48 protein-coding genes and 2 pseudogenes are annotated in these 46,709 nt (G+C 60.7%); 29 read left to right on the forward strand and 21 right to left on the reverse strand.

What is annotated here, in order from left to right:
* The first annotated feature begins 141 nt into the window (after positions 1–141).
* Positions 142–1,040 (forward strand): IS630 family transposase gene (locus ASE82_RS05070; protein WP_443025070.1). Its coding sequence is split into 2 segments (ribosomal slippage): positions 142–439 and positions 439–1,040, totalling 900 coding nucleotides; the frame shifts between segments, so codons are not numbered across the junction.
* Between the two features lie 98 nt (positions 1,041–1,138).
* On the opposite strand, the gene ASE82_RS18740 is transcribed toward ASE82_RS05070, so the two are convergent.
* From ASE82_RS18740 to ASE82_RS05085, 4 genes are all read right to left on the reverse strand, one after another.
* Positions 1,139–1,909 (reverse strand): glycosyltransferase family 2 protein, encoded by a 771-nt coding sequence (locus ASE82_RS18740; RefSeq protein WP_082441256.1) that lies wholly within the window; start codon positions 1,907–1,909, stop codon positions 1,139–1,141.
* Positions 1,910–2,028: 119 nt separating this feature from the next.
* Entirely contained in the window at positions 2,029–3,342 is a 1,314-nt protein-coding gene (locus ASE82_RS05075; protein ID WP_056059804.1) for a lipopolysaccharide biosynthesis protein, read from the reverse strand.
* On the reverse strand, positions 3,339–4,082 hold the full coding sequence (locus tag ASE82_RS05080) for a glycosyltransferase (protein WP_056059806.1): 744 nt from the start codon (positions 4,080–4,082) through the stop codon (positions 3,339–3,341). The genes ASE82_RS05075 and ASE82_RS05080 overlap by 4 nt, the downstream gene beginning before the upstream one ends.
* A 13-nt stretch (positions 4,083–4,095) precedes the next feature.
* Positions 4,096–5,421 carry a hypothetical protein gene (locus ASE82_RS05085; RefSeq protein WP_156348771.1) on the reverse strand — a complete coding sequence of 442 codons (1,326 nt, stop codon included), beginning with the start codon at positions 5,419–5,421 and terminating at the stop codon, positions 4,096–4,098.
* A 324-nt stretch (positions 5,422–5,745) separates the two neighbouring features.
* On the opposite strand from ASE82_RS05085, the gene ASE82_RS05090 reads away from it, so the two are divergent.
* A complete protein-coding gene (locus ASE82_RS05090) occupies positions 5,746–6,363 on the forward strand; it encodes a sugar transferase (RefSeq protein WP_056059809.1) in 618 nt (205 codons plus the stop codon).
* Here the strand turns inward: ASE82_RS05090 and ASE82_RS05095 are convergent.
* Positions 6,353–7,558 carry a glycosyl hydrolase family 28-related protein gene (locus tag ASE82_RS05095; RefSeq protein WP_056059811.1) on the reverse strand — a complete coding sequence of 402 codons (1,206 nt, stop codon included), beginning with the start codon at positions 7,556–7,558 and terminating at the stop codon, positions 6,353–6,355. The two genes, ASE82_RS05090 and ASE82_RS05095, sit on opposite strands and share 11 nt — an antisense overlap.
* A 1,312-nt stretch (positions 7,559–8,870) precedes the next feature.
* Here ASE82_RS05095 and ASE82_RS05100 point away from each other — a divergent pair.
* The 7 genes and pseudogenes from ASE82_RS05100 to ASE82_RS18750 form a co-directional block, all read left to right on the forward strand.
* Complete coding sequence (locus ASE82_RS05100) at positions 8,871–9,248, forward strand: hypothetical protein (protein ID WP_156348772.1); 378 nt, start codon at positions 8,871–8,873, stop codon at positions 9,246–9,248.
* Positions 9,249–9,261: 13 nt separating this feature from the next.
* Complete coding sequence (locus ASE82_RS05105) at positions 9,262–10,644, forward strand: O-antigen ligase family protein (protein WP_082441258.1); 1,383 nt, start codon at positions 9,262–9,264, stop codon at positions 10,642–10,644.
* Complete coding sequence (locus ASE82_RS05110) at positions 10,641–11,396, forward strand: polysaccharide biosynthesis/export family protein (protein ID WP_235524594.1); 756 nt, start codon at positions 10,641–10,643, stop codon at positions 11,394–11,396. The genes ASE82_RS05105 and ASE82_RS05110 overlap by 4 nt, the downstream gene beginning before the upstream one ends.
* 14 nt (positions 11,397–11,410) lie before the next feature.
* The gene (locus tag ASE82_RS05115) at positions 11,411–13,633 is read left to right on the forward strand and encodes a GumC family protein (protein WP_056059818.1); all 2,223 of its coding nucleotides are present in this window, start codon (positions 11,411–11,413) and stop codon (positions 13,631–13,633) included.
* 137 nt (positions 13,634–13,770) lie between these two features.
* Entirely contained in the window at positions 13,771–14,895 is a 1,125-nt protein-coding gene (locus ASE82_RS05120; RefSeq protein ID WP_156348773.1) for a hypothetical protein, read from the forward strand.
* A gap of 304 nt (positions 14,896–15,199) precedes the next feature.
* The gene (gene tnpA, locus ASE82_RS05125; RefSeq protein WP_056059822.1) at positions 15,200–15,598 is read left to right on the forward strand and encodes an IS66-like element accessory protein TnpA; all 399 of its coding nucleotides are present in this window, start codon (positions 15,200–15,202) and stop codon (positions 15,596–15,598) included.
* Positions 15,595–15,678 (forward strand): annotated as a pseudogene (locus tag ASE82_RS18750) (IS66 family insertion sequence element accessory protein TnpB); the annotation flags it as partial. The gene tnpA and the pseudogene ASE82_RS18750, both read left to right, overlap by 4 nt.
* Positions 15,679–15,799: 121 nt before the next feature.
* Here ASE82_RS18750 and istB read toward each other — a convergent pair.
* The gene (gene istB / locus ASE82_RS05135; protein WP_056059825.1) at positions 15,800–16,540 is read right to left on the reverse strand and encodes an IS21-like element helper ATPase IstB; all 741 of its coding nucleotides are present in this window, start codon (positions 16,538–16,540) and stop codon (positions 15,800–15,802) included.
* Between the two features lie 11 nt (positions 16,541–16,551).
* Positions 16,552–18,081: an IS21 family transposase gene (istA, locus tag ASE82_RS05140; protein WP_082441260.1), complete on the reverse strand. Its 1,530-nt coding sequence runs from the start codon at positions 18,079–18,081 to the stop codon at positions 16,552–16,554.
* Between the two features lie 195 nt (positions 18,082–18,276).
* On the opposite strand from istA, the pseudogene tnpB reads away from it, so the two are divergent.
* The 9 genes and pseudogenes from tnpB to ASE82_RS19260 all read left to right on the forward strand — a co-directional run.
* Positions 18,277–18,534 (forward strand): annotated as a pseudogene (gene tnpB / locus ASE82_RS05145) (IS66 family insertion sequence element accessory protein TnpB); the annotation flags it as partial.
* An 81-nt stretch (positions 18,535–18,615) separates the two neighbouring features.
* Positions 18,616–20,169, forward strand: a complete 1,554-nt coding sequence (gene tnpC, locus ASE82_RS05150) for an IS66 family transposase (protein ID WP_056059829.1) — start codon at positions 18,616–18,618, stop codon at positions 20,167–20,169.
* 300 nt (positions 20,170–20,469) lie between these two features.
* Positions 20,470–21,045, forward strand: a complete 576-nt coding sequence (gene rfbC / locus ASE82_RS05155) for a dTDP-4-dehydrorhamnose 3,5-epimerase (RefSeq protein WP_056059831.1) — start codon at positions 20,470–20,472, stop codon at positions 21,043–21,045.
* A gap of 12 nt (positions 21,046–21,057) precedes the next feature.
* The gene (rfbB, locus tag ASE82_RS05160; protein ID WP_056059833.1) at positions 21,058–22,113 is read left to right on the forward strand and encodes a dTDP-glucose 4,6-dehydratase; all 1,056 of its coding nucleotides are present in this window, start codon (positions 21,058–21,060) and stop codon (positions 22,111–22,113) included.
* A complete protein-coding gene (gene rfbD, locus ASE82_RS05165; protein ID WP_200910675.1) occupies positions 22,110–23,033 on the forward strand; it encodes a dTDP-4-dehydrorhamnose reductase in 924 nt (307 codons plus the stop codon). The genes rfbB and rfbD overlap by 4 nt, the downstream gene beginning before the upstream one ends.
* The gene (rfbA, locus tag ASE82_RS05170) at positions 23,030–23,902 is read left to right on the forward strand and encodes a glucose-1-phosphate thymidylyltransferase RfbA (RefSeq protein WP_056059836.1); all 873 of its coding nucleotides are present in this window, start codon (positions 23,030–23,032) and stop codon (positions 23,900–23,902) included. Before rfbD ends, rfbA begins: the two co-directional genes overlap by 4 nt.
* A 195-nt stretch (positions 23,903–24,097) precedes the next feature.
* Entirely contained in the window at positions 24,098–25,225 is a 1,128-nt protein-coding gene (gmd, locus tag ASE82_RS05175) for a GDP-mannose 4,6-dehydratase (RefSeq protein ID WP_056059838.1), read from the forward strand.
* Positions 25,226–25,239: 14 nt separating this feature from the next.
* Positions 25,240–26,181, forward strand: a complete 942-nt coding sequence (gene fcl / locus ASE82_RS05180) for a GDP-L-fucose synthase (protein WP_056059898.1) — start codon at positions 25,240–25,242, stop codon at positions 26,179–26,181.
* A 289-nt stretch (positions 26,182–26,470) separates the two neighbouring features.
* A complete protein-coding gene (locus tag ASE82_RS19260) occupies positions 26,471–26,947 on the forward strand; it encodes a hypothetical protein (RefSeq protein ID WP_156348774.1) in 477 nt (158 codons plus the stop codon).
* An 83-nt stretch (positions 26,948–27,030) separates the two neighbouring features.
* On the opposite strand, the gene ASE82_RS05185 is transcribed toward ASE82_RS19260, so the two are convergent.
* Positions 27,031–28,056 carry a GDP-mannose 4,6-dehydratase gene (locus tag ASE82_RS05185; protein WP_056059842.1) on the reverse strand — a complete coding sequence of 342 codons (1,026 nt, stop codon included), beginning with the start codon at positions 28,054–28,056 and terminating at the stop codon, positions 27,031–27,033.
* A gap of 296 nt (positions 28,057–28,352) precedes the next feature.
* Positions 28,353–29,336, reverse strand: a complete 984-nt coding sequence (locus ASE82_RS05190) for a DUF1176 domain-containing protein (RefSeq protein ID WP_056059844.1) — start codon at positions 29,334–29,336, stop codon at positions 28,353–28,355.
* Positions 29,337–29,562: 226 nt separating this feature from the next.
* On the opposite strand from ASE82_RS05190, the gene ASE82_RS05195 reads away from it, so the two are divergent.
* Complete coding sequence (locus ASE82_RS05195; RefSeq protein WP_056059847.1) at positions 29,563–30,432, forward strand: 3-hydroxyacyl-CoA dehydrogenase NAD-binding domain-containing protein; 870 nt, start codon at positions 29,563–29,565, stop codon at positions 30,430–30,432.
* A 1,286-nt stretch (positions 30,433–31,718) separates the two neighbouring features.
* A complete protein-coding gene (locus ASE82_RS19805; protein ID WP_056059849.1) occupies positions 31,719–32,054 on the forward strand; it encodes an ATP-binding cassette domain-containing protein in 336 nt (111 codons plus the stop codon).
* Positions 32,055–32,254: 200 nt separating this feature from the next.
* Here ASE82_RS19805 and ASE82_RS05205 read toward each other — a convergent pair whose 3' ends face one another.
* On the reverse strand, positions 32,255–32,638 hold the full coding sequence (locus ASE82_RS05205) for a transposase (RefSeq protein ID WP_156348775.1): 384 nt from the start codon (positions 32,636–32,638) through the stop codon (positions 32,255–32,257).
* 224 nt (positions 32,639–32,862) lie between these two features.
* Positions 32,863–33,405 carry a recombinase family protein gene (locus ASE82_RS05210; protein ID WP_056059854.1) on the reverse strand — a complete coding sequence of 181 codons (543 nt, stop codon included), beginning with the start codon at positions 33,403–33,405 and terminating at the stop codon, positions 32,863–32,865.
* 229 nt (positions 33,406–33,634) lie between these two features.
* Between ASE82_RS05210 and ASE82_RS05215 the strand changes: the two genes are divergently transcribed.
* Both ASE82_RS05215 and ASE82_RS05220 read left to right on the forward strand, forming a co-directional pair.
* Positions 33,635–33,928, forward strand: a complete 294-nt coding sequence (locus ASE82_RS05215; protein WP_056059857.1) for an AbrB/MazE/SpoVT family DNA-binding domain-containing protein — start codon at positions 33,635–33,637, stop codon at positions 33,926–33,928.
* Positions 33,925–34,311: a type II toxin-antitoxin system VapC family toxin gene (locus ASE82_RS05220; protein WP_056059860.1), complete on the forward strand. Its 387-nt coding sequence runs from the start codon at positions 33,925–33,927 to the stop codon at positions 34,309–34,311. The genes ASE82_RS05215 and ASE82_RS05220 overlap by 4 nt, the downstream gene beginning before the upstream one ends.
* Positions 34,312–34,494: 183 nt before the next feature.
* Here the strand turns inward: ASE82_RS05220 and ASE82_RS05225 are convergent, their stop codons facing one another.
* A complete protein-coding gene (locus tag ASE82_RS05225) occupies positions 34,495–35,751 on the reverse strand; it encodes a S41 family peptidase (RefSeq protein ID WP_162236693.1) in 1,257 nt (418 codons plus the stop codon).
* Positions 35,752–35,843: 92 nt separating this feature from the next.
* Between ASE82_RS05225 and ASE82_RS18760 the strand changes: the two genes are divergently transcribed.
* A complete protein-coding gene (locus ASE82_RS18760) occupies positions 35,844–36,440 on the forward strand; it encodes a winged helix-turn-helix domain-containing protein (RefSeq protein ID WP_082441268.1) in 597 nt (198 codons plus the stop codon).
* Between the two features lie 196 nt (positions 36,441–36,636).
* Here the strand turns inward: ASE82_RS18760 and ASE82_RS05235 are convergent, their stop codons facing one another.
* Positions 36,637–37,218 (reverse strand): TetR/AcrR family transcriptional regulator, encoded by a 582-nt coding sequence (locus ASE82_RS05235; RefSeq protein WP_056059870.1) that lies wholly within the window; start codon positions 37,216–37,218, stop codon positions 36,637–36,639.
* 117 nt (positions 37,219–37,335) lie between these two features.
* Between ASE82_RS05235 and ASE82_RS05240 the strand changes: the two genes are divergently transcribed.
* From ASE82_RS05240 to ASE82_RS20345, 4 genes are read left to right on the forward strand one after another with little or no spacing between them, the layout of a single operon-like run.
* Positions 37,336–38,550: an MFS transporter gene (locus ASE82_RS05240; protein WP_056059872.1), complete on the forward strand. Its 1,215-nt coding sequence runs from the start codon at positions 37,336–37,338 to the stop codon at positions 38,548–38,550.
* 33 nt (positions 38,551–38,583) lie between these two features.
* Complete coding sequence (locus ASE82_RS05245; protein WP_200910676.1) at positions 38,584–39,561, forward strand: alpha/beta fold hydrolase; 978 nt, start codon at positions 38,584–38,586, stop codon at positions 39,559–39,561.
* Complete coding sequence (locus ASE82_RS05250) at positions 39,558–39,755, forward strand: VOC family protein (protein WP_056059875.1); 198 nt, start codon at positions 39,558–39,560, stop codon at positions 39,753–39,755. Before ASE82_RS05245 ends, ASE82_RS05250 begins: the two co-directional genes overlap by 4 nt.
* Before the next feature lie 18 nt (positions 39,756–39,773).
* Positions 39,774–40,094, forward strand: coding sequence for a VOC family protein (locus tag ASE82_RS20345; RefSeq protein WP_443025071.1), 321 nt, complete (start codon positions 39,774–39,776; stop codon positions 40,092–40,094).
* A 160-nt stretch (positions 40,095–40,254) separates the two neighbouring features.
* On the opposite strand, the gene ASE82_RS05255 is transcribed toward ASE82_RS20345, so the two are convergent.
* From ASE82_RS05255 to ASE82_RS05290, 8 genes are all read right to left on the reverse strand, one after another.
* Entirely contained in the window at positions 40,255–40,821 is a 567-nt protein-coding gene (locus ASE82_RS05255; protein WP_056059878.1) for a recombinase family protein, read from the reverse strand.
* Positions 40,822–40,890: 69 nt separating this feature from the next.
* Positions 40,891–41,772 (reverse strand): AraC family transcriptional regulator, encoded by an 882-nt coding sequence (locus ASE82_RS05260; RefSeq protein WP_056059905.1) that lies wholly within the window; start codon positions 41,770–41,772, stop codon positions 40,891–40,893.
* Positions 41,773–42,038: 266 nt separating this feature from the next.
* A complete protein-coding gene (locus ASE82_RS05265; RefSeq protein ID WP_041394287.1) occupies positions 42,039–42,227 on the reverse strand; it encodes a hypothetical protein in 189 nt (62 codons plus the stop codon).
* A gap of 37 nt (positions 42,228–42,264) precedes the next feature.
* Positions 42,265–42,609, reverse strand: coding sequence for a hypothetical protein (locus ASE82_RS19265; RefSeq protein WP_156348776.1), 345 nt, complete (start codon positions 42,607–42,609; stop codon positions 42,265–42,267).
* Between the two features lie 69 nt (positions 42,610–42,678).
* Positions 42,679–43,437: an arsenical resistance protein ArsH gene (gene arsH / locus ASE82_RS05275; RefSeq protein ID WP_056059883.1), complete on the reverse strand. Its 759-nt coding sequence runs from the start codon at positions 43,435–43,437 to the stop codon at positions 42,679–42,681.
* Positions 43,437–44,720: an arsenic transporter gene (locus tag ASE82_RS05280; protein WP_056059886.1), complete on the reverse strand. Its 1,284-nt coding sequence runs from the start codon at positions 44,718–44,720 to the stop codon at positions 43,437–43,439. Before ASE82_RS05280 ends, arsH begins: the two co-directional genes overlap by 1 nt.
* Positions 44,720–45,148 (reverse strand): arsenate reductase (glutaredoxin), encoded by a 429-nt coding sequence (gene arsC, locus ASE82_RS05285; RefSeq protein ID WP_082441314.1) that lies wholly within the window; start codon positions 45,146–45,148, stop codon positions 44,720–44,722. The genes ASE82_RS05280 and arsC overlap by 1 nt, the downstream gene beginning before the upstream one ends.
* An 11-nt stretch (positions 45,149–45,159) precedes the next feature.
* Positions 45,160–45,492: an ArsR/SmtB family transcription factor gene (locus ASE82_RS05290; protein WP_056059889.1), complete on the reverse strand. Its 333-nt coding sequence runs from the start codon at positions 45,490–45,492 to the stop codon at positions 45,160–45,162.
* A 356-nt stretch (positions 45,493–45,848) separates the two neighbouring features.
* On the opposite strand from ASE82_RS05290, the gene ASE82_RS05295 reads away from it, so the two are divergent.
* Both ASE82_RS05295 and ASE82_RS18765 read left to right on the forward strand, forming a co-directional pair.
* Positions 45,849–46,196, forward strand: a complete 348-nt coding sequence (locus ASE82_RS05295; RefSeq protein WP_056059892.1) for a hypothetical protein — start codon at positions 45,849–45,851, stop codon at positions 46,194–46,196.
* Positions 46,197–46,324: 128 nt separating this feature from the next.
* A complete protein-coding gene (locus tag ASE82_RS18765; RefSeq protein ID WP_082441315.1) occupies positions 46,325–46,528 on the forward strand; it encodes a helix-turn-helix transcriptional regulator in 204 nt (67 codons plus the stop codon).
* The last annotated feature ends 181 nt before the right edge of the window (positions 46,529–46,709 follow it).

Raw genomic sequence — 46,709 nt, forward strand, 5'->3', positions numbered from 1 at the left:
AACCTCGCCATCGTTGTAACGCCTGGTCGTACCGTCAGTCATATGCCTCACTCTTATCTAAGAGCGGGGCCCTGTCAGGTCATTTAGGGGGCCACCTCACGAGCATTATCGGTAGATCTTCGGGATAGAGTTGTAGCGGCGATCGCTGGTGGTCTGTCGCGTCGGCAGGCTGCGGTACGGTTCGGTGTCAGCGCGGCCAGCGCCGTCCGGTGGCAGCAGCTTGCAAACCAGCACGGGACGCCGGCGCCACAGCAGCAGGGTGGCGATCGACGCTCGATGAGGATCGAGGCGCATGCCGGGTTGATCCTGGACGCTTACAAGGCGACGCCCGACATCACTCTGGCCGAGTTGCAGGCGCTCTTGGCTGATCACGGTACCGAGGTCGCACTCGGCACGATATGGCGGTTCTTCGCGCGGCGCGGGATCACGCGCAAAAAAAGACCGCGCACGCGACCGAGCAAGACCGCCCCGACATCCTGACGCGGCGCGAGGAATGGTTCGACGGTCAGCTCGATCTCGATCCCGAGCAGCTCGTCTTCATCGATGAGACCTGGGCATCGACGAACATGGCGCGTCGCTATGGCAGAGCGCCACGTGGCGAACGATTGCGGGCTGGCGTGCCGCACGGGCACTGGAAAACCAAAACCTTCGTCGCTGGCCTGAGCCGTACGGGCATGATCGCACCTTGGGTTCTCGACGGGCCGATGAACGGCGATGCCTTCACCACATACGTGACCCGCGTGCTGGTGCCCGAACTCTCACCGGGCAATGTCGTCATCATGGACAACCTATCCAGCCATAAAGTGCCAGCCGTGCGCGCGGCCATCGAAGCCGCAGGTGCCCGGCTCCTGTTCCTTCCGCCCTACAGCCCGGACTTCAACCCTATCGAAATGGCCTTCTCCAAACTGAAGGCACACCTGCGAAAGGCGGCCGAGCGGACCATCCACGGCCTCTGGGATGCCATCGGCCGTATCGTCGACCTTTACTCGCCCCAGGAATGCTCGAACTATTTCGCAGCCGCTGGTTACGATGCAGACTGATCAGAAACCGCTCTAGTCGTGACTATGGCGCAGTTGCAATCGCCTGATGCGGAACTTGTCTCATGGCGTGCTACCATGAGTTCATATCATACACCTGTTCATCGGCTAAGCAGGCCCCGGAGGCGAAACCCAAGGGTCGCACGCCATCGATCAACTGTAACAATCCAAGCGGGAAGCCCTGAGTGACGCCGCTTGGCATCCGCTGTTTCAAGAAAAACGCGGTTGGACCGCCCTGAACTAATCCCGCCCACGCCCATTTGTACCGTAATGACGTTTAAAAAGGCGGTTTTCAGAGTGTGGCCGGCACGCAAAAGCAGTTCATAGTCGCCGGTGATCATGAAACTCTCATCGTACAAGCCGACCCGATCGAACAGAGAACGCCGATGCATGGAGCCGACGTGCGCTGTCGTCATATAACGGCGGAATTGTTTCCATCGCCAAGGCAATCCTATTATTGGCGCATGCTCACCTTCACCGTAGCGCACACGCGAAGACAAGAACTCTGCCTCGGGCGACATCGCAATCTGCCGTGCGTACGCATCTAGCGCGCCAGGCAAAAGAATGTCATCTGCTCCAAGGAAGCAGATATAGCTCCCACGTGCTACACGTACACCTTTGTTCCAAGCGTGATAAATACCGTTATCGAGCTCACTTATCCAATAGTCTATCTGCGCGTCATAACGCCGTATGACATCAATTGTGCGATCGGTTGATTGGCCATCTATTACAATTAGCTCAACATCGCCCCTACCCTGGGTCAAAACGCTGATAATAGCGTCGGATAGTGTCGAAGATGCATTAAAGCATGCTATGATAAGCGATACTACTGGGGCGACCTCAGAAAATCTTCTAGAATTATTACTATTCATAGCTATTTAATAACCCATCCCCTGCAAACGCTGCACTATATCGATTTGTAATGTGGCATCAGTTATTTTGCAAAGAATACCAATCCAGGCGGTGTTGATAGCTCAAGTACTAGTTCAACTTATTCCCGCTCTGGGTCTTTTCGTAGATGCCGCACCAGATCGACGATCATCAGGCACATTAGCAGGCCGTAGGCAACGCGGCTGAGCGCTGCGCCGGTCAAGTCCAGATGCTTTATAAGGAACCACGTAGTCGCTAATGAGATCAAACCACCGGCTAAGCTGATCTGCGCAACCGATCGCGCTTTGCCCATCGCTAAAAGCACGTAATAGGCAACGCTGCTCAGGGCCATGCAGATATAGGCGATAACGGTAACGCGCAGGATTCCGGCACCGCGATCCGCGATCGCGCTACCAACCCACAGGCGAAGGATATCGTGACTGAAAATGCATAGCGGCAGGGCAATCGCTCCTGTCATAAGCGCAACGACTACGAAAGCGCGGCCGGTGATCGAGGTGATGTGACGCCGGTCATCGATGCGGCTGATGCGCGGCAGCAGGATCTGTCCCGCCGCAGCGGGAACGGCGTGAACCTGCTGGGCTAGCTGTATGCAGACGCTGTATGTGGCTAGCGCGCTCGCCCCAAGCATCCCGCCGACCAGGAAGCGGTCAACCGTGCCGAAGAGCGTTCCACCAATCATTTGCGCCCAGCTCCACAATCCGAACGAAAGCATTCCCCTGATGCGCCGAGGATCCCATGCCGGAAGCAACGGCCCGGACCCCATCAGGTACGAGACCATGGTTGCCTTGATGGTAGTACGTAAGCACGTCAGCGCCAGCGTGGCCAGTATCACCGCACTTAGCTGATGAGTTACCCAAGCCGCAGTCACCGCGGCGGTAATCGTGGCTAGCTTGCTACCAATCTCGACCCGTGCCGACCAGTCAAACCGTTCCAATCCACGCAACGCGGCGACAAAAATTCCGTCGATTTGTTCCAACGCGATCAGCCCCGCCGCGCCATAGAACAACATCCCAACCGTCGCGGACGAGCCCATCCGTTTCAATAATTCCGGTCCGTCGGTTATCCCCACGATGATGATCGCAGAGCACAGGACAGTGGTGGTAATCAGCGTCAACGCTAGCCCGTTCCGCACCGCTGCGATCGCCCCCGCGACATCACCGCGGGCGTGCTGTTCCGATACATCGCGAACTACCACCGTCCCCATGCCAAACCCGGCGACCCCGCCAAAGCCGTTGAAGGCCAAGAGCAGCAGCCACTGGCCGTATTGTTCGGACCCCAGCAGCTTGAGGTAGATCGGCGTCGCCACGAACATCATCGCCGGGTAGGCGAGATATTCCGCCATTGCCCATATGCCCTGCCGGCCCTGCCCGCCCAGGCGCCGCAGCCCAGCCAGTCGCGCGCGCACGCTAATCATTGCTGCTGCCGCACAGGACGCAGCCAATGGGTGGCAAAATAGCGCAGATAGCTTGCGGCGTGCCAGCGCAGGAATTTCATTTGACGGTGACTGTCGCGGCGTGCGTCATGAATGGCCGCAACCGCGGGACATAGCATCACCGATCGTCTCGAGCGCCACATTCGCGCACAGAGATCGATGTCCTCGCAATAGAGGAAATAACGCTGATCGAACCCACCCACCGCGCGATACGCTTCGGTGCGGGCAAGCATGAACATTCCCGCAACCCAATCGACCGGCGTCGGTGCGTCCCCGTGCGCGTAGCGGTAGCGACCGTCGTCACCGCCCGTGCGCCGGCGCAGCAATGACCAAGGCGTCGGAAAACGACGTGCACTGTCCTCAACCGCCAGCGCCGCAGACAGGATCGCTGGCGCGACCAGTCCCACTCCTGTGCGATCAGCTTCGCGCAGCAACGCAGGAAACGGGTTTTCGGTTAGACGAATGTCAGGGTTCAACACGCACACGTGCGTGCCTCGTGCCAGCGCCAACGCCTGATTATGATTATGCCCGAAACCAAGTGGGACCGGATTGTCGATGATCTGGCCCGACAGTCCTGTCGGCAACTCTGTTATGCCTCCGCTGGGTAAATTGTTGGTCAGGATGACCTCCAGCGGCGTGACTCGTGCGATCTCGACGAGATCGCCGAGCAGCGCGGCAACGAGTGGGCCTTGCCCATGACTGACGACAGAAACGCTAAGCATTGTACGAATGACCCTAGCGACCGTTGCCAGCAATCCGTTGCACCACGGACTGTGGCACATCGATCACCGAGCGCAGCGGCACGATGGAGAAGAGTAATGCCCCCACCACAAAGTGGGAGCGTGAATACGTTGGCTCTTTCAAGAGCACCCCGAACACCAGCGTAAAGGCAAAGGTGAATAGAAATACTTGGGCTTGCGATTCTTCGCATACCGGCAGCAATCCGCTGCCGGTCGCCCGCCATAGCTGCAGCAGGCGGGAACCGATGCCACACAGCACAGCGGCCGTTAATACTGGGCCCAGTTCAATAGTAATTCGAAACAGCCCTGAGAAGGCATCTTGGCGGTTGAGCTCGCTCAAGCCAAGAAAGGCTAGCTCGGCCGAATAGGGCGAGTAGAACTCGAACTGGCCCGTTCCGCCAAGGCCCGCACCAACCAGCGGATAGCGCCAAAACGAGGCGACCATCTGATCGAAGCCTTGCAGCCAAGACAGCAGCGATAGGTTCGACGAGGCGTCCTGCACGTCGATCCGGCTATGATAATGTGGATCGTAGGTGAACAGCCAATAGAGCACCCCCATTGCGATTCCGCCTAGGATCAAGGTGCGCAGGTTGATCGACCGCGACAGTAGGCCCAGCGATGTCAACGCAACCACGAACGAAAGGATATGCGTCGATTTCGTAAAGAAAGAAACGCCGAAGAACAGCACCCCCCCTAAAATCGATAGCCGCGCCCTGGTCCGGGTAGGCGCCCAGCGCGAAGAGAGTAGAAGACCTGCCGTCGTCCCCACCAATATGAGACCGGCAACGCTGGGCTCCGCCATCAATCCTGCCGGACGATCTTGCCCCTGCACCAGATAGCCGAAGAGAATGGAGCCAGCTACCAACCCGACCCCAATGAGGACGATATAAAAAGCAGGCTTTGCATTTATAGGTAGCGAATTACGCGAACCAAATACCACAAGGATAGTAGAAAGGCAGACAAACGCCGAGGCAAACCGAGGGAGCGTTGCAGGGCCCACCAAGAACATAATACATTCAAGAGTGATATAAGTAACAAAGAATAGTTTGAACGCATTACTCCATTGGATACTATTTCCGTTAAACAGGATCAGAACGGCAAACATGTAGAAGGCGATATTCGAGACATCGAATTTTGAGGTGCCAACATCCAGACCAAGCCACTGAAAGGGAAAAACCGCTAGGATCAGCAAGACCAGATAATGAAGTGCACTGCCCGGCAAGAAGGCTGGACGAAAACGGGTAAGCGCAACACGATCGGATGAAACGACAAACCGGTAAACGGTCTCAGCTCGATTAAGGACAGCCGAAGGGTATTTCATGTCGCCTGTATGCCAATATTTGTACTTTCGCCGAAGACTGGGGTATACCTGCCATCAACGATAACCCACACAATCCGCAGGCCAAAATTACTTGTTGGCAGCAGCCGTTTTATTTCGACACCGACCGATTTAACGGTAGGCTTGATTAAGGCTTTAAGCACGGCGCGCTCACTGAATTGGCTTCGGCAGACTGCTCCTGCCGTTATGAGAGGCCGTATGCCGCAATGTTCCGAAGCGCAAGCGTTCCCCGCTTTCATTGACGGCAGCGACCATGCGTGCTGAACGAAATGCTACTGACCAACTCGCCCGTATAGGAAGCAAACCGTGAAGCGAGCCTTTGACCTCATCGTGTGCCTTGCGCTACTGGTTCCAGCCGCTTTGCTGTGCCTGGCCGTGTTGCCGATTGTATATCTGGACACGCGCGCGACGCCACTGTTCGTGCAGCGCCGCGTCGGTCGTGATAAGCGACCATTCCGGCTGGTCAAACTGCGCACGATGCGTGCCGATACCTCGCACATTGCCTCGCACGAGGTCGGCGCTGCGCAGATCACCGCCAGCGGCCGCTGGCTCCGACGGTTAAAGCTAGACGAGCTGCCGCAGCTTCTGAACGTTCTCACAGGAAGCATGAGCTTGGTTGGCCCGCGTCCGTGCCTGCCGGTGCAGCATGAATTGATCGAGGAGCGTGACAAGCGCGGCGTGTTCGGGCTGCGGCCCGGCATAACCGGACCCGCACAGGTGGCCGGGGTGGACATGTCCACCCCGGCCACCCTGGCAGAACTGGACGCTACCTATTTGGCGCCGTGGTCGCTGCACCGCGATCTGGCGCTGCTGTTGGCCACCGCGACCGGCAAGGGGCGCGGTGACGCCGCAATGTCGGGTAAGCGGCCAATATCGTCGTTTGGCAGTGGTGATGAGCCCCCGCCCCCCGGCGTTACCCGCTGAGACCAAGAGCTGTCAGGCGCGCGATCAACGCTTCGATCGCCCGCCTAGCCTCCACGTCGCGAACAGTGCCGCCAACAGGCTTTGCCAGTACGTCGCCCGCACCGCCAAAATAGTCGGGATCGACCCGCCCCGTCGACAGATCGCGCATCATGAAGCGGCGAGTGTTCTTCCCCGTATCCTTGAATCGCCCGCCAGCGGCTGCATAGGATAGCGCCTCGAAGGCATTTCCATCGCCGTCATTCGACAGAGCATTAAACAAGCTACCGCGCACCCAATTGCTTGTGCCTACAAAACTTGAAGCCTTGTCGTCATAGGTGCCGATAAAGCCATTGCGCTGCCCCTCACAGCGAAGACCGTATTGCCCGTTGAACTCAAGGTCGAGTCCGATGAAAGTGTTGCCGTTCGAGGCCGCGCCAACGTGGACGCCCCCAACGCCATTTGCCTCACTGGTGCCGGACAGAAAGGTGCAGTTGCCCGCCTCAACCAAGCGAATGCCAATGTTGCTCACCTGCTCGATGATCGGCAGGTGAAAAAGGCAGTCTGACGTACCCTCTGAGTGATTGCGCGCTCCCAGAACTAAGCCGTCAACCGGGACGGGGTTGTGCCCGTTGATCCCCAGTCCGCTGGCCCGAATACGGAACTCAGTCGCGACGGCCCACCGCGTTCGCAGCACCGCAACCGCACAATCGCGTATATTTGCAGTAATCACCGAATGGTGCACCGCACGCACGTCCACGCCGATATCGGTATGCGCGTTGCCTCGTACCGTGGGCATGCCCAAGATGTAAATGCGGTACGCTCCACTATCCTGCGCGCCACCATCAAGCACGAAAGCAGGCCCTGTACCGCGATGGTGGAATGTTACACCTGGTGCGCAGTCGAGCGCTAACGCGGTGACCGCAAAGTTCGGTGACCTGTCGTAGGCATAGGTTCCAGCGGGCACATACAGTCTCGGTGCCGCGCCGCCGCTGTCGCTATGGACCTGCCCGACCCAAGCGAGTGCACGGCGCAGTGCGTCACCGTCGTCGGCCACGCCATCACCGCGTGCGCCAAAGGCGTTAACGGACACAAAAGGCATACGCGGATCGGGAGGCAGGTCGGAACCCTGCCCGATCCCGGCTTGTGCCACGCTAACCGCGCTCATCCCGATCAAACCGGACGCACCACCAATCAATCGCCGCCGCTGTTTATCCATTAACTATATCCGAGGGCATCGTTCGGCCATTTGTTGCAAGGTCCATGATTGTCATTAAAGAAAAACTCCTAACGTGCCCGGCGCAAGGCGCCTAACGCCTCGTCAGATTAATCCGGTATTAAGCCCCTCGTTACCAGAAAGTTGCTTCTGGACTACGGACGCACCATGCCTTTGCCTGTTCGGTTTATCCTTCCCCGCCGCCACGACGATGCACGCAGCTGGTTTAACCGAAACCTACAATCGCGAAGCGCTCGCTGCGCATGGCATCGACGTGACTTTCGCCCTGGACAACCACTCCCTCTTGACGGCCGCGTTTACCTGGCACGAGCTGCGTCTCCAGACGCAGCTGCGTGAGCAGGGTAAGCTAGGTGTTTAGTCCGCTGCATCCACGGAAGCGCCTCCGACGTCGCTGTGAATGTGCGGAACGGATCGCAGACCTACGGGCGGTGAGCCGGTACCAAGCTTCGCGCCGAGAATGGTGACCAGCTGTTCAACCCCGTCGGCTTTGCACATGGTTTCTGACGCTCGAGCCCGATTGCGAGGTCATGGACAAATGCACCGACCCTACGCATCGCAAGCGGATGGCGGGATCACGTAGGACAGTGCCGGGATCAACTGGCCGCTACGCGACGGGACCGCACCGGAACTCTCCGATAGGGAATGGCGCCAGTCTACTCTCGCAGGGTTAGACAGCCCCCTTCCCTTATGACGGGCGTCCGCTGCTCAGCTGTTGAAACGTCCACGCATAGATATCACGGACATTAATGGCGGGCACGACCCGTACGGCGATCAACCATTCGAAGACGTGGCGGACCGCAACGAGCCCCTGTTCGACGGTCGGGCGATGCCGCGCATCAGTTCTTCGATCCATGCAGAGATGCGAAGCGCCTGATCTGTTCAAGTGCTCAAAGTCACGACCCACGCATCGTGCAAAGTCGTACGCCACCCCCATCCTGCATATGGGAACACGGTGTATACGCGTCGCGGATGTGGATTGCGGACTGTCGCAGCAAAAAACCCAAAGAAGCGCTCAGGCGTCGGGCACGGCGCTGATCGCGAGCAGGACGGGCGTGGCGAACGGAGCTAACACGGTATGGGCAGACCGTAGCGCGATGTCAGGCAGGAACTATTCCCCGTCGAAATTACGACCTCGTAACATTTTGGCGGCATGTCGGTGGTCTACCTCGCTGACGCAGGCCGTTTAGACCGTGACGCGGCCTCCGAGGCGCGATAATGGACAAGAATGAGGCGACAGGACATATCTCGAACCGGATGGGTGCAGACCAGTCGGCGCTTTGCTGTCGTCGCAGCGTTGGCGATCACGGCCTCATCGCTCGGCACCGCAGTGGACGCGCAGACGCGCACGGCGCGCGATACCACGACCGCTTATGGCGCGAGGCTCAATGCAAAAGGCGAGCCTACGAACCTCAACCCCAAGCGCATCAACAACCGGGTCAACAGCCGTCTCGAAACACGCCTTAGCCTTCGCATTGAGCGCTACCGCACCGACAGCACCAACAATCCAGCTGCAGCGTTCGCAGTAAAGTCGACTGACAACACGCGCGTTGGCACCAAGACGACGCTTTCGCCCTTATCCACATCCGCTCTGTCGGACACGTCGCAGGCGTTTGAAGCGTCGTCGCAGACCACTGCAGGGCCGCCACGCGGCGACGCTCGCGCCGATCGATGAGCTAGGGGTACACATGGCCATTTCACGTTTACGGGGGCCCCGGTTCAGCCCCGATATCTCCTTAGTGCTGCTGGCAGCGCTGTTCCTTATCTTGTGGTTGGCGGGCGGGGCATCGCGCGAGGACGTAGTCGGCCAGATCGTCACACGCGCCGCGTCGTGGATCGCGATCCTAGCAGCAGTGCTGGTCGCGCGTGGTCCGCAGATCGCGAAAGCGAAAGGAGCGACGCTGTTCCTCTTCGCGGCAATACTGCTATGCGTGGTGCAGCTGGTACCCTTACCCCCGGGCGTATGGCGCGCGTTGCCGGGTCGCGCAGCGTTCACCAATCCCTTGATATCGCCGCCTGATTTATGGCGACCTTTATCGCTTGTGCCGGGCGCGACGGTGAACGCAATGTTCTCCCTAGTTACGCCGCTAGCGGTGCTAGTGCTTGCAACGAGCATGCGCGAAGACCAGAAACGCTTTACCCCTGTCCTAGTCCTGGCGGTGATCGGCCTTGCGTTGTTGGTCGGGCTGCTCCAGTTCACCGGCGCCCAACTGATCAACCCGCTCGTCAACGGCTCGGCTGGGGCAGTCGACGGCTTGATCGCCAACCGCAACCATTTCGCTCTTTTCCTTGCGATCGGGCTGCTGATCGCGCCGGTATGGGGAGTGGAGGCCGGTAGTGCGTCGCGAGTGCGTGCGCCAATCGCGCTGGGCCTCATCCCGCTGTTCGTCCTCACAATCTTAGCATCTGGATCGCGCGCCGGCATCGCACTTGGGGGAGTCGCGCTCTTGCTGGGGCTGACTATCGCTCGACGCGGCGTAAAGTCGGCCCTACGTCACTACCCGCGCTGGACGCTGCCCGCCATCGGCATCGGGGTCATCACACTGATTGCGATCTTCGTGCTCGCTAGCGTCGCGACGGACCGCGCGGTATCGTTGAATCGCCTCGTCGAAATGGACACAGGCGAAGACATGCGCACCCGCGGTCTTCCAATAGTGCTGGTAATCATCCGCACCTATTTCCCGTTCGGCAGCGGGTTGGGAAGCTTCGATCCTATTTTCCGCATTCACGAGCCGTTCGGGCTACTGAAACCGACCTATTTCAACCATGCTCACAACGACCTTTTGGAAATCGTCCTCACCGCCGGGTTACCCGGGCTTCTTCTGCTCGTCACCGCGATCGGCTGGTGGCTGTGGCGAAGTATCGGAGCTTGGCGCGCCGATGCGGTATTGCCCAAGCTCGGCTCGGCCACGTTGCTGCTGATCATGCTTGCGAGCATCGTTGATTATCCCGCGCGCACGCCAATCATCATGGCGATGACGACCATCGCGGCGATTTGGCTCGGAGGCGCAGAGCGTGTGAGCCACGCTATGGGAAAAGCACCTTTACCATCGACGGGCCGCGACCTATGAGCTTTTTTCCTGTTCCCGCCTCCAGAGTAACTTTTTCGCGTATGCGCAAGATCTGTCCCGCCCTCTTGGTGATCGGCGCCCTTACGGGATGTGCGCATCAGCAACCGCTAGTTTCGACCGGTCAGCTTACGGTCATTCAAGACAGCGCGGCGTTACCTCCGCCCGAGCGGCCCGACTTGACCGCGGCCGATCGCCAGTCGCTGATCGGTCCGCTAGACACGATCCAGATCGATGTATTCAATGTCCCTGACCTCAGCCGTGAAGTGCAGGTCGATGCGGGTGGGCAGGTCGCGATGCCACTGATCGGTACGATCGACGCGCGTGGACGCACCGCGCGGGAGCTCTCGCAAACGATCGAAAGTGCACTGCGCGGACGCTATGTACGTAACCCGGACGTGACGGTGAATATCAAGAGCTCGGTCAGTCAGGTTGTTACCATGGATGGGCAGGTCACCGAGCCTGGACTATACCCGGTAACCAACCAGATGACGCTGCTACGCGCAATCGCGTCGGCTAAGGGCCTATCCGAATTCGCCAAGCAGGAAGAGGTCGTAATCTTGCGCACTGTAAACGGACGCAAGATGGCGGGGCTCTACAATATCGATGCGATCCGACGCGGAGCCTATGCCGACCCGGCGATCTACGCCAACGATATCGTCGTGGTCGGCGATAGCCCGGCGCGACGCCGATTCCGCGATATCGTGTCGCTGGCACCGCTTCTTGCCGCGCCGCTGATCGCTGTCCTAAATTAAGGTTTGACGAGCGTATGAATGTTATCATGTCAGACCTGCAATACGGTTTTGCTGGGAATGGTACGACAATGGCGCCCCAATCAGTGGAGAGCGAGCGGCCGCCTATAATTCAAACGTATCTGCGTATCGCCTTGCGCTGGAAGTACGTCATCATCGGCGTGACTGTCGCCTGCATCGTACTCGGCCTCATCGTCACCTTGCTTATGACGCCGAAATACACCTCGACGGCGACCGTTGAGATCGCGCGCGAAGCATCGCAGGTTACCAACATTCAGGCGGTCGAGCGCGACACCAGCGTCGCGGACCAAGAATTCTACCAAACCCAGTACGGCCTGCTGAAATCGCGTGCTCTGTCCGAGCGCGTGGCAACCCAGTTGCAGCTCGTTGACAATCCCGATTTCTTTAAGATGTTCGGGACGAAAGATAAGAACCCGGCATTCGACCTGACCAACAACCGCTACACTTCAGCGGGCCGCGCCGAGCGCCAACGTGTAGCGGGCGAGATTTTGCTGCAGAACCTGTCGGTCGATCCCACCCGGCTTTCTCGCCTCGTCGATATTGCATTTACTAGCCCGCAAGCTGCTTTCTCAGCGCGTGTAGCTAATGCGTGGGCAGAAAACTTCATCCAGACTAATCTTGAACGCAAGGTGCAGGCTACCTCCTATGGTCGCAACCTGCTCGAGCGGCAGTTACGGCTCCAGAAGCAGCGACTTGACGAAAGCCAGCGCCAACTCGTCCGCTATGCGTTGCAGCAAAAGATTATCAATCTCCCCGCGCAGACCGGCAGCACGGCTGGCGGGCCAACCGCCGAACGATCGATCGTTGCAGATGATCTCGCTGCGCTGAATACGGCGCTTACACAGGCAACCGCCGACCGGATCGAAGCGGAGGCGCGCTACCGGTCGGGCAGTGCCGGTGGCACCTCGAGCGAAGCGCTTGGCAACGTCGCGATCAATAATCTGCGCCAGCGCCGCGCCGAACTTGCTGCGCAATATCAGCAGATGATGGTTCAGTTTGAGCCAGGCTATCCGGCTGCACAGGCGCTAAAGTCGCAGATCGACCAGCTCGACCGCGCAATCGGACGCGAAGAGTCACGCGTAAAGGGATCGATTGAGGGTGCTTATCGGGCCGGAGCCGCACGCGAGAGTGCACTTCAGGCAAAAGTAGATCAGCTCAAGTTAAGCTATCTCGATAATCGTAGGCGCTCCATTCAGTACAATATTTTCCAACAGGAGGTTGATACCAACCGGGCTCTCTACGACGGACTTCTCCAACGGTACAAAGAGATCGGCATCGCCAATGGCGTCGGTGTCAATAATATCTCCGTGGTAGACACTGCAGATGAGCCGCAGAAGCCATCGAGCCCGCGTCTATTCCTGAACCTGCTGATCTCCCTGCTAGGCGGCCTTGCACTCGGCGCGGTTACAGCTTTCGCACTTGAGCAGATGGACGAAGCCTTCGGCAATCCCAGCGAGGTGGAGCGCAAGCTTGGGCTGCCGCTACTTGGCTCGGTGCCCAAGGTCGATGAGGATCGCGAGCCACGCGACGATCTGCTCGACCGCAAGTCGGATCTTGTCGACGCTTACCTTGCGATAAGCACTAACCTAGGCTTTACGACCGAGCATGGCGCACCGCGTTCCTTCTCCGTTACTTCGACGCGCCCTGCGGAAGGCAAGTCGACCACTGCTCTCGCACTTGCGACGATGCTAGCGCGGGCCAACAAACGGGTGATTATCGTCGATGGCGACATGCGCTCGCCCTCGATTCATCATTTCGGAAATGTCGGGCACGAGCGTGGCCTCAGCAATTTCCTATCTGGCGAGGAAGGCATCGAACCACTGACCTTCCAGATGCCCGATCTCGGACTTACTGCGATGTCCGCTGGCCCGATCCCACCCAACGCGGCGGAGTTGTTGACAGGCACCCGCCTCACGACGCTGATTGACCGACTGCTTGAGGATTACGATCATGTCGTTATCGATAGTCCGCCGGTTATGGGTCTTGCCGACGCACCGCTGATTGCCGCGCAGGTGGAGGGTGTCGTCTATGCGGTCGAGTCTCATGGTATCCGTGCGACGCAGGTGAAGACTGCCCTGCGGCGCCTTGAGGCCGCTAACGTACGTATCTTTGGCGGCGTGCTCACCAAGTTCCAAGCGCGCCGTGCCGGCTACGGTAATAGCTATGAATATGGCTATGGCTATGGGCGCGCGAAGGATGACGCCAAGGGCCAGGGCTGAGCCTCCTTATGCGGTCCCGGACGCATCTTTCAGGTCGCGGACGGCGATCGAGCCGCCAATGGGCTGGTCGCGTCGCGCTAGCCTGCGGCGTCGCCGTCTTGGGGTATCAGGGTGTCGCTTTCTCGGTCGCACATGTTGTGAGCAGGTCGCGACCCCAAGCGGCCGACTCAATCGTCTCATATGATGGTCGGCTGATCGCCGCCCATGCAGCCTCCCTGATTACGCCAGGCATTACTGCAATCACGCGCAAGGAGGCGGAGGTACTGTCGAGCGCGGCGCTTCGCCGCGATCCGACCGCAATTTTGGCTGCAGCAACACTTGGCGTCGTTGCTGTGGCGCGAAGCGACACCGCCTACGCCCGACGCCTACTCGCTTATTCGCAAATGCTCTCACGTCGCAACACCACGACACAATTGTGGTCGATTGAGGACGCGGTCGGGCGCGGCGACATCGGTAGTGCGCTTCGCTGGTACGATATCGCACTGCGCACCAAGCCGCAGATGAGTGATCTGCTCTACCCTGTACTGAAACAAGCCTCGCGCGATCCCTTGATCCGCGAAGCACTGGTGCGCAGGCTCGAGGGTAAGCCGCCTTGGCTAAACAGTTACGTCCGCTATGCTGCGGCCCAGAAAGACGATCCGCAGAGCACTGTGGCATTGTTCATGGGCCTGCAGGCGCGCGGTGTCACCATTCCTGGCAGCGCACAAACTTCAATCATCAACCTACTTCTCGATGCCGGTAACACCGACCAAGCGTGGCGCTATTATGCCGCTGTCCGCCCCGGCGCGATCCGCACCCGTGCGCGCGACCCGCAGTTTACGGCATTGCTCGAGGCGCCGTCGCAGTTCGACTGGATAACGCTAAACGACAACAGCATCGGCGCCTCGATCGAGCGCACGCGCGATGGCGGAACGTTTGAATTCTCCGCACCTGCGAGCATCGGCGGGCCGGTCCTCCAACAAGTCCAACTTCTGCCGCCTGGAACCTATCGTCTTGCCGGCCACAGCAGCGGGATAGCACAGGATGCACGCGCGCTCCCTTATTGGACGCTCACTTGCCGCAGCGACGGGCGCGAGCTCGGTCGCGTGGTGGTCCCCAACTCTGCGCAGGCAGGCGGCGTGTTTGCCGGACCGCTGCAGGTTTCCTCGAACTGCCCAGTGCAGACGCTGACGCTCTTCGCTCAGGCTTCCGATGCGATCGGGGGCACCTCGGGACAGATAAATCGGGTCGTGTTGTCAGCACCTACACAAGGCGCGCGTTGAGCACAGTAGTGCCCCATTTGTACTTTGATCTTCTGGAACGTCCCCACCAGTAAGCTCGCCGGTTCGCCACCGTCATGAAGATGAGCAAGCTGGTAGCGCGAGGACCGTCCGGACCGATCCGGCACCGCGAAACGCAAAGACCTGCAAGGATTGCCCGGTGCACAGCTTCGTAAGCGTGGTCTGAAGGTCGCCTTGTAGGCGGAGCGTTCAACGGGTTGATGGCGGCTCTTTGGACGGGGCCGTGATGTCAGACGAGACTATCGAACCAGCTGCAGATGTAGCGAGTAGTCATACGACCGGTCGTATGAGTGGTCGTATCGAGATTGTCGGTCGGGTATCCGGTCGACGCCGCTGGACGGTCGAGCAGAAGCTGGCGATCCTACGCGATGCGTTCGGGCCGGATGGGTCGGTCAGGGCGGCGGTCGAGCGTCACGAGGTCGGCAGCGGCGCGATCTACACCTGGCGGCGTCAAGCTATGTCGGGTGCACTGAGCGGAGTGCCGGCCCGGCCGCAGGCCGCATTTGCAGAAGTCCGGATCAGCGAGCCGCCCATGATGCTGTCGGCGCCGCCCGTCGAGGTGGCAGCGGACGCCCGGACCACGGGGCAAATCGGCATCGAGCTGCCTTCGGGTGTCCGACTGACCGTCGACGGCACGGTCGACGCCGAGGCGCTGTCGCGCGTGATCAGCGTGCTGGCGCGATGATCCCGCAGCCGACATCGGCGCGGATATTCCTGGCGTGCGGCGTCACCGACATGCGCAAGGGCTTCGATGGCCTTGCGGTTGCGGATTCCGATGATCGCGCGCAGCCATTCCGACATGATGGCGCGCAGCGTTCCGAGATGATCGCGATCAGTGGCGGTTACCCGGTCGACATGGATTTGGTGTCAGCTTCGTGAGGTAGGGTCAATCGCTGATGGATGCTTTGGTGCGCCGCAGGCTGTCACCTTCGAGTTCGACGCGGTGGGCATTGTGAAGGAGGCGGTCCAAGATCGCGTCGGCATAGGTGGAATCGCCGATGGCATGATGCCACGACGCGGTCGGAAGCTGGCTGGTCACGATAGTCGACTTGCGGCCGTACCGATCTTCCAGGATCTCGAGCAGATCATGCCTGGCCTGTGCATCCAGGGGCTGAAGGCCCCAGTCGTCCAGGATGAGCAGTTCGACGCTGGCGAGGCTCTTGAGCCTGTTGGCGATGCGGCCGTCGCCACGCGCGAGGGCAAGCTCGTCGAGCAGACGCGTGAAGCGCACGTAAAGGACCGAGCGGTTATCGCGGCAGGCCTTGTGGCCGATGGCGCAGGCGAGCCAGCTTTTGCCGATACCGGTCGGGCCGCAGATCGCCAGATTGTCGTGCGCGTCGATCCACTCGCCACTCAACAGCGTTTCGAACAGCCGGCGCTCGAGCCCGCGGGGGCTTCGGTAGTCGACATCCTCAGGTGCGGCCTGATGCCGCAATTTGGCGTATCGAAGGCGCGCACTCAGCCTCTTGTCGTGACGCCAGGTGGTTTCCCGGTCGAGCAGCAGGGCGAGCCACTCGGCATGGCTGAGCGTGGCGGCATCGCCATGCTTGTCGAGTTCGGTGAAGGCTTTGGCCATGCCCTGCAGGCCGAGCGCCTGCAGCTGGTCGAGGGTGGGATGTATCAGCATGAGCTATCTCCTCAGTGGTAGTATTTGGGGCCACGAATGTTGGGGTGGTCGACGCTCACCTCTCCGGCCGAGCGGGGGCGATGGAGCGGATCTGCGTCGAGCTTCTTCTCGAGGATGGATTTGACGGCGCCGTATTTCCGCGCGCCGATCTCGAGCGCGCGTAGCGACGCGGCGTCGACGCGGACGGCACCGTAAGCGCGTGCCAGCCGCACTATGCCGAGACAGGAGCGATAGCCCTGCTCGGGATGTGGCCGGTCGCTCAGAATCATCTCGCACAGCATCCTGACCGACGGGCCAAGCCGTCCGGCTTCATCGAGCAGGCGCTCGACCGTCCAGTCGCCGTAGCGGCGATGGCTCGAGGGCATATGGTCGTTGATGGTGGTGTGATGGCCGTTGCCGGACCCGCGCATGTGGGACGCGACACGCTCGCCCCTGAGGAATATCTCGACGGTGCGCGCGGTCAGCCGCACCTCGACCTGCGCCCGGGCATGGCGATAAGGCACCGAGTAGAAATGCTTCGCCGCTTCGACGTGATAGTCGATGCCGACTTTGCAGCGGCGCCACTCCGCCAGGACGTATGGCTCAGCCGGCAATGCCTTCAGCAAGGGGCGGTCGATTTCCTCGAACAGCTCACGCCGCGACCGGCCAAACCGGCGCATGACGCGGGCGTTCAACGCGGTCATCATCTCGGCCATGGCGGCGCGTAGATCGTCCAGGCCGTACCAGACCCGGTTACGAAGACGCCCAAACAGCCAGCGCTCGACGATGCCGACGCAGGCCTCGACCTTGGCTTTGTCTCGCGGGCGATATGGCCCTGCCGCGAGTACCGAGGTGCCATAGTGCGCCGCGAGCTCGGCGTAGGTGCGGTTCACCTGCGGGTCGTAAAGGCACGCCTTGATGACCGCGACCTTGGCATTGTCGGGCACCAGAAGACGCGCCGCACCGCCGAAGAAACCGAACGCCCGGACATGCGAGTCCGTCCAGTCCGGCAGGGTCTCGGTCCAGGTCGGCCACGCAAACGACAGGCTCGAGGCACCCATCACCGCCACAAACAGATGAGCCTCGCGGATCTCGCCGGTCATCCGGTCGACCACCACCGACACCGTATCGCCAGCATAGTCGACGAACATCCGGTCGCCGCCCAGATGCGTCTGCCGCATTGTCACCGGAAGCCGTCCCTCCCAGGAGCGATACAGTTCGCAGAACCGGGAATACCGGTAACCGTCGGGCTGAACCTCGATATATTCGTCCCACAGCACCTGGAGGGTGACGTGCTTGCGCTTCAGCTCCCGGTTCACGGCCGCCCAGTCCGGTTCGGGGCGATCGCGCTGCCCGCCTCTGGTCGCCGCCACACCGTAAAGCTCTGCTTCGAGCGCGGTGTCCGTCAGCCCGTCGGGCAACGGCCACTCCAGCTTCGATGCCCGGAAACGCTGAAGCATCACACGTACGCCCGTGCTGCCAACGCCAACCTGGCGCCCAACCTCCCGAGACGGCAGCTTGGCGTCGTACGTCAGTCTCAAAATCTCGCGCACCTTGCGCATTGCAATTCGCTCCGTCGGCATTGGCTGCTCCTCGAAAAGAAGCAGCCTGCGACGACCGGATCACACCACCAAAACATCCCGCATCTGATCGCCATCATGTCGGAACACTGATCGCGATGATGTCGGAATGCTGATCGCCATCATCTCGGAACGCTGATCGCGATTATCCCGGAATGCTGAGCGCGATGGTCCCGGAATCTGCATGCGGTATTGGTGCAGCAGGTGCTCCGGGAGAAACCACATTCCGGTGCGCTGTTCGCGTTCCGTGGCAAGCGGGGCGACCTGATCAAATTGCTGTGGTTCGACGGTCAGGGACTCTGCCTGTTTTCGAAGCGGATGGACCGGGGGCGTTTCGTCTGGCCGGTGACCGCGACAGGCACAGTGGCGCTGACATCGGCGCAGGTGTCGATGCTTCTGGAGGGCATCGACTGGCGCCGCCCAGAGCGGACATAGGCACCAACATTGGCCGGCTGAAACGTAGCTTTTCCGCCATTTCTGCTCGTGTGAGAGTGCGCGAACTGCTATGAAAATGAGGTGTCGCAAGCCTCTCTTGCCCCATCTAATGCCGAGGCGCGGATCGCCGTGCTGGAGGCCTCGCTCGCCCGAGCCAATGCAGCACTTGCCGCCCGCGACCTGCTCATCGAGACACTGCGTGGACAGATCGCTCGGCTGCGGCGGATGCAGTTTGGCGCATCCTCCGAGAAGTTGACGCGCGAGATCGCCCAGCTCGAACTCGCACTTGAGGAACTGGAAACCGAGAGCGCAGTCCCGGAGACCGGCGCGGTCTTGTCAGACACGCCCGTGCGGCCGGCACCAGTCCGTGCGTTGCCCGACCACCTGCCACGCGCGGAGGTCGTCCACGAACCCGCCTCCGGCGCCTGCACATGCCCGGACTGTGGCGGTGCGCTACGCCGTCTCGGGCAGGACGCCCATGAGATGCTCGACGTCCTGCCGGTGCACTGGCGCGTGGTGCGGAACGTCCGACCGAAATACAGCTGCCGGACGTGTGAGAAGATCGTCCAGGCAGCTGCCCCGGTGAAGGCAGTCGCACGCGGAAAGGCGACATTCGCAACGCTGGCCCATGTCGTCGTCTCGAAGTTCGAACATCACCTGCCGCTTTATCGGCAGTCCGAGATGATGGCGGCCCAATGCCTGGACATCGGCCGCTCGACGCTGGCGGGCTGGGTCGGTCATGCAGCCGCGCTGCTTGACCCCATCGTCAGTCGCATCCGCGAGGAAGTGCTGAAAGGCGACAAGATCCATGCCGACGACACGCCAGTCCCGGTGCTCGACCCAGGCCGCGGACGCACCGCGACCGGGCGACTATGGGTCTATGCGGTCGACAACCGCGCCTCGGGCAACACGACCCCGCCTGCGACATGGTATCGCTTCACGACCGACCGCACCGGTGCACATCCGCAAGCCCATCTCGCCGGATTTCGGGGCTTCCTCCAGGCCGACGCCTATGCAGGTTACGACGCGCTCTATCGAAGCGGCGTCACCGAAGTCGCGTGCTGGGCCCATTTCAGGCGCAAGGTGTTCGACCTGCACGAGCGGGTTGCTACGCCGCTGACCACCGACATTCTTGAACGCATCGGTGCCTTGTACGGCATAGAAGCCGAGGTCCGCGGCAGGCCGCCCGACGTGCGACTGGCGGCGCGGAAGAGCCAGACGAAGCCTCTGGTCGATGCGTTGCGCGAGACACTGGACGCAGCACTGCGCCGCCTGTCGCCAAAGTCCGACATGGCCAAGGCTATCGCCTATGCCACGAAGCGATGGCTCGCGCTGTGCCGCTTCCTCGATGACGGGCGCCTGGAGATCGATAACAACATCGCCGAACGCGCGTTGCGCGGCGTTGCCGTCGGACGACGAAACTGGCTGTTCGCTGGTTCGAAGACGGGCGGCGAGCGCGCCGCAGCGATTTACACCGTCATCCAGACCTGCAAGGCCAATGACGTCGACCCACAGGCCTACATCGCCGACGTCACTGGGAAGATCGCAGCTGATTGGCCAGCTGCGCGATGGGACGAGCTCATGCCCTGGAACTGGGCCCAACAGCCCGCGAAGCCGGTAGCACAAGCTGCATAGTCCGCGGCCTGCCGGCCGCGCTTACACAGCTTCAACCTGCGGTGCCGCTCGATCAGATCGGCCGTACGGTCGATCGTCTCAGGACTGACCAGGAAACCATGATCGAAAGTCCGAAGGATCGTCTTATCGAGCAGACGGAGGACACGCCGTATTGCTAAATTGGAACTGTGGGGCGGCTCTAAGGTGGGTCACGTTGAGCCTTTTTCCGGCACGCAAACGCTTTCAGCGTTACCCGGAGAGGCGCCCCTTCTAACACAACTGATCATTGCAGTTCGGTGGATGCCGCCATAGGACGGCACCATGTCGGCTTCCTCTCCCGTTCAGCTAATACGCCCCCATCGTTTCGGCGATACCCGCGGTTGGTTCACCGAAGTTTATTCGGTGCCCGCATTCGCGGCACTCGGCGTCACGTGTACCTTCGTGCAGGACAATCACTCGTTATCAGCGCCTGCGTTCACGCTACGCGGTTTACATTTCCAGACGCCGCCCCATGGGCAGGATAAGCTTGTACGGTGCGTCCGCGGCGCGATATTCGACGTTGCGGTCGACATCCGTAAGGGTTCGCCGACCTACGGCCAGTGGGTCGGTGCCGAACTCTCGGCGCAGAACGGGCATCAGCTGTTCATACCGATCGGCTTCGCGCATGGCTTCGTAACGCTCGAGGACAATTGCGAGGTCACGTACAAATGCTCGGACACGTACGCACCTGCCAACGATGGCGGGATCCGGTGGGATGACCCTGCAATTGGCATCGACTGGCCGATGCCCGTTGGCACCGTTCCCGAACTGTCGGCCAAGGATGCGGTTCAGCCACTGCTCGCCGACATCGACAGCCCCTTTCCCTATGACGGCCGCCCGCTGGCGTCGCTCGCCTAAAGGACAGACCCCATGCGTATCTTCGTTACCGGCGGAGCCGGTTTCATCGGCTCCGCCCTCGTCCGGCACCTGATCGAGCACACCGACCATGAGGTCCTCAATTTCGACAAGCTGACCTACGCCGGCACACTGTCGACGGTCGAGCGTGTCGCCAACTCGAACCGCTACCGGTTCGTCCAGGGCGATATTTGCGACACTGAAGCGGTCAAGGCCGCAATCGCCGAGTTCAAACCCGAGATTGTCACGCATCTTGCGGCCGAAAGCCATGTCGACCGATCGATCGACGGGCCCGGCGCTTTCGTCCAGACCAACGTCGTCGGCACCTTCACGATGCTGAGCGAAGCGCGCGCCTATTGGCTCGGACTCGATGACGCCGCCAAGACTGCGTTTCGCTTCCATCACATCTCGACTGACGAGGTCTATGGCTCGCTCGGCGATACCGGGCTGTTCACCGAAGAAACGCCTTACGATCCGCGTTCGCCTTACTCGGCATCGAAGGCAGGCTCGGATCATCTCGTCAGTGCCTGGGGGCATACCTTCGGCCTGCCGGTACTAATCACCAATTGCTCGAACAATTACGGGCCGTATCACTTCCCCGAAAAGCTCATTCCGCTGATGATCGTCAAGGCGCTCGCCGGTGCCGACCTGCCGGTCTACGGCAAGGGTGATCAGGTCCGCGACTGGCTGTTCGTCGAGGACCATGTCCGTGCGCTGCACGCGGTGTTCGAAAAGGGCGAGCCCGGCCGGACCTACAATGTCGGCGGGAACAACGAAAAGCAGAACCTCGAGGTCGTGAAGACCGTCTGTGCGATCCTCGACCGGTTGCGTCCCCGCGCCGACGGTCAGTCCTACGCGACGCAGATCACCTACGTTGCCGACCGTCCGGGGCACGACAAGCGCTATGCGATCGACGCGAGCCGCATCAAGAACGAGCTCGGCTGGGAGCCTGCTGAGACGTTCGAGACGGGTATCGAGAAGACTGTCGCCTGGTATCTCGACAACCAGGGCTGGTGGGAGGCCATCGTCGCCGAGCATAAGGCCGACCAGCGCCGCGGGCTTTCCGTATGAGCGACGTGAAGCGGATCCTCGTTACCGGTGGTAACGGCCAGCTCGGCACAGAGCTGAAGCGCTACGTCTGGCCAGACGGCTGGGCGGTCACCGCGATCGACATCGACGAGCTCGACCTGCGCGATACCGCCGCGATTGCGGCGGTGGTCGCTGAAGGTCATGACGGGCAGCCATGGGCCGCAGTTATTTCGGCCGGTGCCTATACCGCTGTCGACAAGGCCGAGAGCGACATCGTCACCGCCTGGGCCGTCAATACGATGGCGCCAGCGGCTTTTGCGGAAGGCTGCGCCAAGGCCGGCATCCCGATCGTCCAGGTCTCGACCGATTACGTTTTCGACGGCGCGCGTGATGGCGCGTGGGAGGTCACCGATCCGGTCGCCCCGCTCGGCGTGTATGGCGCATCGAAGCTCGGCGGTGAACTCGCGGTTCGCACGTCGGGTGCACGGTACGCGATTGTCCGCACCGCCTGGGTGGTGAGCGCACACGGCAACAACTTCATCAAAACGATGCTCCGCGTCGGTGCGACCAACCCTACTCTGCGGGTGGTCGACGACCAGCACGGCAGCCCGACGTCGGCCACCGACCTCGCAGCCGCGCTTGCAAAGATTACGATGCGGCTTGTCGAGGATGTCACCGCACCGACAGGCACCTATCACTTCAGCAACGCCGGCGCGGTCACTTGGGCGGGCTTCGCTCGCGAGATCTTCGCGCAGAGCGCTGCACGCGGCGGGGCCAGCGCCGAGGTGCAGGGTATCACTACCGCAGAGTACCCAACACCAGCGACACGGCCAGCCAACTCGCTGCTAAGCCACGACGCGATCATCTGTGACTACGGCATTCATCCGCCAGCGTGGCAGACCGCGCTCGGCAACATTCTCGATGAGCTGCTTGGGGCATCCAACAAGGAAACACGCGCGTGAAAGGCATTATCCTCGCAGGTGGCTCGGGCACGCGCCTCCATCCCGCCACGCTGGCCGTCAACAAGCAGCTGCTACCGGTCTACGACAAGCCAATGATCTACTATCCGCTGTCGGTACTCATGCTTGCCGGGATCCGCGACATCCTGATCATCTCGAGTCCGGAATTTATCGGCAATTATAAGAACCTCTTTAGTGACGGCTCGGCGCTTGGCCTGACCATCGCCTATGCCGAACAGCCCAAGCCTGAAGGTCTCGCTCAAGCCTTCACGATCGGTGCAGACTTTATCGGCGGTGACAATGTCGCGCTGGTGCTGGGAGACAACATCTTCTTCGGCGCCCACCTGACCGACCTGCTCGCGAGCGCGGTCGAGCGCAAGAGCGGTGCGACGGTGTTCTCCTACCGCGTCGAGGATCCCGAGCGCTACGGCGTGGTCGAGTTCGGCGAAGGCGGCAAGGCGATCAGTCTTGAGGAAAAACCCGAAAAGCCCAAGTCGCATCACGCGGTTACCGGCCTGTATTTCTACGACAATCGTGTCGTCCAGCTTGCCCGCGGCTTGAAGCCGTCTCCACGCGGCGAACTCGAGATCACCGATCTCAACCGCCTCTACATGGACGCCGGCGACCTGTTCGTCGAACAGATGGGCCGCGGGTACGCCTGGCTCGACACCGGCACGCATGACAGCCTGCTCGAAGCCAGCGAGTTCGTCCGCACGATCCAGCACCGGCAGGGCATCCAAGTCGCGTGCCTGGAGGAGATTTCTTATAATCAAGGGTTCATCACTCGTGACCAAGCACGTGGAGCTGGAGAGCGGTTCAAAAAAACAAATTACGGGCGCGCTATCCTCAATGCGCTGGACGGTGCCCAATAGTAACTATCAAAATAGTACGTTGCCACGTCAACGCGACTATATTCTCATTTCTTTACTTAATATAGCCTCATTGGCTATTGGATGAGTTTAGTAATTTCAATAAGTTTGCTGTTAATAAGCAAGATTTATATCTTGTCCATATTGAACACGACATCGGCCTTGATGTCATAAATTATTTATACGAAGGAATTTAAATTGAGCAGCAAGAAAGTAGCTCTTATCACCGGCGTCACAGGGCAGGACGGGTCCTACCTAGCTGAGTTCCTGCTTGAGAAGGGCTATGAGGTTCACGGTATCAAGCGCCGGGCCTCGCTGCTCAACACGCAGCGCATCGATCACATCTACCAGGATCCACACGCGCCGCAGCCCAACCTGAAGCTGCATTATGGCGATCTGTCGGATACCTCGAACCTGACGCGCATCCTGAGCGAGGTGAAGCCCGACGAGGTCTACAATCTCGGTGCGCAAAGCCATGTCGCGGTCAGCTTCGAAGCGCCCGAATATACCGCCGACGTAGACGGTCTCGGCACGCTCCGTCTGCTCGAGGCGATCCGCTTCCTCGGGATGGAAAAGACAACGCGCTTCTACCAGGCCTCGACGTCCGAGCTCTACGGCCTGGTCCAGGAGACCCCGCAGAAGGAGACCACGCCGTTCTATCCGCGCTCGCCTTATGCGGTTGCCAAGCTCTATGCGTACTGGATCACGGTCAACTACCGTGAGGCCTACGGCATGTATGCCTGCAATGGCGTGCTGTTCAACCATGAGAGCCCGCGTCGCGGCGAGACGTTCGTCACCCGCAAGATTACCCGTGGCCTCGCCAACATCGCGCAGGGCCTTGAGACGGGCCTGTTCATGGGCAATATCGACTCCTTGCGCGACTGGGGCCATGCCAAGGACTATGTCCGCATGCAGTGGATGATGCTGCAGCAGGAGCAGGCGGAAGATTTCGTCATTGCCACCGGCGTGCAGTACTCGGTGCGTGAGTTCATCACCTGGTCGGCTGCGCACCTCGGCATCACGCTGCGGTTCGAGGGCGAAGGCGTCGACGAAATCGGCATCGTCGACAAGGTCGAGGGCGACGATGCACCGGCGGTTAAGGCCGGCGACATCCTCGTTCGGATCGACCCGCGCTATTTCCGTCCGGCCGAGGTGGAGACGCTGCTCGGCGACCCGACCAGGGCGAAGGACCGGCTTGGCTGGGTCCCTGAGATCAGCGTGCAGGAGATGTGCCAGGAAATGGTCGCAGCCGACCTTCACACGGCCAAGCGTCATGCCCTTCTCAAGACCCATGGCTACGATCTTCCCGTTTCGGTCGAAGGCTGATGGAGCAACATCCCATGCGCATCTATGTCGCTGGCCATCGCGGGATGGTCGGTGGAGCAATCTCGCGCAAACTGCGCGAGCGCGGCGCCGAGGTGATCACGCGCACGCACGCCGAACTCGACCTGACAGACCAGGCGGCGGTGCGTGCTTTCTTTGCAAGCGAGAAGCCTGACGGCGTTGTGCTGGCGGCTGCCAAGGTGGGCGGCATTCACGCCAACAACACCTACCCCGCCGACTTCATCTACGAGAACCTCATGATTGAGGCGAACGTGATCCATCAGGCTTACGTCGCCGGCGTGCAGCGCCTGCTGTTCCTCGGCTCCTCGTGCATCTACCCGCGCGCCGTCGAACAACCGATGCGCGAAGACGCGCTGCTGACCGGGGTCCTCGAGCCGACCAACGAGCCGTATGCGGTCGCCAAGATCGCCGGCATCAAGCTGTGCGAGAGCTATAACCGACAGTATGGCACTGACTACCGTAGCGTGATGCCGACCAACCTCTATGGCCCGGGTGACAATTTTCACCCGGAAAACAGCCACGTGATGCCGGCGTTGATCCGCCGCTTCCATGAAGCGGCTGCAAGCGGCGCTGAAGAGGTGGTGATCTGGGGTACGGGCACGCCGTACCGCGAGTTTCTCCATGTCGACGACATGGCCGAGGCCTCGCTATTCGTGTTCGATCTCGACAAGAAAACATACGAGGCCAACACCGAGCCGATGCTTAGCCACATCAACGTGGGCTATGGCGAGGACGTGACCATCGCCGAGCTCGCACATCTGGTCGCAGACGTTACGGGCTTTACCGGGCGGGTCAGCTTCGACACCTCGAAGCCGGATGGCACAATGCGTAAGCTCATGGACTCAAGCCGACTAAATACCATGGGATGGAAACCCTCTGTTTCCTTAACCAATGGCGTTCGGGAGACCTACGCTTGGTTTATCGACAATGCTAAGTAACCTATTCAACTAGCATCATACACTTATGGGGTGCGGCAGACTGAAACCGCCCACCCCGTTACTCGATTCGTTCGGTTAAACACAGTTTGTTAGCCTGACATTCGCCCCGCCCGATGCGAACCAGCGCCATTACATTCATCGATGCGGTGGCGAACTCTGCACTGTCAGGCCGATAGACACGCCTTCGTTGCAATAGAGGATAGTGAGGGCGTGCACCGCTTCGACACGCCAGCCTATTCCGCAACGATTGACGCCTGACAGAGCAGATCGATCGTTCTAAATATAGGGTATGCGCTATCCCATAAAAGCATTTTTGCCGTTCACCGTTCTCGCAACGGTCACGGCTTGCAACCCCGTTCAGAAGCCCCCATCCGCAAAGCAGGCTTCTGACCAAGACCCGATCGTGCAGGATCTCGACAAATTCGAAGCTTCGGTTCGCATAGCCGCGGCAAATAAACGCATTAACGAACTTGAGCGAAAAGTTGGAGAACTAGAGGCTACGCCTGAAAAGCTAAATCTAGATCTGTTGAACCAACGGGTTACATTACTAGAGGTTAAAGATAACGAGGCACGAGCATTATTATCCGAAACATCATCACCAAATGATAAGAATGTTGGTTCTCGGCCTACTAGCAGCGCGACGCGGCCTGAATCTAGTGCACAGAAGGCGCCAACAAGATCATCATCATTTAAGTTGCCAGATTTGGAACACAGACCTCGCTTAGCAACGCCAGGAGAGACAAAGGCTTTTTCGTCGGGTAAGTAATATATTGCAACTATTTAGGCGTCTAATTGAGCAAACTCCCGCCAGGGCGTTACCGTCTTCGACGAGGGCGCCAACACACATAACTATTTCAGCCTTTGCTCCACCAATCCATAATAGTTGCGATACCAGTTCACGAAGCATGGCACCCCCTCAGCGATGCTGGTGCGTGGTTTATACCCCAAATCGCGCTGAATCGCGCCAATGTCCGCATAGGTGTCGCGCACGTCACCCGGCTGCATTGGCAGCATCCGGCGCTCAGCTCTGCGACCACACGCCTGCTCGATCAGCGCGATCATCTCGCCAAGATCCTCCGAGCGGCTATTGCCGATATTGTAGATTCGGTGCGGACTGACGCTGCCGCCCGCCTTGGTCGCGCCGTCGTCGATGGGCGGATTGTCGAGGCATGCGATGACGCCGGCTACGATGTCGTCGATATAGGTGAAGTCGCGCCGCATCCGGCCCTCGCCGAACACTTTGATCGGCCGGCCCTCGAAGATGGCCTTGGTAAACAGCCACATCGCCATGTCGGGCCGCCCCCAGGGGCCATAGACGGTAAAGAACCTAAGCCCGGACTGCGGCAAGCGGTAGAGATGCGCGTAGGTCTCGCTCATCAGCTCGTCCGCCTTCTTGGTGGCGGCGTAGAGCGACAGGGGCTGGTCAACACGGTCCTCGACACGGAACGGTAGAGTGTCGTTGCCACCATATACCGAGGAGGAAGACGCGTAGACGAGATGCTCGACCCGACGGTGGCGTCCGATCTCGATCATGTTGAGGTGACCGGCAAGATTGGCCTGAAGATAAGCGCGTGGGTTCTCGATCGAATAGCGGACGCCGGCCTGTGCGCCGAGATGGACAATGCGATCGAACTGCTCGCCGTCGAGTGCAATATCGAGCGCGACGTGATCAGAGAAATCGACCTGTTTGAAGGTGAAGCGTCCGTTCGAATTGGCGCCATCCTTGTCGAGCTCGGCCAGGCGCGCGTGCTTGAGCGTGACATCGTAATAGTCGTTGAGGCTGTCGATACCGAGCACCGTGTCGCCGCGGGCAAGCAGGTGTCGACTGACGTGGAAGCCGATGAACCCGGCCGCGCCGGTAACGAGAACGCGCATAAGGTGTCTCCCTGTATCGCCCGGGCCTTACGAAAGGACCGTGTTGCCCGGCAAGACGCATCGACAGCATCCCGAGCAAACGACCCCGTTTGATCAGCCTTTGCCTTGCCAAGGCGTGAGGGCAAGGCTCACACCTTGGGGTATATTGCCCCGATGAAAATTTCCCCGAGTCCGAGACGCGAAAAAACTCGTCTGCCGAAGAGCGACTATACAGTGCCGCTTCCGGATTTGTTGTTGACGCCGTCGGGCCCCGTTTGCCGACGCCCCACCCCGCCCCTTCTTGACAGGAAAGGCGGCTAACGGATAACCTTCGCACGCCAGGCGGTGATGTAGTCAATGTTCCCGCGGCATTCGCCCATGTCGGCTTGCTCGGAGAGGCGAAAGCGCGTGGCGTCCCAGACGAAGCTCTGGTGCGATCCGCAGTCACCCAGGCCGCGGCCCTTGGCATAGCTTGTGAGGACCCCGTCCTTGAACTCACCGTTGATGACGCTTTTCACAGAGGTGCCCGTGTCCGCACCAGTTGCTTCGAAGCCCGAACGGGCGTCGAGTTGGGCGGGGGTGATCCTGGTGCCGTCGACGATGAAGAGCGCGCCGATCAGATTGTAAGCACCTGTCGAGCAAGGAAGGATGACCAGCGACTTGCCACCGCCGAGGGCGTACGTTTCGGGAGTGGTGATCGACTCACCGGCGCCGTCAGGGAAGCTGCCGAGATCGCAGGTCGCGCGTTTGCGCATCGTTGCGACCTGGGCACCACTGAGCTTTGCGGGGGTGCCGGAGGGAGCGATCGCGGTGATGATCGGCAGCGGCGGTATGGGCGCGCTCGAAGGCGCGGGGCCCTTGGCGACGACCGCGTCAATGCTGCCGGCGCGACCTTGTTGCGCATCAATGTAGCGGAGCGCAGCGGCTGCGCCTTTCAGCGAAAGGGTGGCCAGCGTACCACCCTTCGCATCGAGGATTTTCAGCGATTGGGCATTAGCGATGGCTGCGGCGAGCGCGGCAGCGTCGTGCAGGGCTATACGCTTGCCGTCGACCGCAAAGCTGGCGGGCGGGCGCTTGGTGGCCTCAACGTCGTTGCTGGTTTCCAGCGCCAACGAAATTTTGCCACCACCAGCTGCCACGGGGCCGGGCTCGCGCGACAGGTTGAGTGTGATCATGTCTTCACCGCCCATCTCGGGCAGGAGCGAGCCAAGCGCACAGCGCAGCGCGTTGTCGCAGCCAACGGTCCAGTCGGTGAACGTCTTCAGCTCGCCTGGTTTTGGACGCGTATGGGAGTCGGCCATGGGTTTTGGCTGGGATACTGCTGTCGTGACAGCAACTGACTTAGCTTTTGGTGCCGTCTCGGCCTTGGGCTGAGGTGCGGGCTGGCTTGGCGAACAGGCTGCGAGCGGTAGCATGGCGAAGGGCGCGAAGGCGGAAAAGATCGGTTTGCACAGCATAGTTGCAGCCTAGCGGTCTGGCAGCGCGGGGAAAAGCGGCTAGGGAGAGGCAACAAATCAGGAGAGTGATGTGCAGACGATCGGCGTGATTGGTGCAGGGCAGATGGGCGCAGGGATCGCGCAGGTATCGGCGCAGGCGGGGTACCGCGTGTTGTTGGCGGACGTGTCGCTGGACGCTGCGAGTAAGGGCAAGGCGGGGATCGCCAAGGCGCTTGCCCGGTTGGTCGAGAAGGAAAAGATCGCGGGCGATGCTCGCGATGCGGCCCTTGCGCTGATCGAGCCGGTCGCGAGCGTCGCAGACATGGGCGACTGTGCGATCGTCGTCGAGGCGGCGACCGAGCGCGAGGGCGTCAAGCGCGCGATCTTCGCTGAGGTCGGTAAGGTACTCGGGCCGGACGCAATCCTGGCGTCGAACACGTCGTCGATCCCGATCACCCGGCTGGCGCAGGCGGCCCCCGATCCGGCGCGGTTCATGGGCGTGCATTTCTTCAACCCGGTCCCTGTGATGCGGCCGATCGAGCTGATCCGGGGTCTAGCGACGTCAGATGCCACGGTAGCGGCGGTCGAGGCGTTTGCGGAGAAGCTCGGCAAGCAGGTCGTGCATGCGAACGATGCGCCGGGATTTATCGTCAACCGGGTGCTGATGCCGATGATCAACGAGGCGTGCTTCGCGCTGGGCGAAGGCGTGGCAAGCGTGCGTGACATTGATCTGGCGTGCCAGCTCGGGCTGAACCATCCGATGGGGCCTCTGACGCTGGCAGACTTTATCGGGCTCGACACGTGTCTTGAGATCACGCGTGTGTTGTTCGAGGGAACGGGCGATCCCAAGTTCCGGCCGGCGCCGGTACTGGTGAAGTATGTCGAGGCCGGGTGGTTCGGGCGGAAGACAAAACGCGGCTTCTACGATTATTCGGGCACGGAACCTGTGCCGACCCGGTAATTATCGAAGCGGCCTTTCGTGAAGAGGATGAACTTTACCTGCCAAAGCGATGCATCCTGCCTGAGCTAATACGGCTTGCGGCTTCGCAAGCAACCCTATCCCTTTGGCGCCAAGTTTGCGACTCGGTGGCAACGACATTTCTTGCCAAACAAACAATAACTTTCTTGGGGAGCGGAAGAATTTTTAAACGGATAATAATAACAATATTCGCGTAACCACCATACTTATGATTCGGATCACATTTCGGCGCGCGTGACCGCATGGAAAGCACGAGCATTGTCGGTTCGTGTGCTGGCGCTTGCGGAGATCCCGAGTGATCTTTCGCGGCGTCAGGCTACGATTCGGTTAGCGCATCGGCGCGGTCCGGTGGCAGCTGCCTGCCAGCCAACGAGGCACGTCGGCGCCATAATAGCCGACGGTAATGGACGCTTGGTAAGATCAAGGCGCAACATCGCTGATCGTAAAGCCTACCCCGCAACGCGCGACATCACCATGCGAGGCTCCGAGCGCAGGTGGCGAATCATGGCATAGCGGCCGTGTTAGGCACGATAAGCCGTTCTTCGCCATACGGAATTAAATGCAAAGGAATGCTGTGCACGACCTGCAGGATTGCCACGACGTACTGAAGCAGCGCGAACCCGGCTCACCCCCCGACCCCAAGTAACCCGTCATCACCTTAGCAATGATAAACTCGTCGCTATGGTAGAGCACCGCGCGTTCGACGCCTACGGGCCGGCGTCCCTTACGCACAATGGAAAGCCACCACAATGTTTGCCGGTCCAAAACTGAATGCTCGACGTACCGATGAACGGGGAAGCTTTACCGATCGACGTGCCGCATGTGGTCGGGGAGACAGAATTCCCGACCTAATTTCATCACGCGAGAAGTGCTTGATTTCACGTCATCGCACGACCCGTCAGTCTGCGGGTTGCACAGCGATGGGTACAAAACGGCAAGCCGGTTCCGGTCGTTCGCCATCGATCGCCTGTGACGACGCAGGTTCTGGCACCGATCGCTCGATTGTCGAACCAGTGGGACACGAAGATGGGCGGCGTGCTGGCTGATGCGATCGGTACCAACGCAGTGGTGAAAGCCTTTGGTGGTGAGGCGCGGGAAGAAGCGTTGCTCGCGCGGACCCTCGGCAAGTGGCACCGGAGCACGCGCTGGACATGGATGGCGTTCACTTGGGCTGGGTCTAGCCACTCGCGCTGCTGTGGTTCATCCGTATCGCGGCCACGGCGGCGGCGCTGTGGCTATGGTCGTGCGGACAGGCAAGCGCGGGCGACATGGCCTATGTCATCACCAGCTATCTGGTGCTGATCGGCTCTCTCCGCGACATCGGGCAGTACGTTCATCAGCTCCAGCGGTCAGTGAACGAGATGGAGGAACTGGTCGCGCTCCGTGGCGAGCCGCTCGGCGTCGCCGATCGCGCCGACGCACGTCCGATCGCGATTGAGGCGGACGCGATCCGGTTCGAGGACGTGATATTCCGCTATGCCGGGCAGGACCGCCCGATCGACCAGCATCTGACCGTCGCAATTTCGGCCGGGCAGCGCGTCGGTCTGGTCGGGCCGTCGGGGTCGGGCAAGACCAGCTTCGTGAAACTGATCCAGCGGTTCTAGGACGTCGATGGTGGTCGCGTGACGATCGACGGACAGGACGTGGCGCTCGCGACGCAGGGTCGCCACGTCGGCAGGTAGCAATCGTCCGTAGGAGTCAGTGCTGTTCCACCGCACTCTGGCCGAGAAACTTAGATATGGGCGCCCGGGCGCGAGCCACGCTGAGATCGAGCAGGCGGCCCGGCTTGCCAGCGCCCATAATTTCATCGTGGCGCTGCCGAGGGGCTATTGCACACTGGTCGGCGAGCGGGGTGTGGATCTGTCGGGCGGTCAACGCCAGCGGGCACGCCCCCAGCCGCACGGATGGTCACACCGCAGAGCTCGATGACCAGCATGTCCGACGCACCGTGGTCGATCTCGGGCGGATCCGCATGAATGGCCACGGCCGCAAAACCGGTCGGCTGCGCAAGCTTGCGGCACAGGTTGCGCCGCCAATGGTAGATCGACGAGGGCGAGATATTGGCAGCGCGTGCGATGGCGGCAACCGATGCGCCAGGCGCAATTGCAGCCTCCACCAGGGCAAGCTTGCGCTCGTCGCTCCAATGGCGACGCCGCTCAACCCCGGACAGTACAGTGATCTGGGTCATCGCCACGTCTCTAGCCACGGTGAAAACCACGGTGCTGGGACTGTAGCTAACATCTCAGCTCAGACCGTCACCCGCCAGATGCCCCACCGGATGTAGACAGCTTATGTGGCGTGGACAGCTGAACGACCGTGCAATTACCAGAGCCCGTCGCTGGAAAGCCGCCGTGCCGCTTTCTTGCCAAAAGACCGAGGCGCGGTCCTACGCCTCAGAGGCTGCTACCGTATCTAGCCTGGGGCGAACTTGTAGACGGTGCCTCGGGAGATACCGAGTTGGCGAGCGATATGGGCGGGCTTTATACCATCGGCGATCAGCTTACGCACCGCGTCGGGATCTATACGCGGCTTGCCGCCTTTGTAGACGCCCCGCGCCTTAGCTGCCTCGATACCTTCAAGTTGCCGTTCGCGTCGGAGGTTCGTCTCGAACTCTGCAAATACGCCGAGCATATCGAGAAATGCTTTTCCCGCTGCCGTGCTTGTATCGATCGGTTGCTCCGTCGCCTTGAGCGCGATGCCCCTGCCCTTTAACTCGTGCACAATATCCTGCAGATCTTTCATTGACCGAGCGAGCCGGTCGATACGGGTCACCACCAAGGTGTCGCCTTCGCGAAGGAAGTCGAGCAAAACTTGCAGCTCGGTCCGTGCGCCGCGCTCGCTTCCTGATTTTTTCTCCGACCGGATGGTCTGGCAGCCGGCAGCGCGCAGCGCGGTTTCCTGTATTCCAAGATCCTGCTCCGAGGTCGATACGCGGGCGTAACCAAAATGCGTCATTGAGGCCTCACTTGTTCAGTCAGGCTCTAGACCAATTGCACGGAGTGTTCAATTTCTATGCAAACAACCCTTATTGAACGGAGAGTCTGTTCAGTGCAGTGTGTTCACTCACGGTATACCCAGAATGACATAGAGGGCGTGATAGTCAGGCCCCATGTCAGAGCTCGCATTGTGTCACATCGCTTAAAGTGGCATAGGGTACTTGGAAGCATTGAGGAGGAGCGCCGCGATGGCTACGCAGTCCATAGACGTTAAAGTTGCCAGTAACGGTCGGATGATTCTGCCAGCATCGGTTCGCAAGGCGATGGGGCTTCACGGAGATGGGAAGGTCATTTTGACGGTCGAGGACGATCAGGTCCGCCTGTCGCCGATCGGTCACGGGGTTTCTCGCGCTCAGGCGCTTTATCGAGAGCATGCCAAGCAGGCCCGAACAATCGACGACTTCCTATCTGATCGCAAGGCAGAGGCCGTCACCGAGGCAGGCGAGTCTTCGCATTCGGACCGGCACGGAGATCCGGCATGACATCTGTTGTAATGGACGCATCTGCGGTGCTGGCGCTGGTTCGGGATGAACCAGGCGCCGACAAGGTCACACCTCACGTCGGACGAGCAGCGATTTCCGCCGTCAACCTGCAGGAGGTTATCAAGGAACTCCTGCTTGGTGGCTTGGGCGCAGCCACCATCCGCGAGATCCTAGACGAGCTTCGTCTTGATGTACGTCCTCACGATTTGGAGGCAGCATATGCGGCCGCTGAGCTGCACACTCAAACGAAGGAGTTTGGGCGCGGCCTTGGTGATCGCTCCTGTCTAGCGCTTGCGATCCTACTTGGCGTTCCCGCCCTCACTGCAGATCGCGAGTGGAAGAAGGTAAAGGCCAAAGGGCTCAAGATGGAGCATATCCGCTAGCAGCCGTCGCCAAAACCGGTCAGCTAAGGATTCCCGTTTTCCCGTGTCGTTTAGCCAATTTCGAAAAAATCGATTTGGGAACAGATTTCAAGAAAACGGCACCCAACACCAGTGCTTCTGAGGGCTTTGAGCTGGGGAATCCCCACTCGTCCTTCGTTTACGGGAAATGGAATCGCCTCACTGTCAGTTTACCGTCATCGGTTGCAGGAGCTTCGGAGCGGCGCTGCCAGCGGGAGGATCGAGTACGAAGCGGGGATAGGAAAGGATCAGGCCCGTGTTCGGAAGCGTGACGCTTCGCACGCCGCCTGATTGCTGAGTGCGTGCGGCGCCACCGACCCCCGCCAGTACCCCAAAGCGGTAATCTCGCACCACGTTGGCGAAGAGCACAGCGGACGAATAGGTGAGCGGACCGATTTCCACCGTCAGCTTGCCCCTGAAGCGAAGCGGTTCGTCCGCCATTGGCTGGGTTGCGGTTTCGATCGCGCCTGCGATCACCGCCCCGCTCCCCTCACGCTTCAGATAGCTAGAACCCTGTTTGTAGGGTCGCGTCGCTACATACCGCAGGATGCCGTCCTTCCACATGTCGTCGTTGCCCCCGCCATTGGCGCTGACGTCGATCACTAGGCGATCAACCGAGGCGGCCTTGATCCGCGCGAAGCAATCGTGGGTGAACTCAAGGTAGCGCGCCTTGTCCTCCCACACGAACGATGCGACCGTAAGACGCGCCGATTTATCCGTATCTATGCGGCACGCGAACAGGCGATCGAAGCTGGCATCCCGCTGGAGGATTGCTGGCAGCGTGTGTTCGGCCCCGACCGTGAGCCGCTTGCCTGAGCCGCTAAGCACCAGATCGTAGTCTACGGGTGTTCCATATAGCTTGGCATGAAACAGCCACCAGCGTTGTGCCAGCAGGGCTCTGCGAAAGGCGGGCGTGTCGCCATGGGTCCTTACGAGCAGAGAATGGGCGACGTCGCGCGCATCATGCCCGTCGATCCGCAGGATGCGGCGACCCGCGAGCGGCGTCGATCCTCCCCCGAGCATCGAGACGATGACCGGATGATCCTTGGCATCAATCGCCACCTCAAATGGGAAGAAGCCCGTACCTTGCCGAACCGCTTCCGCGCCCTTGCCCCGCCAGTCGGGGAGGCCGATGAACAGATGACCGTCAGCGAGGACGGGATTGAGCTGAGCCAGTTTCGTCCAGGCTTCCGCCTGATCCATCGGATGATCCAGCTGCGCTCGTACCCTGTCGGCCTCGCGCTCAAGCGCCGCCTTCGTGACCGAATGGGCAAGGTCGGGGTGCTGATGTTCGATCGTATCGAGTGCAAGGCGGAGGTCGGCTTGTAATGCCCCCGGAGCGATCGTCTGCGCCGGGGCTGTGCCGGATGAGGCAAGAGCCATCAATGCGGCCGATAGGAGCGTTTCCATATGCGATGCCACCGTCGTTCCAATTCAAAAACCGCCGCCAGAGCCTCTTCCCTGGATCGTTATGTTGAAATATATGTGGCATATTTCAACACGAGTCTATGCCAATGTATGAAAGTGATGACCCGCGGGTAATCCGCGATCCGGCGCAGGTGCGGCTCCTCAGCTCCGGTGTGCGACAGGAGATGGTTGATACGCTTGCCGCGCTCGGTGGCGAGGCCGGTGTCGCGAGCTTGGCGGATCAGCTCGGGCGACCGGCCGATGGTCTCTATTATCATCTGCGGACGCTCGTGGCGGGCGGACTGGTCGAGGAGCTGCCGAGCGACGGTATGGAGCGTCGATTCCGGCTCGCGGGCGGTGGTCACGGCCCGCTGCGACTTTCCTATGACCTTGGTCCGAACGGAAATGCTGTGGAGCTGCGCGCTTTCGCCCATGGATTATTGCAGATTGCCGATCGGGACTTCCAGGCTGCTCTTGAGCAGAGTGATACTGTGGTTGCCGGTCCGGCACGAACGCTTTGGGCTTCTCGCAACAAGGGATGGCTCGCAGCCGCAGATGTTGCGGAGGTTAACGCCCTTCTCGCCCGCCTTGGTGAACTGACCAGCCAACCAAAGGCTGATGGGCGGGCGCAATTGGTAAGTCTCGTCTTCGTGCTTGCGCCAACCGAGGCGCGATCCAAAAGGCGCGCGCCGCGAACGGTGTAGGATTTCGATCGACGGTGAGCAGCGATCAGTAGCCTTGAAGCATCCGGCCGGCTCGTCTTCTTTCTCAGTTGCGGTGCGATCATGGGATTTGGAAAGGCATACGCATTCCCGTTTTATGATCGATACCGAGAACGCCGACGCATTCTCGCCCGCCGTTCCTAATTGGGAACCCTTTCAGGAACTTGCTATGATGTGGCTAGCAATGATTTAGCGCCTTCACTGCCGTCTCCGTGACAGCAAGGAGCCTTACCTCGTCCCATCCTTCCCGCGCAGCGGCCGACAGGCCGAGCATGGTCGTGGCAACGTAATCCGCGATACGCTCAGACGCTTCGCTGTCAGACGCTTCAAGAAACACTCGCACTCGTTCGCGATTTTCGGTTGCGATATGTGCAGCCGCGATGCCCCAATCTGTTGTCCCGGCCTTGGCATGTTCGAGGATGAGGCAACCACGCCGCTGCGGATGGGCGGCATAAGCATGCGCCGCAGCGCGTAGCATATCGCAGAGCGCTTTCGTGGGGGCGATACCTGGAACCAGAAAGCGATCCAGCGGCACGACAGTGGCCGAATAGAGCCGCAACGTATCCTTGAAGAAGGCGGTCTTGCTGCCGAACGCCGCGTAGAAGCTGGGTGGGGTAATCCCGATCGCCTCGGTCAGCGCGGCGACGCTGACGTTTTCGTAGCCGTGCTCGTGGAAGAGATGCTGCCCGACCTCGACCGCAGTGTCGAGCGCGAACCCACGCGGCCGTCCCCGCTGCCGCTTATTTTCGATAACACTCATTACAGAATCCATTTGCATCGTTGGATCATATTTGTATAGCGACCGTTAAGTGAAATAGCCATGCCCCGGATCGCCACGGCCCGTAGGCAGGCATCGAACCGACGAACAAGGACAATCATGCCGCCTTCCCCCTCGCCAGGCCTCGCCGAAACCGGGTCGGTGCCGCGTACCGCTCTCCCTAGCGCAGCACTGTCAGGCCTCGCCGCCAGTGGCTTCCTGTGCATCGTTACCGAAACGCTTCCTGCCGGCTTGCTGCCGCAAATCGCCTCTGGCCTGCGGATCTCTGAAGCAATCGCGGGACAACTTGTTGCGGTCTATGCCCTGGGGTCCTTGCTGGCGGCGATTCCGCTTACCAGTCTAACCCAGGGCCTTCCCCGCCGGCCGGTACTACTCGGTACCATCATCTGCTTCGTTGTCGGCAACACGCTGACGGCATGGGCGGGGTCGATCAGCCTCGTGCTGGTCGCGCGGTTTGTCGCTGGGTGCGCGGCGGGGCTCGCCTGGGGGATTCTCGCGGGTTACGCGCGCAGCATCGTGCGTCCAGAACAGACCGGGCCGGCGATGGCGCTCGCCATGGTTGGCGTGCCGCTGGCGCTCTCGTTGGGGGTGCCTTTGGGGACCTTCCTGGGTGGTCTGGTCGGGTGGCGCGGATCGTTTTTGATCCTCTCCGCGCTCAGCGTCGTGCTGATCGGCTGGATCATCGCGAAGGTGCCCGATGCGCCCGGCCGGACGGGCGACGATCGTCCGTCGCTCCGCCGTGTCATCGCCACGCCGGGCGTCGTGCCGATCCTGCTCGTCATCCTCACCTGGATGACGGCGCACAACATCCTGTACACCTACATCGCGCCGTTCGCGACTGCTGCGGCCGTGCGGGTCGATCTCGTGCTCCTGGCATTCGGTGTCAGTTCGCTCGCCGGCATCTGGACCGTTGGGCGGCTGGTGGATCGGATGCTGCGTATGCTGGTACTGCTTGCAATCGGATCGTTCGCGGCGGTCGCGGTGCTCCTGACGATTGCCGGCGAACAGGGCATTGCCGTCTATGCGGCTGCCGTCATCTGGGGCTTCGGCTTTGGCGGTGCCGGGGCGATGATGCAGACGGCGTCGGCAGACGCGGCTGGTGATGGCGTCGATCTGGCACAGGCGATGGTGACCACGGCATGGAACCTGGCGATTGCGGCCGGCGGTGCGCTCGGCGGTGCGCTGCTCACGACCGGCGGGACCTCGCTGCTGCCGCCTGCTGTCGCCGCGCTAGCTCTGATCGCCTTTCTCATCGCTCTGGCCGCACGTCGTTTCGCCTTTCCACCCGGTCACCGCGCGCCGTCGCGCCGCTGACCCGCCCCTTTTCTTCGAAAACGAGGTTCAGACATGAAGCCCTACAGCATCTCCTTTGCGCTTGCCGCACTCGCTATGACAGTAGCGCCGATCCAAGCCGCGCCGCGTGCGGTTCTGCCCGTCGCGCAGGAGGAATTCCCGATTCCTCATGGGTTCAGCGGCGGTTACGAAACCATCGACGGCGTGAAACTCCATTACGTGCGCGGCGGTCGAGGCCCGCTCGTGCTGCTCGTCCACGGTTTCGGGCAGACATGGTATGAGTGGAACCGCCTCATGCCGGACCTTGCCGGGCGCTATACGGTGGTGGCGGTCGAGCTTCCGGGTCTTGGCCTGTCGGAAGCGCCCCGCACGTCCTACACCGGCGTCGATATTTCCAACTATCTGTACAAGTTCGCCAAGCGTTTCAGCCCGGACAAACCCTTCTATCTGGTCGCGCACGATATCGGTATCTGGAACAGCTATCCGATGGTTGCGCGCCACCCCGCCGACGTCGTCAAGGCCGCTTTCATAGAAGCGACCGTACCCGACGACACGCTCTATTCGCTACCCGCGTTCGTCTCGACCGGCGAGGCAGCGGGTTGGCATCATAGCTTTTTCGCAGCCGACGATCAGCTGGCGGACGCGATGGTGAAAGGCAATGAGCGGCTGTTCCTGACGCACTTCATTCGCCATCATGCAAGCAACCAGGCGGTGTTCACCGATGCGTTGATCGATCGCTACGTTCGCTCCTATGCAAAGCAGCAGACGTTCCATCACGCCTTCGAATATTACCGCGCGTTACCCCGATCGATCGTGCAAAATCAGGCATTGGCGGCGAGCAAGCTGACCATGCCGGTTCTTGCCGTTGGCGGGGGTGGCAATGGCGGCTTCGGCGCAAAGCAGCCGGAGAATATCCGACGCTACGCCACCAACGTGGAAGCGCACGTGCTGCCCGGATGCGGCCACTGGGTTCCCGAGGAATGCGCGTCGGCGCTGAACCCGCTGATTACCTCTTTCCTGGCACGACCATGACAAAGGATGCCATCAAGCCAGGCAAGGTACGCGGGATCGATCATATTGGGATTACGGTGCCCGACGTGGAAGCGGCGACCCGGTTCCTGAGTGAGGCATTCGACGCGACCATCGTCTACGATACGGTAGCCGATGGTCTACCGCGCCGGTCACCCGAGGATCTCGCCCCGACGGTCGCGCTGAACGAAGCTTAACGCGTCATTGCGACCCGCATCGTTCGCCTTGGCGACGGCGCCAACATCGAACTCTTCGAGATCGAGGGTACCGTGCCCGGCGTCCACGGGATCGGTGCGCTCGGGCTCCAGCACTTCGCCGTCTACTGTGACGACATTGCAGAGGTGCTTCGCCGAGTATTGGCGGCGGGAGGTGCGCAGCTTCGCGGGCCGAACCCATTGTTTGGGGCGGAAGAAGGGCCCGGCAATGCAATGCATTACGTCCGGGCACCATGGGGTACATTGATCGAGTTGATTTCCACTCCGGCCGGCACTGCACCAGGACGCGAGATGAACCGCTGGCAGCCTACACGGAGCTAATATTTCGTCTCTTCGGAGTGCCGCGCAGCCTGCTGACAGATTGATCGTCGAGAACAGCATATCGCGGATCATGAGACACTGCACCGGCAGTTCGCTGCGAAGGCCATGGTTTCCTAAACCAAAATACCGGGGAGGCTTTGGTATTCCCGAAATTCGACCCTCAATCGGGAAGGCCGGTGCTGGCTGGGCAATGGCGATAGAAGGTGGATAGGCCGACTTGGAGCAGCTTCGCTATTTTGGCAGGCTTGTCCCCGGCTGCGAGGAGCTTGCGCGCAGTGTCGATCTTGTCGGGCGTCATTGCTGCTTTTCGGCCACCACCGGTGCCGCCCTTCGCGCGAGCTGCCGCCAAGCCCGCGATCGTGCGCTCCTTCACCAGCTCACGTTCCATCTCTGCGACTGAAGCCAATATGTGGAAAAGGAGTCGCCCAGAAGGAGTGGCCGTGTCGAACCCATCGGTGAGAGATCGGAAGTCCACGTTGCGAGCGGACAGGCCCGCCGCTAGCTCGATGAGACCTCGGATCGAACGGCCAAGCCGATCGAGCTTCCAAATCACGAGGGTGTCTCCTGCGCGTGCGAAATGGAGCGCTTCCGCCAAGCCCGGTCGATCGACTTTCGCGCCGCTCGCTTTGTCAGTGAACAGTCTCTCACAACCGGCCTTTGCCAAGGCGTCGAGTTGCAGCGACAAATCTTGGTCGGTCGTCGAAACACGGGCGTAACCGATCAACATGGGAGCATCCTACGAGAGAGGGGCGACTCTTCGACTCCAAGACAAGGATGCGAGCCGCCCTCCGGCAGGCTATTTGAGCGGCAGGAACAGCTCCGCGACCGCCTCATGCTCCGGCACCTCCGGGAAGAAAGCGATGCGCTGGCAGTAGAGCGGGAAGTCGCGTACCTCCTCACCGCTTACGGGTAGCCAATCGCGGTAGAGATACAGTGCGGCAGGCTCCAGATTGTCGGTGTTGCCAACGACGCGCAGCACCGCGCAGCGTCCGCCCGGGATGGTGCCGGCATCGATCCGCTCGCCGTTCGCCTCGATGGGGCGATCGGTGCCGGCGCACAGGTCCATGCGGTATTCGGCCGGAGGCGTCGTCCGCGGATCGGAGTAGAAAACGTTGAAGGTCGGGCTGACCCTGGGTGACAGCCCAGTCGCTTTGCGCCAAGCGATGAACCGCTGGATGGTCGCGCCGATCGTCGCCGGGTCGCCGCGATGCTCCATGATCGCGACGGATGTCGGCGCTTCGTCGCGGATCGTTACATCATTGGTAGTGTAAGTGGTCTGCATGAGCTTGCTCCTCGCGTTGTCGAGAGGCCCGAAGGCCGCAAGCCACGGCTCCCAATCGGGAGCCTTCCTGAACGACGAGGGCGACTGCCCGACCCGTTGTCGAAAGGCACGGGCGAAGGCATCCGGGGCGTCGTAGCCGGCATCCATCGCTATGTCGGTGACGCTCTGCGCGTCCCTATAGGCCAGCCGGTAGGATGCCCGCTTCATGCGGGCGAGCTGGACGTAGCGATGCACGGAAAGCCCGAAGGTCGCCGTGAACTGCCGGTGGAAGTGATATTTCGAGAAGGCGGCGACGCCGCTCACCGCATTCAGGTCCAGATCGTCGTCCAGATGCCGGTCAATGTGATCCAGCACCCGCTGCATCCGGGCATGGTAGTTGTGAACCGCCGCCTTCATCGTCCTGTCCTCCGTGGCGGCGCCAGTTAGACGTACTTGGATCGGAGGCGCTCGACCGATCTTGCGGTTCTGCGTTCGATCCATGCGTTCTCGCAAAGGCTGCTAATCGAGAACGCCCGAGCCGTCTCACTTGCCGTTCGTTTTTGGGAACGCTGGTACGCGGCCCGTCTCACCCTGGATTGCTATGTGTCGATCAGCAGCCGTGGCGCAACGGCGTATCGCAGCCGGCTAATAGACAGGGGCGGTTGCCCGCCCCCATCCAGTTTTTAGCCGTGCTTCATGCCGCCCTTGGCATGATCGCAGCAGTCAGCAGCCTTGGCTTTTGCGCCATCCTTGCAGCAGTCCGCACCGTCCTTGCAGCACGCCATGTCGGCGCAGCAATTGGCGACAGCGGCGAATGCGCCGGTGGACAGGGTGAGGGCGAAGGCAGCGCTGATGAGCTTGAACTTGGTCATGATATTCTCCGAAATTTACGTGTGATCGTGTTCGACGTCACACGGTTTGCGGAGGGGGTGTGGCCGGAGCGTATGCCATGCCCAAAAGGCCGGTCTGTGGAGCCGGCCAAGGCGATAGACGGGAGGACGGAACCAGCTCGATATGCTCGACGGTTTCGCCGGCAACTGCAACGCACGGTATGGCGCAGGCCGACGCAGGCGCCTTTTTGATGGGAGCGCCTGCTGATTTGCTGGCGCAGTCCATCATCGCGGACGCAGCCGGAGGCGCGGCCATCGCCATCGTCTCGCAGAGCGGGCCGAGCCGGACCAGCAACATCACCGCCAGGACGAAAAACGCCATGAAATGCAATATCTTGGAGAGTGGGCGAGCCCGGCGTTTCATTGGATGCATCTAGAAGCACACTCAGTGATGCACAATGTCGTAGGAGCGGCTTGCCACACTAAGCGGACTTTACTCGCCTTTCCGGTACGTTGGCGAGATTGCGATGCTCGAAATGTCTGTGGCGCTATCGATCGGCACGCCTGCCTCCTTTCGCTCGGAATAGCGATCGACAAGCTGCGTGGTGTGCGGGCGCAGCAGGATCGTGAAGCGCACCAGTTCCTCCATCACGTCCACGATCCGGTCGTAATAGCTGGACGCCTTCATCCGGCCGGCGTCGTCAAACTCGTTGAACGCCTTGGCGACACTCGACTGGTTGGGGATCGTCACCATTCGCATCCAACGGCCAAGGACGCGCAGGGTGTTGACGCTGTTGAACGACTGCGATCCGGCCGACACCTGCATGACGGCGAGCGTTCGCCCCTGTGTCGGTCGCATTCCGCCCATCGACAGGGGCAGGTGATCGACTTGCAGCTTCATGATGCCGGTAATTTGGCCGTGCCGCTCGGGGCTGCACCACACATGTCCTTCCGACCACATCGACAGTTCGCGCAGTTCGTGGACGGCCGGGTGATCGTCCCCCGTCACCTGGTCGGGTAGCGGCAGGGTCGAAGGATCGAAGATCCGCGTTTCGCAGCCGAAGAATTGCAGCAGCCGAGCAGCTTCCTCCACACACAGTCGCGAGAACGACCGCTCCCGCAAGGAGCCGTAGAGCAACAGGATGCGCGGAGGCGGATCACCAGCGCCCAGCCCAAGGGCAGGACGATCGAGCGCATAGCGGCGATCGAGCGCGGGCAGGTGATCGGGATCGGAGAGCGTGCGAAGCGGCATTACAGACTGATCCTGATTGCGAGCGCGGCGAGTGTCACCAACAGCACCGGAATCGTTAGCGTTGCGCCAACCTTGAAGTAATAGCCCCAGCCGATCCGAATGCCCTTTTGCCCGAGGACATGCAGCCACAGCAGCGTCGCGAGCGAGCCGATCGGCGTGATCTTCGGCCCGAGGTCGCAACCGATCACGTTGGCGTAGATCATCGCTTCCTTGATCGCGCCCGTGGCGTGCGTCGCGTCGATCGACAGCGCGCCTACCAGCACGGTCGGCATGTTGTTCATCACTGACGACAGCAGCGAGGCGATAATCCCGGTCCCGAACGCTGCACCCCACACACCGCCTTGCGCGGTACGATCGAGCAGGCCGGCAAGGTGGTCAGTCAGGCCAGCATTCCGCAGGCCATAGACGACCAGGTACATACCAAGCGAGAAGATCACGACCTGCCACGGAGCACCGGCCAGCACCTTGCGCGTCTGGATGACATGGCCGCGCGCGGCGATGACGAGCAGGAGGACCGCGCCGGCAGCGGCCACAGCGCTGACCGGCACGCCGAGGGGTTCGAGCAGGAAAAAGCCGGCGAGCAGCAGGGCAAGAACGACCCAGCCCGCCTTGAAGGTGGCATGGTCGCGGATCGCATCACTGGGCGTGCGAAGCTGCGCCACATCGTAACTCGCCGGTATGTCACGCCGGAAAAATAGCAGCAGCGCGACCAGCGTCGCGGCGATCGACGCCAGATCAACCGGCACCATCACCAAGGCATAATCGGCAAAGCCGATCCGGAAGAAGTCGGCTGACACGATATTGACGAGGTTGGAGACGATCAGCGGCAGGCTGGCGGTATCGGCGATGAACCCTGCCGCCATGACGAACGCCAGTGTGGCCTTGTCCTTGTATCCCAGCGCCCGAAGCATCGCGATTACGATCGGCGTCAGGATCAAAGCCGCACCATCATTGGCGAACAGCGCCGATACCGCCGCGCCGAGCAGCACGATCAGCACGAACAGCCTGCCACCATTCCCCCCGCCCCAGCGCGCGACGTGGAGCGCCGCCCATTCGAAGAATCCGGCTTCATCGAGCAGCAGACTGACGATGATGATCGCGACGAACGTCGCGGTCGCGTTCCAGACGATGCCCCACACCACAGGCACGTCGGAGAGCGAGACGACACCAACGAGGAGCGCGATGGCCGCGCCGCCTAGCGCGCTCCAGCCGATGCCGAGGCCTTTGGGTTGCCAGATGACGAGCGTGATCGTGGCGATGAAGATAGCGAGCGCGAGCAGCATCAGGCGATGCGCTGACCCGAAGCGTCTACGACCTGTTCGCCGTCTTCCTTGGCAAACGCCTCCTGTTGCGGCCCGGGCAGCAGATCAAGGACCGCCTCGGAAGGTCGGCACAGCTTCACGCCGAGTGGCGAGACGACCAGCGGCCGGTTGATGAGGACCGGATGTGCCATCATTGCGTCCACTAGCGCGTCGTCGGACAGCGACGAGTCACCAAGACCTAGCTCAGCATATGGCGTGCCCTTTTCTCGCAGCAGATCGCGGGGCATGATCCCCGCGCGATCGATCAGCTCGATTAGCAGCGTGCGCGAGGGCGGCGTTTTCAGATATTCGATCACATGCGGCTCGATGCCGGCATTGCGTATCATCGCCAGCGTGTTGCGCGACGTGCCGCACTCGGGGTTGTGATAGATCACGATATCGACGGCCACGGGGCGTCCTTTCAGCAGCAGGGGGTGAGTTCGGCCAGGAGCGGCGCGCACAGTTCGGGTGACCCGGCGCAGCAGTCTTTGACGAGGAACAGCGTCAGCGCGCGCAGCCCATTTAGATCGGCGCGGTAGATGATCGATCGGCTATGCCGTTCGGAGCGCACAATGCCGGCCCGCGCGAGGATGCCGAGGTGCGCCGACATGGTGTTCTGCGGCACGTCGAGTTGGCGGGCGATTTCGCCCGCTGCCAGGCCGCCCGGTTCGTGCCGCACCAAGAGGCGGAACACGTCAAGGCGGGTGCCCTGTGCGAGTGCGCTAAGTGCAGCAATAGCTGAATCGTTTTCCATATATCCAGCATAGAGGATATCTCAGACGGGGCTAGGTCTGGGTTTCCGAACCCAGCTTTCTCAATTCATCATCCCTCGCGAGAATGCGGGATCGTACTAGAACGCCCAGTGCCGGACGCTCGGGTTGCGAATCACGGCTCCCGAAAGCGGTCATTCGTTCAGCGCGTTTTTTTTCGGTCCGGTCATTCCTGATGCAAAAATCAAAAGTTTTGCATCACAGGACTGGCTCAAATTGAGCGCTATGAGGCCTATGAAGGGTGACTCCGCTCAACCCAGAAAGCCGCTCTACGAGTCAAACATACTTGACTCGAAATGTCGCGTATGTTTGACATTTTGCAAAAGCGTAGGGGAAGCAGATGTACGAGTTCACTCACCGTGGGGCCGGGGTCAATTGGGCGGCTTTAGATCAAAAGAGCCGACGCCTTGTGTCTGGGAGTATGGCTAGCGCCGTGGTGGCCGTTATGCCGCTTTTCAAATGGACCGCTGACGCTGCGCGCCGAGTGGGTATCGAGTTTCAGGGCGCAATGCCCATTGAAGGCACCGCTGTTTCGACTTCTTCCCTCTATCTACCTGCCGCTTGGGTCGTGGCCTGGGTAATCGGCTTTGCTGCCTTATCTGGCATGCTATGGTGGCGCATGAGCATCCGGCAGGATGAGCTGTTTCATCGAGTGCAGAACTGGTCGCTCGGCATGAGTGGCGCGTAGACTGCCGCTGCCCTTACAGTGTGGGGCCTGTTAGATATGACCGGGATTAGCCCGCCCATACAGGGGCCTGCCCCCCTTATCCTGTTCTCAGCGCTCACGATCTTGTTCGGCCGGACGGCTGCGCGCAAATGGGCGTCCTAACTCGCCTCCCGGAACACCGGGCTGAGTCGAACTTCACGCAGGCTGGTTTGGCAACGCTCGTTGGCGTTTCCAGACAAACCATCAACTCAATCGAGACAGGTCGGTTCGAGCCTAGTTTGTCATTGGCGCTCAAGCTGGCCCACCTATTTAACGTGCCCGTAGAGAACCTTTTTAGCCTACCGGAAAATTAGACATCGGCGGTAGTGCGGCTGCTGTGGTGATGCAAAATTCACGGATTTCGCATCAGCCCAAGAACGGCAGGAAACCGAGGGCTGAGGTGGCCCCCTAAATGACCTGACAGGGCCCCGCTCTTAGATAAGAGTGAGGCATATGACTGACGGTACGACCAGGCGTTACAACGATGGCGAGGTT

The sequence above is a fragment of the Sphingomonas sp. Leaf230 genome, assembly GCF_001421745.1.
Taxonomy (GTDB): Bacteria; Pseudomonadota; Alphaproteobacteria; order Sphingomonadales; family Sphingomonadaceae; genus Sphingomonas.

What these genes read in the sequence shown, in the direction of transcription:
- ASE82_RS18740 (WP_082441256.1), bottom strand. Translation starts at nt 1,909, where the DNA reads ATGAATAGTAATAATTCTAGAAGATTTTCTGAGGTCGCCCCAGTAGTA.
- ASE82_RS05075 (WP_056059804.1), bottom strand. Translation starts at nt 3,342, where the DNA reads ATGATTAGCGTGCGCGCGCGACTGGCTGGGCTGCGGCGCCTGGGCGGG.
- ASE82_RS05080 (WP_056059806.1), bottom strand. Translation starts at nt 4,082, where the DNA reads ATGCTTAGCGTTTCTGTCGTCAGTCATGGGCAAGGCCCACTCGTTGCC.
- ASE82_RS05085 (WP_156348771.1), bottom strand. Translation starts at nt 5,421, where the DNA reads ATGAAATACCCTTCGGCTGTCCTTAATCGAGCTGAGACCGTTTACCGG.
- ASE82_RS05095 (WP_056059811.1), bottom strand. Translation starts at nt 7,558, where the DNA reads ATGGATAAACAGCGGCGGCGATTGATTGGTGGTGCGTCCGGTTTGATC.
- ASE82_RS05105 (WP_082441258.1), top strand. Translation starts at nt 9,262, where the DNA reads ATGGCCATTTCACGTTTACGGGGGCCCCGGTTCAGCCCCGATATCTCC.
- ASE82_RS05110 (WP_235524594.1), top strand. Translation starts at nt 10,641, where the DNA reads ATGAGCTTTTTTCCTGTTCCCGCCTCCAGAGTAACTTTTTCGCGTATG.
- ASE82_RS05115 (WP_056059818.1), top strand. Translation starts at nt 11,411, where the DNA reads ATGAATGTTATCATGTCAGACCTGCAATACGGTTTTGCTGGGAATGGT.
- tnpA (WP_056059822.1), top strand. Translation starts at nt 15,200, where the DNA reads ATGAGTGGTCGTATCGAGATTGTCGGTCGGGTATCCGGTCGACGCCGC.
- istB (WP_056059825.1), bottom strand. Translation starts at nt 16,540, where the DNA reads ATGCTGATACATCCCACCCTCGACCAGCTGCAGGCGCTCGGCCTGCAG.
- istA (WP_082441260.1), bottom strand. Translation starts at nt 18,081, where the DNA reads ATGCGCAAGGTGCGCGAGATTTTGAGACTGACGTACGACGCCAAGCTG.
- rfbC (WP_056059831.1), top strand. Translation starts at nt 20,470, where the DNA reads ATGTCGGCTTCCTCTCCCGTTCAGCTAATACGCCCCCATCGTTTCGGC.
- rfbB (WP_056059833.1), top strand. Translation starts at nt 21,058, where the DNA reads ATGCGTATCTTCGTTACCGGCGGAGCCGGTTTCATCGGCTCCGCCCTC.
- rfbD (WP_200910675.1), top strand. Translation starts at nt 22,110, where the DNA reads ATGAGCGACGTGAAGCGGATCCTCGTTACCGGTGGTAACGGCCAGCTC.
- fcl (WP_056059898.1), top strand. Translation starts at nt 25,240, where the DNA reads ATGCGCATCTATGTCGCTGGCCATCGCGGGATGGTCGGTGGAGCAATC.
- ASE82_RS19260 (WP_156348774.1), top strand. Translation starts at nt 26,471, where the DNA reads ATGCGCTATCCCATAAAAGCATTTTTGCCGTTCACCGTTCTCGCAACG.
- ASE82_RS05185 (WP_056059842.1), bottom strand. Translation starts at nt 28,056, where the DNA reads ATGCGCGTTCTCGTTACCGGCGCGGCCGGGTTCATCGGCTTCCACGTC.
- ASE82_RS05190 (WP_056059844.1), bottom strand. Translation starts at nt 29,336, where the DNA reads ATGGCCGACTCCCATACGCGTCCAAAACCAGGCGAGCTGAAGACGTTC.
- ASE82_RS19805 (WP_056059849.1), top strand. Translation starts at nt 31,719, where the DNA reads ATGGCCTATGTCATCACCAGCTATCTGGTGCTGATCGGCTCTCTCCGC.
- ASE82_RS05205 (WP_156348775.1), bottom strand. Translation starts at nt 32,638, where the DNA reads ATGACCCAGATCACTGTACTGTCCGGGGTTGAGCGGCGTCGCCATTGG.
- ASE82_RS05210 (WP_056059854.1), bottom strand. Translation starts at nt 33,405, where the DNA reads ATGACGCATTTTGGTTACGCCCGCGTATCGACCTCGGAGCAGGATCTT.
- ASE82_RS05215 (WP_056059857.1), top strand. Translation starts at nt 33,635, where the DNA reads ATGGCTACGCAGTCCATAGACGTTAAAGTTGCCAGTAACGGTCGGATG.
- ASE82_RS05220 (WP_056059860.1), top strand. Translation starts at nt 33,925, where the DNA reads ATGACATCTGTTGTAATGGACGCATCTGCGGTGCTGGCGCTGGTTCGG.
- ASE82_RS18760 (WP_082441268.1), top strand. Translation starts at nt 35,844, where the DNA reads ATGTATGAAAGTGATGACCCGCGGGTAATCCGCGATCCGGCGCAGGTG.
- ASE82_RS05235 (WP_056059870.1), bottom strand. Translation starts at nt 37,218, where the DNA reads ATGAGTGTTATCGAAAATAAGCGGCAGCGGGGACGGCCGCGTGGGTTC.
- ASE82_RS05240 (WP_056059872.1), top strand. Translation starts at nt 37,336, where the DNA reads ATGCCGCCTTCCCCCTCGCCAGGCCTCGCCGAAACCGGGTCGGTGCCG.
- ASE82_RS05245 (WP_200910676.1), top strand. Translation starts at nt 38,584, where the DNA reads ATGAAGCCCTACAGCATCTCCTTTGCGCTTGCCGCACTCGCTATGACA.
- ASE82_RS05250 (WP_056059875.1), top strand. Translation starts at nt 39,558, where the DNA reads ATGACAAAGGATGCCATCAAGCCAGGCAAGGTACGCGGGATCGATCAT.
- ASE82_RS05255 (WP_056059878.1), bottom strand. Translation starts at nt 40,821, where the DNA reads ATGTTGATCGGTTACGCCCGTGTTTCGACGACCGACCAAGATTTGTCG.
- ASE82_RS05260 (WP_056059905.1), bottom strand. Translation starts at nt 41,772, where the DNA reads ATGAAGGCGGCGGTTCACAACTACCATGCCCGGATGCAGCGGGTGCTG.
- ASE82_RS05265 (WP_041394287.1), bottom strand. Translation starts at nt 42,227, where the DNA reads ATGACCAAGTTCAAGCTCATCAGCGCTGCCTTCGCCCTCACCCTGTCC.
- ASE82_RS19265 (WP_156348776.1), bottom strand. Translation starts at nt 42,609, where the DNA reads ATGAAACGCCGGGCTCGCCCACTCTCCAAGATATTGCATTTCATGGCG.
- arsH (WP_056059883.1), bottom strand. Translation starts at nt 43,437, where the DNA reads ATGCCGCTTCGCACGCTCTCCGATCCCGATCACCTGCCCGCGCTCGAT.
- ASE82_RS05280 (WP_056059886.1), bottom strand. Translation starts at nt 44,720, where the DNA reads ATGCTGCTCGCGCTCGCTATCTTCATCGCCACGATCACGCTCGTCATC.
- ASE82_RS05290 (WP_056059889.1), bottom strand. Translation starts at nt 45,492, where the DNA reads ATGGAAAACGATTCAGCTATTGCTGCACTTAGCGCACTCGCACAGGGC.
- ASE82_RS05295 (WP_056059892.1), top strand. Translation starts at nt 45,849, where the DNA reads ATGTACGAGTTCACTCACCGTGGGGCCGGGGTCAATTGGGCGGCTTTA.
- ASE82_RS18765 (WP_082441315.1), top strand. Translation starts at nt 46,325, where the DNA reads ATGGGCGTCCTAACTCGCCTCCCGGAACACCGGGCTGAGTCGAACTTC.